Annotated in this window: 55 protein-coding genes and 1 pseudogene (1 of these 56 only partly in view); 33 read left to right on the top strand and 23 right to left on the bottom strand. The window is 69.8% G+C overall.

Features of this window, described 5'->3' with window-relative positions:
* The 5 genes from ABCR83_RS14995 to ABCR83_RS14975 all read left to right on the top strand — a co-directional run.
* Nucleotides 1-800, top strand: partial view of a tyrosine-type recombinase/integrase gene (locus tag ABCR83_RS14995; RefSeq protein ID WP_462695476.1) — the 3' portion only. It extends 88 nt beyond the left edge of the window; 800 of the gene's 888 nt are visible here — the last part of the coding sequence; the start codon falls outside the window, past its left edge; the stop codon is at nt 798-800.
* 262 nt (nt 801-1,062) lie between these two features.
* Nucleotides 1,063-1,983, top strand: coding sequence for a DUF4328 domain-containing protein (locus ABCR83_RS14990; protein WP_462695475.1), 921 nt, complete (start codon nt 1,063-1,065; stop codon nt 1,981-1,983).
* A gap of 34 nt (nt 1,984-2,017) precedes the next feature.
* Nucleotides 2,018-2,695 carry an RNA polymerase sigma factor gene (locus ABCR83_RS14985; RefSeq protein WP_462695517.1) on the top strand — a complete coding sequence of 226 codons (678 nt, stop codon included), beginning with the start codon at nt 2,018-2,020 and terminating at the stop codon, nt 2,693-2,695.
* A gap of 227 nt (nt 2,696-2,922) precedes the next feature.
* Nucleotides 2,923-3,780, top strand: coding sequence for a hypothetical protein (locus ABCR83_RS14980; protein WP_462695474.1), 858 nt, complete (start codon nt 2,923-2,925; stop codon nt 3,778-3,780).
* A gap of 229 nt (nt 3,781-4,009) precedes the next feature.
* Nucleotides 4,010-5,608, top strand: coding sequence for an acyl-CoA mutase large subunit family protein (locus ABCR83_RS14975; RefSeq protein ID WP_462695473.1), 1,599 nt, complete (start codon nt 4,010-4,012; stop codon nt 5,606-5,608).
* Between the two features lie 27 nt (nt 5,609-5,635).
* On the opposite strand, the gene ABCR83_RS14970 is transcribed toward ABCR83_RS14975, so the two are convergent.
* The 3 genes from ABCR83_RS14970 to ABCR83_RS14960 are packed head-to-tail and all read right to left on the bottom strand — an operon-like array spanning nt 5,636 to nt 11,315.
* The gene (locus ABCR83_RS14970) at nt 5,636-5,953 is read right to left on the bottom strand and encodes a hypothetical protein (protein ID WP_462695472.1); all 318 of its coding nucleotides are present in this window, start codon (nt 5,951-5,953) and stop codon (nt 5,636-5,638) included.
* A 2-nt stretch (nt 5,954-5,955) separates the two neighbouring features.
* Nucleotides 5,956-10,728, bottom strand: coding sequence for a putative T7SS-secreted protein (locus ABCR83_RS14965; protein ID WP_462695471.1), 4,773 nt, complete (start codon nt 10,726-10,728; stop codon nt 5,956-5,958).
* Nucleotides 10,728-11,315, bottom strand: a complete 588-nt coding sequence (locus ABCR83_RS14960) for a hypothetical protein (protein ID WP_462695469.1) — start codon at nt 11,313-11,315, stop codon at nt 10,728-10,730. The genes ABCR83_RS14965 and ABCR83_RS14960 overlap by 1 nt, the downstream gene beginning before the upstream one ends.
* Before the next feature lie 204 nt (nt 11,316-11,519).
* Here ABCR83_RS14960 and ABCR83_RS14955 point away from each other — a divergent pair, with 204 nt between their 5' ends.
* Nucleotides 11,520-12,944 carry an amidase gene (locus ABCR83_RS14955; RefSeq protein WP_462695468.1) on the top strand — a complete coding sequence of 475 codons (1,425 nt, stop codon included), beginning with the start codon at nt 11,520-11,522 and terminating at the stop codon, nt 12,942-12,944.
* A 30-nt stretch (nt 12,945-12,974) separates the two neighbouring features.
* On the opposite strand, the gene ABCR83_RS14950 is transcribed toward ABCR83_RS14955, so the two are convergent.
* On the bottom strand, nt 12,975-13,676 hold the full coding sequence (locus tag ABCR83_RS14950) for a FadR/GntR family transcriptional regulator (protein ID WP_462695467.1): 702 nt from the start codon (nt 13,674-13,676) through the stop codon (nt 12,975-12,977).
* A gap of 141 nt (nt 13,677-13,817) precedes the next feature.
* Between ABCR83_RS14950 and ABCR83_RS14945 the strand changes: the two genes are divergently transcribed.
* Together ABCR83_RS14945 and ABCR83_RS14940 are read left to right on the top strand one after the other, a co-directional pair.
* Nucleotides 13,818-14,321, top strand: a complete 504-nt coding sequence (locus ABCR83_RS14945; protein WP_462695466.1) for a gluconokinase — start codon at nt 13,818-13,820, stop codon at nt 14,319-14,321.
* Between the two features lie 31 nt (nt 14,322-14,352).
* A complete protein-coding gene (locus ABCR83_RS14940) occupies nt 14,353-15,750 on the top strand; it encodes a GntP family permease (protein WP_462695465.1) in 1,398 nt (465 codons plus the stop codon).
* A 7-nt stretch (nt 15,751-15,757) separates the two neighbouring features.
* On the opposite strand, the gene ABCR83_RS14935 is transcribed toward ABCR83_RS14940, so the two are convergent.
* The 3 genes from ABCR83_RS14935 to ABCR83_RS14925 are packed head-to-tail and all read right to left on the bottom strand — an operon-like array spanning nt 15,758 to nt 19,232.
* On the bottom strand, nt 15,758-16,885 hold the full coding sequence (locus ABCR83_RS14935) for an acyltransferase family protein (protein WP_462695464.1): 1,128 nt from the start codon (nt 16,883-16,885) through the stop codon (nt 15,758-15,760).
* Entirely contained in the window at nt 16,882-18,249 is a 1,368-nt protein-coding gene (locus ABCR83_RS14930; RefSeq protein WP_462695463.1) for a polysialyltransferase family glycosyltransferase, read from the bottom strand. Before ABCR83_RS14930 ends, ABCR83_RS14935 begins: the two co-directional genes overlap by 4 nt.
* The gene (locus tag ABCR83_RS14925) at nt 18,246-19,232 is read right to left on the bottom strand and encodes a glycosyltransferase family 2 protein (protein WP_462695462.1); all 987 of its coding nucleotides are present in this window, start codon (nt 19,230-19,232) and stop codon (nt 18,246-18,248) included. Before ABCR83_RS14925 ends, ABCR83_RS14930 begins: the two co-directional genes overlap by 4 nt.
* A 223-nt stretch (nt 19,233-19,455) precedes the next feature.
* Between ABCR83_RS14925 and ABCR83_RS14920 the strand changes: the two genes are divergently transcribed.
* From ABCR83_RS14920 to ABCR83_RS14870, 11 genes are all read left to right on the top strand, one after another.
* Nucleotides 19,456-20,742 carry a DUF6716 putative glycosyltransferase gene (locus ABCR83_RS14920; RefSeq protein WP_462695516.1) on the top strand — a complete coding sequence of 429 codons (1,287 nt, stop codon included), beginning with the start codon at nt 19,456-19,458 and terminating at the stop codon, nt 20,740-20,742.
* Nucleotides 20,739-21,977 carry a cytidylyltransferase domain-containing protein gene (locus ABCR83_RS14915; protein ID WP_462695461.1) on the top strand — a complete coding sequence of 413 codons (1,239 nt, stop codon included), beginning with the start codon at nt 20,739-20,741 and terminating at the stop codon, nt 21,975-21,977. The genes ABCR83_RS14920 and ABCR83_RS14915 overlap by 4 nt, the downstream gene beginning before the upstream one ends.
* A gap of 79 nt (nt 21,978-22,056) precedes the next feature.
* Nucleotides 22,057-22,986: an N-acetylneuraminate synthase family protein gene (locus tag ABCR83_RS14910; protein ID WP_462695460.1), complete on the top strand. Its 930-nt coding sequence runs from the start codon at nt 22,057-22,059 to the stop codon at nt 22,984-22,986.
* Nucleotides 22,987-22,998: 12 nt separating this feature from the next.
* Nucleotides 22,999-24,198: a hypothetical protein gene (locus ABCR83_RS14905; protein ID WP_462695459.1), complete on the top strand. Its 1,200-nt coding sequence runs from the start codon at nt 22,999-23,001 to the stop codon at nt 24,196-24,198.
* A 132-nt stretch (nt 24,199-24,330) separates the two neighbouring features.
* Complete coding sequence (locus ABCR83_RS14900; RefSeq protein ID WP_462695515.1) at nt 24,331-25,581, top strand: amidohydrolase; 1,251 nt, start codon at nt 24,331-24,333, stop codon at nt 25,579-25,581.
* Between the two features lie 129 nt (nt 25,582-25,710).
* Nucleotides 25,711-26,778, top strand: coding sequence for a BMP family lipoprotein (locus tag ABCR83_RS14895; protein ID WP_462695458.1), 1,068 nt, complete (start codon nt 25,711-25,713; stop codon nt 26,776-26,778).
* 172 nt (nt 26,779-26,950) lie between these two features.
* Nucleotides 26,951-28,522, top strand: coding sequence for an ABC transporter ATP-binding protein (locus tag ABCR83_RS14890; protein WP_462695514.1), 1,572 nt, complete (start codon nt 26,951-26,953; stop codon nt 28,520-28,522).
* On the top strand, nt 28,519-29,625 hold the full coding sequence (locus tag ABCR83_RS14885) for an ABC transporter permease (protein ID WP_462695457.1): 1,107 nt from the start codon (nt 28,519-28,521) through the stop codon (nt 29,623-29,625). Before ABCR83_RS14890 ends, ABCR83_RS14885 begins: the two co-directional genes overlap by 4 nt.
* Entirely contained in the window at nt 29,622-30,908 is a 1,287-nt protein-coding gene (locus tag ABCR83_RS14880) for an ABC transporter permease (RefSeq protein WP_462695456.1), read from the top strand. The genes ABCR83_RS14885 and ABCR83_RS14880 overlap by 4 nt, the downstream gene beginning before the upstream one ends.
* Nucleotides 30,905-31,303 carry a cytidine deaminase gene (locus ABCR83_RS14875; protein ID WP_462695455.1) on the top strand — a complete coding sequence of 133 codons (399 nt, stop codon included), beginning with the start codon at nt 30,905-30,907 and terminating at the stop codon, nt 31,301-31,303. Before ABCR83_RS14880 ends, ABCR83_RS14875 begins: the two co-directional genes overlap by 4 nt.
* Before the next feature lie 15 nt (nt 31,304-31,318).
* Nucleotides 31,319-32,596: a thymidine phosphorylase gene (locus tag ABCR83_RS14870; protein WP_462695454.1), complete on the top strand. Its 1,278-nt coding sequence runs from the start codon at nt 31,319-31,321 to the stop codon at nt 32,594-32,596.
* 71 nt (nt 32,597-32,667) lie between these two features.
* Here the strand turns inward: ABCR83_RS14870 and ABCR83_RS14865 are convergent, their stop codons facing one another.
* The gene (locus ABCR83_RS14865) at nt 32,668-32,988 is read right to left on the bottom strand and encodes a type II toxin-antitoxin system PemK/MazF family toxin (protein ID WP_462695453.1); all 321 of its coding nucleotides are present in this window, start codon (nt 32,986-32,988) and stop codon (nt 32,668-32,670) included.
* Nucleotides 32,985-33,197: a type II toxin-antitoxin system CcdA family antitoxin gene (locus ABCR83_RS14860; protein WP_462695452.1), complete on the bottom strand. Its 213-nt coding sequence runs from the start codon at nt 33,195-33,197 to the stop codon at nt 32,985-32,987. The genes ABCR83_RS14865 and ABCR83_RS14860 overlap by 4 nt, the downstream gene beginning before the upstream one ends.
* Nucleotides 33,198-33,266: 69 nt before the next feature.
* On the opposite strand from ABCR83_RS14860, the pseudogene ABCR83_RS14855 reads away from it, so the two are divergent.
* Nucleotides 33,267-33,485, top strand: a pseudogene (locus ABCR83_RS14855) (thymidine phosphorylase); the annotation flags it as partial.
* 76 nt (nt 33,486-33,561) lie between these two features.
* Here the strand turns inward: ABCR83_RS14855 and ABCR83_RS14850 are convergent.
* The 4 genes from ABCR83_RS14850 to ABCR83_RS14835 all read right to left on the bottom strand — a co-directional run bounded on the left by ABCR83_RS14850 (nt 33,562) and on the right by ABCR83_RS14835 (nt 35,361).
* A complete protein-coding gene (locus ABCR83_RS14850) occupies nt 33,562-33,786 on the bottom strand; it encodes a DUF397 domain-containing protein (RefSeq protein ID WP_462695451.1) in 225 nt (74 codons plus the stop codon).
* 246 nt (nt 33,787-34,032) lie between these two features.
* On the bottom strand, nt 34,033-34,260 hold the full coding sequence (locus ABCR83_RS14845; protein ID WP_462695450.1) for a DUF397 domain-containing protein: 228 nt from the start codon (nt 34,258-34,260) through the stop codon (nt 34,033-34,035).
* Complete coding sequence (locus ABCR83_RS14840) at nt 34,260-34,484, bottom strand: DUF397 domain-containing protein (RefSeq protein ID WP_462695449.1); 225 nt, start codon at nt 34,482-34,484, stop codon at nt 34,260-34,262. The genes ABCR83_RS14845 and ABCR83_RS14840 overlap by 1 nt, the downstream gene beginning before the upstream one ends.
* Nucleotide 34,485: 1 nt before the next feature.
* A complete protein-coding gene (locus ABCR83_RS14835; RefSeq protein ID WP_462695448.1) occupies nt 34,486-35,361 on the bottom strand; it encodes a helix-turn-helix domain-containing protein in 876 nt (291 codons plus the stop codon).
* A gap of 235 nt (nt 35,362-35,596) precedes the next feature.
* On the opposite strand from ABCR83_RS14835, the gene ABCR83_RS14830 reads away from it, so the two are divergent.
* The 7 genes from ABCR83_RS14830 (at nt 35,597) to ABCR83_RS14800 (ending at nt 40,384) form a co-directional block, all read left to right on the top strand.
* Nucleotides 35,597-36,067: an ATP-binding protein gene (locus ABCR83_RS14830; RefSeq protein ID WP_462695447.1), complete on the top strand. Its 471-nt coding sequence runs from the start codon at nt 35,597-35,599 to the stop codon at nt 36,065-36,067.
* A 2-nt stretch (nt 36,068-36,069) separates the two neighbouring features.
* Nucleotides 36,070-36,471, top strand: coding sequence for a hypothetical protein (locus ABCR83_RS14825; protein ID WP_462695446.1), 402 nt, complete (start codon nt 36,070-36,072; stop codon nt 36,469-36,471).
* A gap of 186 nt (nt 36,472-36,657) precedes the next feature.
* Nucleotides 36,658-37,995: a B12-binding domain-containing radical SAM protein gene (locus ABCR83_RS14820; protein WP_462695445.1), complete on the top strand. Its 1,338-nt coding sequence runs from the start codon at nt 36,658-36,660 to the stop codon at nt 37,993-37,995.
* Between the two features lie 75 nt (nt 37,996-38,070).
* On the top strand, nt 38,071-39,195 hold the full coding sequence (locus ABCR83_RS14815; protein ID WP_462695444.1) for a DNA glycosylase AlkZ-like family protein: 1,125 nt from the start codon (nt 38,071-38,073) through the stop codon (nt 39,193-39,195).
* A 99-nt stretch (nt 39,196-39,294) separates the two neighbouring features.
* Nucleotides 39,295-39,750, top strand: coding sequence for an NUDIX hydrolase (locus ABCR83_RS14810; RefSeq protein ID WP_462695443.1), 456 nt, complete (start codon nt 39,295-39,297; stop codon nt 39,748-39,750).
* A 203-nt stretch (nt 39,751-39,953) separates the two neighbouring features.
* Entirely contained in the window at nt 39,954-40,166 is a 213-nt protein-coding gene (locus ABCR83_RS14805) for a type II toxin-antitoxin system HicB family antitoxin (RefSeq protein ID WP_462695442.1), read from the top strand.
* A 29-nt stretch (nt 40,167-40,195) separates the two neighbouring features.
* The gene (locus tag ABCR83_RS14800; protein WP_462695513.1) at nt 40,196-40,384 is read left to right on the top strand and encodes a type II toxin-antitoxin system HicA family toxin; all 189 of its coding nucleotides are present in this window, start codon (nt 40,196-40,198) and stop codon (nt 40,382-40,384) included.
* A 29-nt stretch (nt 40,385-40,413) separates the two neighbouring features.
* Here the strand turns inward: ABCR83_RS14800 and ABCR83_RS14795 are convergent, their stop codons facing one another.
* Nucleotides 40,414-41,706, bottom strand: a complete 1,293-nt coding sequence (locus tag ABCR83_RS14795; RefSeq protein ID WP_462695441.1) for an MFS transporter — start codon at nt 41,704-41,706, stop codon at nt 40,414-40,416.
* Nucleotides 41,707-41,769: 63 nt separating this feature from the next.
* Between ABCR83_RS14795 and ABCR83_RS14790 the strand changes: the two genes are divergently transcribed.
* The gene (locus ABCR83_RS14790; protein ID WP_462695440.1) at nt 41,770-42,756 is read left to right on the top strand and encodes a LysR family transcriptional regulator; all 987 of its coding nucleotides are present in this window, start codon (nt 41,770-41,772) and stop codon (nt 42,754-42,756) included.
* A 202-nt stretch (nt 42,757-42,958) separates the two neighbouring features.
* On the opposite strand, the gene ABCR83_RS14785 is transcribed toward ABCR83_RS14790, so the two are convergent.
* A complete protein-coding gene (locus tag ABCR83_RS14785) occupies nt 42,959-43,711 on the bottom strand; it encodes an alpha/beta hydrolase (RefSeq protein ID WP_462695439.1) in 753 nt (250 codons plus the stop codon).
* Nucleotides 43,712-43,824: 113 nt separating this feature from the next.
* Here ABCR83_RS14785 and ABCR83_RS14780 point away from each other — a divergent pair, with 113 nt between their 5' ends.
* Nucleotides 43,825-44,991, top strand: coding sequence for an adenosine deaminase (locus ABCR83_RS14780; protein WP_462695438.1), 1,167 nt, complete (start codon nt 43,825-43,827; stop codon nt 44,989-44,991).
* Between the two features lie 149 nt (nt 44,992-45,140).
* A complete protein-coding gene (locus ABCR83_RS14775) occupies nt 45,141-45,623 on the top strand; it encodes a hypothetical protein (protein ID WP_462695436.1) in 483 nt (160 codons plus the stop codon).
* 138 nt (nt 45,624-45,761) lie between these two features.
* Here ABCR83_RS14775 and ABCR83_RS14770 read toward each other — a convergent pair whose 3' ends face one another.
* The 4 genes from ABCR83_RS14770 to afsQ1 form a co-directional block, all read right to left on the bottom strand.
* Nucleotides 45,762-46,316: a VanZ family protein gene (locus tag ABCR83_RS14770; protein WP_462695434.1), complete on the bottom strand. Its 555-nt coding sequence runs from the start codon at nt 46,314-46,316 to the stop codon at nt 45,762-45,764.
* Nucleotides 46,317-46,380: 64 nt separating this feature from the next.
* Entirely contained in the window at nt 46,381-46,965 is a 585-nt protein-coding gene (locus ABCR83_RS14765) for a hypothetical protein (protein WP_462695433.1), read from the bottom strand.
* A complete protein-coding gene (locus tag ABCR83_RS14760) occupies nt 46,962-48,449 on the bottom strand; it encodes an ATP-binding protein (protein WP_462695432.1) in 1,488 nt (495 codons plus the stop codon). Before ABCR83_RS14760 ends, ABCR83_RS14765 begins: the two co-directional genes overlap by 4 nt.
* A 73-nt stretch (nt 48,450-48,522) precedes the next feature.
* A complete protein-coding gene (afsQ1, locus tag ABCR83_RS14755) occupies nt 48,523-49,200 on the bottom strand; it encodes a two-component system response regulator AfsQ1 (RefSeq protein ID WP_462695512.1) in 678 nt (225 codons plus the stop codon).
* Between the two features lie 231 nt (nt 49,201-49,431).
* Here afsQ1 and ABCR83_RS14750 point away from each other — a divergent pair, with 231 nt between their 5' ends.
* A complete protein-coding gene (locus ABCR83_RS14750) occupies nt 49,432-50,208 on the top strand; it encodes a SigE family RNA polymerase sigma factor (RefSeq protein WP_462695431.1) in 777 nt (258 codons plus the stop codon).
* A 115-nt stretch (nt 50,209-50,323) separates the two neighbouring features.
* Here the strand turns inward: ABCR83_RS14750 and ABCR83_RS14745 are convergent, their stop codons facing one another.
* On the bottom strand, nt 50,324-50,983 hold the full coding sequence (locus ABCR83_RS14745) for an ATP-binding protein (protein WP_462695430.1): 660 nt from the start codon (nt 50,981-50,983) through the stop codon (nt 50,324-50,326).
* A gap of 234 nt (nt 50,984-51,217) precedes the next feature.
* On the opposite strand from ABCR83_RS14745, the gene ABCR83_RS14740 reads away from it, so the two are divergent.
* Nucleotides 51,218-51,565: a hypothetical protein gene (locus ABCR83_RS14740; protein ID WP_462695429.1), complete on the top strand. Its 348-nt coding sequence runs from the start codon at nt 51,218-51,220 to the stop codon at nt 51,563-51,565.
* Between the two features lie 36 nt (nt 51,566-51,601).
* On the opposite strand, the gene ABCR83_RS14735 is transcribed toward ABCR83_RS14740, so the two are convergent.
* From ABCR83_RS14735 to deoC, 3 genes are read right to left on the bottom strand one after another with little or no spacing between them, the layout of a single operon-like run.
* On the bottom strand, nt 51,602-52,486 hold the full coding sequence (locus ABCR83_RS14735; RefSeq protein WP_462695428.1) for an aldehyde dehydrogenase family protein: 885 nt from the start codon (nt 52,484-52,486) through the stop codon (nt 51,602-51,604).
* Nucleotides 52,479-53,909 (bottom strand): aldehyde dehydrogenase family protein, encoded by a 1,431-nt coding sequence (locus ABCR83_RS14730; RefSeq protein WP_462695427.1) that lies wholly within the window; start codon nt 53,907-53,909, stop codon nt 52,479-52,481. The genes ABCR83_RS14735 and ABCR83_RS14730 overlap by 8 nt, the downstream gene beginning before the upstream one ends.
* 3 nt (nt 53,910-53,912) lie before the next feature.
* A complete protein-coding gene (gene deoC, locus ABCR83_RS14725; RefSeq protein WP_462695511.1) occupies nt 53,913-54,899 on the bottom strand; it encodes a deoxyribose-phosphate aldolase in 987 nt (328 codons plus the stop codon).
* Nucleotides 54,900-55,279: 380 nt separating this feature from the next.
* Between deoC and ABCR83_RS14720 the strand changes: the two genes are divergently transcribed.
* Nucleotides 55,280-55,924: a PH domain-containing protein gene (locus ABCR83_RS14720; RefSeq protein WP_462695426.1), complete on the top strand. Its 645-nt coding sequence runs from the start codon at nt 55,280-55,282 to the stop codon at nt 55,922-55,924.
* Nucleotides 55,925-56,241 lie beyond the last annotated feature (317 nt).

Below are 56,241 nucleotides of genomic sequence, written 5' to 3'. Positions count from 1 at the left end.
CGGCGGCCACCGCCAAGCCGCCCACTGTCCGGCAGATCAAGGCACAGCAGCGCAAGTTCGTGACGCTCGACGACGCGGGTACCACCCGCTTTCTTGAGGACATCTGGAGACCGTGCGGACGACGCGGCTGCGGCCCGCTGCATCACTGCACGCGCGATGCACCGCTGTGGACGACCTACACCGCGACGGGGGTCCGCCGCAGTGAGGCCCTGGGCATGATGTGGGACCTCATCCACTGGGAGGACTGTGCGATCGAGCTGGAGTGGGTCGTCGTCGAGGTTGGCCACAAGAGCGTCCTTCGGCGCCTCACCAAGGATGGGGATGACAATGCCATCATCTACGTCGATCCGGCGCTGATGGGCGTGCTCAAAGTACAGCGGGAGCGCCAGCAGGAATGGAAGGAGCGGCTCGGCTCGCGCTGGGTCGAACGCGGTCTCGTCTTTGCCCGCGACGGATACAGGCTCCATGACGCCGGGCTCAGGCCGGGAGATCCGCAGGATGCCGGTCAGGTCAGTGCCCGCTGGCGTAAGGCCCGCACTCGGCTGGATCTCCCGGAGAGGTTCCGTGTTCACGACTGGCGGCACAGTAAGGTCACGAACGACCTGGAAGCCGGAGAGAACCCCGTCGAGGTCTCCGCGAATGTCCGGCACCATTCGCCGGGCTACACCATGGCCCAGTACGGTAAGCGCCGGGTCGAAGGGGCCCGCAAGTCGGCGTCCGGTACGGCTCAGCGCATTGGCCTGGGGAACATCGAGCCACCTGGCCGCGTTGGTCACGCCGCTGGTCACGCTGGCGGGTAGCAGCCCGCATAGCCCCAGTTCAGGGCATGGAAGTAACGGACGACGGCCGGGACCGCCACCCCCCACAGGAGAGGTCACGGCCGTCATCCAAGTGCGGACCCTGGTGGGGTACGCACTTCCTTCAGCGCCGGACGCCCGGATTTCGTCACACCGAGCGTTGCACAGGGGTTCGCCCCGGGGCGTCGGCTCGTCTGGACGCGGCGGGGTCACTGCCCGTAACGTGCGGGTCCGCTGTGCCGGGGTTCTCTGGGGGTTCGAAAAGATGTATCCGTGCGGTAACTGCCGTGCCGCCGCCGTGGGTCAGGACGGCCGCTGTGCCGTATGCGGTGCCCAGGGGCAGCCGCCGCTGCCCCCGGCGCCGCCGATGGCCGGGGTGGATCTGCGCCGGGGCGTACGGGTCGCGTTGAATGTGCTGTTGACCCTGACTCTGCTGGCGCTGCTGCTGCTGGCCGTGGCGCGCTTCCAACAGCGCGGTGCGATCACGGCCGTTCTCGACGAGAGCCAGGGCGCCGCCAAGCGGGCCACCGACGCCGACGCCCTGTTCGATGTGGCCTATCTGGCGTTCGGTGTGCTGCAACTCGCGACGGCCGCGCTGTGGGTGGTCTGGTTCCGGGACGTCCGGCTCAATGCCGAGGTGTTCGCGCCCGGCAGGCACCGCTTCGGCAGCGGCTGGGCGGTGGGCTCCTGGTTCACGCCGGTGGTCGGCTACTGGTTTCCCAAGCAGATCGCCAATGACATCTACCGGGCCAGTGCCCCCGGCGGGCCGCAGCGCGCCCCCAGGGGACTGCTGAACTCCTGGTGGGTGATGTACCTGGTGGGGTATCTGGCCAGCACCTCGCTGAATGTGGTCTATGTGGTGTTCGACGCGATGATGCGCGATGACGTCGACCACGACAACTTCGACAACTGGCACCGCTATGCGCGGTGGATGAGGACCTTCGCCGGTCTGAGCGCCTTCGGCTTTCTGCTGTACGCGGTCGCCGGGGTGCTCGCTCTGCTGGTCATCCGGCAGTTGACCAGCATGCAGCAGCAGCGTGCGCTGGCCGGGCCGCCGTTGCCGCCGCCGCTGCCCCCGCCGGTGCCCTATGGTCTCGCCCCGGGGTATCCGCCCGCCTATGGCTACGGATATGGTCCGAACACCCAACAATCGAACCCATATCGCAATGGTCCTACGGGTTACTGAGCCAAGAGTTCTGCAAGTGGTGCAGGATGTGTGTGTGCAGGGGGATGACGCTGAGCTGACCGTCGCGGTGCGCGCGGCACAGGGCGGGAACGAGACGGCCTTTCGCACCGTCTACCGGTCCGTACAACCCCGCCTGCTCGGATATGTGCGCACGCTCGTCGGTGACACCGACGCGGAGGACGTGACCTCCGAGGCATGGCTCCAAATAGCCCGTGACCTGGGCCGGTTCACCGGGGACGCCGACCGGTTCCGCGGCTGGGCCGCCAGGATCGCCCGCAACCGCGCGCTCGACCACATACGGATGCGCGGCCGGCGCCCGGCCATCGGCGGAGACGACAGCGAACTCGCCGGCCGGGCCGGGAACGCCGACACCGCGGGGGAGGCCCTGGAGGCCCTGGGCACCGGGCGCGCCCTCGCCCTCATCGCCCAACTCCCGCAGGACCAGGCCGAGGCCGTGGTGCTGCGGGTGGTCGTCGGCCTCGACGCCAGGACCGCCGCCACGGTGCTGGGCAAACGGCCCGGCGCCGTGCGCACCGCCGCCCACCGTGGCCTGCGGAGGCTGGCCGAGCTGATGACGGCGGCCACCGAGGCGACGGCGGTGCGGGGACTCAGGGCACAGGACGCCATCCCCGCGCAGCGGCGGTCACCCAGCGAAGTGCCGGTTTCTCGTGGTGTGACGCAATTGCCTGCGCGGACGCAGAAGGACATGTGATGGCGGACGACCATGAGCACGGCTGGTTGGATGAAGGCGCCGCCGAGCGGCTGCGGTTGGATTCGACGCTGATGGCACTCCGGACCCTCGCGTACCAGGAGTCCGCCCCCGGCACAGCCCTACCCGGAGAAACACCTCTACCCGGAGAAGCACCTCTACCTGGTGAAGAAGCGGCACTGGCCGCCTTTCGCGCCGCACGTTCCGAACGGTCGGTACGAAATGAGCGCATGGGCGGCACCGCACCGGCCGCCCGGGAGAACGACCGGAAACCGGAAATACGCACCGCCCCCACACCTCACACACCCCGCGCCCCCCGTGCACCACGCGGCAGTGCACTGCGCCGCCCCGCCAGGGCGGCACTGGTGCTGGCGGTCGTCGGCTGTGCGCTGAGCGGTGTCGCGGTCGCCGCCGGTGTGGTCGCACTGCCCACCCCCTTCGGCGGCGCCGACCGGCGGCCGACGGCCGCCTCCAACGTCCCCAACTCACCCGGACCCGGCCCGCATACCGCCGGCCCCGGCCTCCGGGACGATCCCGGCGGCACCTCGGGCCGGGCCGACGACGCCCCGCGCCCCCGGCCGGGCGCGTCCGGCACCGACCGGCGCGGCCCGTCCGCCGGCCCCGACGCCGGCCCTTCGGTGTCCCCCGAGGACCGCGACGGCACACCGGACGAGGGCGGCGCCTCGCCCGAACCGGAGTCCAAGCGCACCAAGCTGCCCCGTGCCCGGGCCATCGAGATCTGCCGGCGCTACCTCGCCGAGGACTCCCGGGAGGAGGACGAGAGCGCGCTGCGCACCCTGGAGCGCACCATCGGCGGAGCCGCCGAGGCCCGCGCCTACTGCGAGGACCTCCTGCGCGACTACGGCAACGGCTCCGACGGGGACACCACCGGGGACGACGGGGAACAGGGCGGTACGGGAGACGACGGGGACGGCACGGACGACACCGAGGGCGATCACCCGGCCCCGCACAGCCATGGCCCCTGGCAGCCTCCCGCCCCGCCGCGCAACCAGAGCCGGGGCCGGACCCCCGCACCGCACTCCGCATCGGATCCGAGTGTGACGTTTTCCTCCGGGCTGACGCTGTAGGAAGTGGGCCGACTGGTCATCGGCCGCGCATGAGCCGCTGTTCCCCCCATACCGCCGGCTCTGCGCAACGGCGCGGGCGGGGCGAATCCCCCGGCCCTGCCCGCGCTCCGTGCCGCTTCCCCGAGACCGCTTGGGCCGCCCAGGGTGGCCTGCGCGTCTCCTGACACGCCCGCCCGCCCGCCGCTAAGGTCCCTGCACTGGACTGCCGGTCGGCGGGAGGCGCGAACCCATGACACACGACCCGGAAACCACCCGGACCACCGAGTCCGGATTCCCCATCCGGCCCGTCTACGGCCCCGGGGCACTCGCCCACTGGGACCCGGACGACAAGCTCGGCGAACCCGGCTGCTACCCCTTCACCCGGGGCGTCCACCCCACGATGTACACCGGCCGCCCCTGGACCATGCGCCAGTACGCCGGCTTCGGCACCGCCGCCGAGTCCAACGCCCGCTACCGCCAGCTCATCGAGCACGGCACCCACGGCCTGTCCGTCGCCTTCGACCTGCCCACCCAGATGGGATACGACTCCGACGCGCCCCTCGCCCACGACGAGGTCGGCAAGGTCGGCGTCGCCATCGACTCCCTCGAGGACATGCGGGTGCTCTTCGACGGCATCCCCCTCGACCGGGTCTCCACCTCGATGACCATCAACGCCCCCGCCGCGCTCCTGCTGCTGCTCTACCAGCTGGTCGGCGAGGAACAGGGCGTCGACGCCCGGAAGTTGACGGGCACCATCCAGAACGACGTCCTCAAGGAGTACATCGCGCGCGGCACCTATATCTTCCCGCCCGCACCCACCCTCCGCCTGACCGCCGACATCCTCCGCTACTGCAGAACCGAACTCCCCCGGTGGAACACCATCTCGGTGTCCGGCTACCACATGGCCGAGGCGGGCGCCTCGCCGGCGCAGGAGATCGCCTTCACACTGTCCAACGGCATCGAGTATGTACGCACGGCCATGGCCGCCGGCCTGGATGTCGACGACATCGCCCCACGGCTGTCGTTCTTCTTCGTCTCCCGCACCACCATCCTCGAGGAAGTCGCCAAGTTCCGGGCCGCGCGCCGGATGTGGGCCCGGGTGATGCGCGAGGACTTCGGAGCCCGCAACCCCAAGTCGCAGATGCTCCGCTTCCACACCCAGACGGCGGGCGTCCAGCTCACCGCGCAGCAGCCCGAGGTGAACCTGGTGCGGGTCGCGGTGCAGGGACTGGCCGCCGTGCTCGGCGGCACCCAGTCCCTGCACACCAACTCCTATGACGAGGCCATCGCCCTGCCCACCGCCAAGGCCGCCCGCCTGGCGCTGCGCACCCAGCAGGTGCTCGCCCATGAGACCGATGTGACGGCGACGGTGGACCCCTTCGCCGGCTCCTATGTGGTGGAGTCCCTGACCGATGAACTCGAGGCCGCCGCCCTCGCCCTGATGACCCGGGTCGAGGACCAGGGCGGCGCCGTCGCCGCCATCGAACGCGGCTTCCAGAAGGGCGAGATCGAGCGCAATGCGTACCGCATCGCCCAGCAGACCGACAGCGGCGAGCGCGTGGTGGTCGGCGTCAACCGCTTCCGGCTGGACGAGGAGGAGCCCTATGAGCCGCTGCGGGTGGACCCCGCCATCGAGTCCCGGCAGCGGGAGCGCCTCGCCGCCCTGCGCGCCGGCCGGGACGGGCGCGCGGTCGAGGCGGCGCTGGGCGCCCTGCGGACGGCGGCGGGCGGTACGGACAACGTCCTGCTCCCGATGAAGGACGCCCTGCGCGCCCGGGCCACGGTGGGCGAGGTGTGCGGTGCGCTGCGCGAGGTGTGGGGCTCCCATGTCCCCACCGAGACCTTCTGACGGGTCAGGCTGACGGGTCAGGGGGTGTCAGTCGAAGGGGCGGTGCAGCACCCGGTCCTCGCCGAATCCCGAATCCGCGAGGAAGTCCTCGAGCATCTCGCGCGGTTCCCGCTCACCGATCGCGGTCAGGGCGTAGCCCTGGTTCGGCGAGTTCTCCACCTCCTTGACCAGGGCGGCCAGCATTCCGCTGTCGAGCCGGAAGGCGAAGGTGTACCAGGGCCCGAGGTCGTCCTCCGACAGGTCATGAGGGCCCCACCGGGATTCCGCGGCCTGCGTGGTGATGTCGATGAGAGCCACATACTTCTGTGGCTTTCCCTGGAAACTGGAGACGTCGATCCTGCGCATGCCTACCTGACCTTTGTGACGAAGACGGGGATCCGGGCGAATTCCTCCCCGTTGACCATATGGCTCTGCACACCCGGGTCGGTGCCGACTTCCCAGGCGACATATCCGGGCTGCGTTCTGCCCTCGGGCTTGGGCACGCTGGATGTGTAGAACTCAAAGCTGCCGGGTCTGGCGTTCTCCGGCATGGGGCCCCGGTGCGCCTGGACCATCGGTTCGCCTCCCCATCTCGATTCCCGGCCCCACAACTCGCCCGATTCGACGACCATTTGGGTGACCTCCGGAGTCTGGGTCCGGGAGGAGAGCCGGTGGTACGGGCCATAGAGCTCGGCGGGTTCACCGATGCCGGGCGGGCCCGCCTCCAGCATGCGGGGCGGCTGGGCCGTCTCCGGTACCGCGGCGCCCGCCTCCGGCCGGTCGCCCCGGTTGAACATGCCCTTCAGCCGGCCGAGGAGCGAGGGTTTGCACGGCGCCAGACCGAGCGGGTCGGCCCAGAGGTGTGGATTGTGCACATAGGCGGCCGGGTTGGGCGCCGGGGCGAGGCCCAGCGGGTCGGGAGTGAGGTAGCGGGCGGTCTCGGGGTCGTAGTGGCGGTAGAGGTTGTAGTGAAGGCCGGTCTCGGGGTCGAAGTACTGGCCCGGGAAGCGGAGCGGGGTGTAGGCGGTGCTGTCGGCGGACCAGGCCGTGGTGCCCCAGAGGGTGGTGCGGGTGCGCCAGGCCGTGCCGCCGTCCTCGTCGACGAGCTCGCTCGGGGTGCCGATGAGGTCGGTGACCATGGCGAAGAAGCGCTGGTCCACGTCCTGTTGGGGCGCCTGGGCGGCCGATATCCGTTCGGTTTGCGCGATGGGCTGTGGGCCGTAGTGGTCCCAGGTGAGGGTGACGGCGTTGGGGAGGCCGGTGGCGGTGCTGGTCTGCTCGGCGAGGGTGAGGCCGTCCCAGGTGAAGTCCACCTGCTCCGCGATCTCGCCGGTGGCGGTGAGGCGTTGTTTGGCCATGCGGCGGCCGAGGGGGTCATAGCGGTAGTGCCAGCGGGTGCCGTCGGGGGTGGTGACGTCGGTGAGGCGGTCTTCGGCGTCCCAGGTATAGCGCCAGGTGTCGGGTTTGCGGGAGAGGCGGGTCTTCCGGCGGAGGACGATGCGGCCCTGGGCGTCGTGTTCATAGCGGACGGCACCGGCCCGGGTGATGCGGGTGCCGTGGTAGGAGCGGGGACCCTGGGCTTCGGCGCCGGAGTGGGTGGCGGGCCAGTCGGCCGCCGTCTGGTTGCCCGCCGGGTCATAGGCGTAACGCTCCGTCCAGCCAGGGGCATTGACCGCGGTGACCCGGCCCGCCGCGTCCAGCTCGAAGGTGCGGCTGCCGGTGTGCTGGTCGGTGATGCCGGTGAGGTGGCCGTCCGGCCGGTAGGCATAACTGCGGTGCTGCAGCCGGGTGGCGGCCGTCAGGGACTGGACGGTGAGCTGTCCTGCCGCGTCCCACTCATGGCCGAGGGTGATGCCCCGGCCGAAGTGGCGGGCGATCTCGCGGCCCGCGGCATCGTGTTCGAGGCCGAAGCGATGACCGGAGGCGGTGATGGAGGCGGGACGTCCCGCCGCGTCATAGGCCCAGGAGCTGGTGGCTCCGCTGGGAGTGATGCGACGGGTGCGGCGGCCGAGTTCGTCATAGGCGAAGGTGATGGTGCGGCCGTCGACGGTCTCGGACTTGATGCGGCCCAGGCGGTCGCGGCGGCGGATGAGGGACGTCTCCGGATCCGACGCCTCCTGGAGGTGCCCCGCCACGTCATAGGCGTAGGTGGTGGTGCGGCCGTCGACGCTCTTGGCCACCAGGCGGCCCAGCTCGTCGTGCCGGTAACCGACGGTCTCGCCCAGCGCGTTGGTGCGCGTGACCAGGCGCCCCGCCGCGTCATGGCCATAGGTCAGGGTGCGGCCGTCGAAGTCCGTCTCGGCGATGATGCGGCCGGCCGGATCGTACTCGTACGACCAGGTCAGGCCCTGGGAGTTGGTGACCTCGGTGAGCCGGAGGGCCGGGTCATGGGTGAATTCATGGCGCGCGCCGTCCGGGTCGGTCCGGGCCGTGAGCAGGTCGAAGTGGGTGTATTCATAGGTCGTGACGGCGCCCAGGGCATCCGTGTGCGAGGTGCAGTTGCCCTCCCCGTCATAGGTCCAGGACTGTGCCGCGCCATCGGGGCCCAGCCGGCGGGCGAGTTGGCCCTCGGTGGTCCAGGACAGCCGGGTGGTGGCGCCCAGCGGATCGGTGATGGCCGTGATGCGGCCGAAGGCGTCCCGGCGGTAGCGGGTCGTCCCGCCCAGCGGGTCGGTGATCTCGACCGGAAGCCCCGCCGCGTCGCAGCGCACTGTGGTGGTGTTGCCCAGGGCGTCGGTGACCGAGGCCGGGTGGCCCAGCGCGTCATGGGTGTAGCGGGTGGTGGCACCGGAGGGGTCGGTGAGCGAGGTGCGGTTTCCGGCCGCGTCGAAGGTCTGCTCCCAGCCGGTGCCATCGGGTTGGGTGGCCGATTCCGGCAGGCCGAGGTCGTTGTAGGTGGCCGTGGACTCCCGGCCGTCGGGGCGGACCACGGCCACCAGCCGGCCATGGTCGTCGTAGCGGAAGCCCGTGGTGTGGCCCAGGGGGTCGGTCCGGGACAACAGCCGGTTGAAACGGCCCCATTGGAAGCGGGTCACCGCGCCCGTCGGGTCGTGCTCGGCCACCACCCGCAGCGCGTCGTCGATCACATACCGGGAGAGGTGGCCCAGCGAGTCGGTGAGGGTGGTGACCCGCAGGCCGGTTTCCGGGTCCGTGCCGTCGTAGGCGAAGCGGGACCGCAGATGCCCGCCGGAGCCGGACTGTGCCACACAGCGGTCCCGGTCGTCGTAGACATAGTCGAAGCCACTGCCGTTGCGGTCGGTCCAGGAGGTGATGCGGCCGTGCTCGTCATAGCCGAACCGCAGGGGCTGCCCCGAGGAGTTGACGATCTCGGTGAGGTTGCCATCGGTGTAGCCGTAGCGGATCAGCTCCGCATCCGTGCCCTCGGCATGCGCCCCGGCCAGGTGGAGCGCGGTGATCCGGCCCGCGTCGGTGGTGATGCGGATATGGCGGCCCGCGTCATGGACGATGTCCGTCGGGGTGCCGTCGGGGGCGTAGCCGAAGGTGATGCGGTGGCCGTTGTGGTCGGTCAGCTCCGCCAGCAGGGCGAGCCCTTCGTCATACGGCCGGAACCGCCAGGTGCGGCGGCCATCGGGGTCGCTCAGTGTGTAGCTGCCGTCCGGGGTGCGCTCCAGCGGCCGGCGGCGGCCGTTGACGGGCAGGGTGGGCAGGCCGGGAGCGGGATGCGGGTAGGCCAGCAGGACGCCGTCCTCCCCGATGTGGACGACGCCCTCGGCGTCGATCTCCAGGCGCTGGTCGGCGGTGCTAGCCCAGGCCGGGCCGAACCAGCGTCCGGCGCGGTAGGAGGATTCGAAGTGCCGGGAGAAGACCAGCGGCAGCGCACCGGGCAGCACCACATCCGTCTGCGGCAGGAGCATCCGGCCGGTCGCGATGTCGACCGGGTCCTCCAGACAGACCTTGGTGCTGTTGTCACGGGCGAGGTCCTGGGGGCTCCTGTTGAGGCTCGCCCGGGCCGCTCCGCTCTCCGCGGCCTCCTCGGCGCCGCGCTTGGCGCCGATCGCCACTCGCTCGCCCATCGTGGCCGCGGTGCTGCCACCGCTCGTGACCAGGGCCGTCAGCAGATTGCCGGTGAGGCGGCCGGCGGCCTCGGAGGGGTCGGAGCCCCAGCCGGTGCCGAGCACGGCGGCGGGCAGCCGTTCGGGGTGGGAGGCCAAGGAGAGGAGGCCCGCGGCGGTGTTGGAGACGCCGTTCAGATACTCGGCGGGGTGGGTGATGTTGTAGGTGTCATAGGGGTTGAGGGTGCGGGCGAATTTCACCAGATCGGTTCCGGAGCGGACGATGCCGCCGCCGAAGTGCAGCAGCTCGATCGAGCCACCGTCGACGATGTCCTTGGCGTCGCCCTCCATCCGGTTGTGGAAGGCGGGCTTCTTCGGGGCGTGCGCAACGGCCTTGGCGATCTTCTCCGTTGCCTCGCCCGCCACCGTATTGCGCTGCTTGCGCGCCTCGGAGAGGAGGCGCTGGGCCTCCTTGACGTCCGCCAGCCCGGGATCCTCGAACGTGCCCGGTCGCGGTCCGGGGTCCTCTCCCTTGTGGAGCTTGGCGTTATAGGCGTCGGCCTTGGCGTTGTACTCGTCCGCGGCCTTCTTGGAGGCGGCCTTGCCCTTCTTGTAGAGCCGGATGGCCTCCTCGGCCTGGCCCTGGGCCCAGGTGACGGTGTGCGCATAGGACTCCAGGACCACCGCGGCCGATTCACAGGCGTCGGCGGCCCGGGCCCATTTCGCCGGTTCCGGGGCGAACTTGGCGGTGAAGGCCCGTGAACCCTCGCCCTTCCAGTCCGTGGCATGGACCTTCTGCAGGCCCGAGTGGGCGGTGTCAAAGGAGCTGTGCAGGCCGCGCAGGCTCTTGACCACGGAGTCGATCCGCTTGACGTCCCCATGGACCAACTCCTTGGGGTCGTCGGTGTGCCCCAGCTGCTGCTCGCCGACCGCCGCGCCCAGATCCGAGGCGGCCTCGTCGCCCCAGTGCTCGACCTTGCGCGCCAAGTGGTGGGCGCCGACCGCGTCCAGGCCCTCGCCGATGTGGTCGGTGCTCCACTCGACCGCCTCGCCAAGCTTCTTCTTGCCCTGGTCGAACTTCTTTTCGGTCCAGTCGCCGGCCTTGTCCAGCCAGTCGAATGCGCCCATCAGCCGTTGCCCTCGATCTTCCGGCCGGCCCGGATCGCCACGCCCATGGGGGTCGGACCGCCCGTGGTCAGGCTGTCCTTGAGGTCCTCACCGGTCCTGGACCACACCTGCCGGGCGTTCTCACCGGTGTGCCGGAAGGACTCGGCGCTGTAGTCCGCGTCGCGGACCTGGGTGTACGGGTTGTCGGCCAGCACTTCGCGCAGGGATTTGCCCTCGACCTGCTGCTCGGTCAGATGGGGATTGCCCATCGCGGCATTGACGGTCACCTTGAGGGTGTCCTTCACATACTGGTCGCCCTCGTGGTAATAACCGGCGGCCAGGCCGACCCGCTTGGCGAACTCGCTGCCGTCGTGGATGAGGGCCCGTACGCCCCATTCCCAGCGGTCGCAGAAGTCCTTGAAGGCCGAGGTCAGACCCTCGTGACCGGATTCCAGGCCGGATAGCGCGAGTTCGGAGAAGCCCCGGCCGACCGCCGCCTCGCCGGCCGAGCCCAGTCCCTTCAACTCGCCTATCGCGCCATTGATTCCCTTGGCCACGGTGTTCAGGGCCTCCTGGCCCGCCTTGAGGCCGTCCTCGCCCCCGCTCATGTGAACTCTCCGGCCATTGGCGGTGGATTGACGGATTCCGGATAGGCAGCGGAAACCTCATCTGTCACTGGCAACACATTCGCCTCCCCTGTCACGCTGAAGGCAGCGTAGCGAACCGATGTTTCCTCCCACTTGGTCATTTTCCGCGTGGATGGGCAACTCACGTACTATTGACCTGTGTTCGAGTCGGCGAAGGGGGAGCTCGTGACGGGGTTCATAGCCGGTGAGGTCGGCAGGCTCGACGGACTGGCTGCCCAGGTGCGGGCGCTGGCCGAGGGGCAGGTGACATCCCGGGAGCTGGTGGAGCGTTCGCTGGAGCGGATCGAGCGGACCCAGCCCACCCTGAACGCCTTCCGGCGGGTGCGGGCCGGGGCCGCCCTGGCCGAAGCGGCCGAGGCCGACCGGCGGTTGGCGGCCGGGGAACGGGCCGCGCTGCTCGGGGTGCCGGTGGCGGTCAAGGACGACCGGGACGTGGCGGGGGAGCCGACCGGGTTCGGGTGCCCGGGGGACTTTCCACCGCAGCGGGCCGACAGCGAGTCCGTGCGCAGGCTGCGGGCCGCCGGTGCGGTGATCGTCGGGAAGACCAACACCCCCGAGCTGGGGCAGTGGCCGGTGACGGAGGGCCCCGGGTTCGGGGTGACGCGCAACCCCTGGAACCCGGCGCATACGCCCGGTGGTTCCTCGGGCGGGGCCGCGGCGGCCGTCGCGGCCGGACTGGTGCCGGTGGCGCTGGGGTCGGACGGGGCCGGGTCGGTGCGCATTCCGTCCGCCTGGACGCATCTGGTGGGGATCAAACCACAGCGCGGACGGATCTCGAGCTGGCCGGAACGGGAGGCGTTCCGGGGGCTGACCTGCGACGGGCCGCTGGCTCGTACGGTCGGTGACGCGGCGCTGCTGCTGGCGGCGGCGAGCGGATCGCATCCCGGGGATCTGCACCGGCCGCCCGCGGTGGACCTGTTGGGGGCGGTGGGCCGGGAGCCGCGACGGCTGCGGATCGCGCTGTCCTTCAAGCCCGCCTTCGCCGCGGTGCGGCACCGGCTGGACCCGGAGGTGCGGGCGGCCACCGTGCGGATGGCGGAACGGCTGGAGGCGCTGGGCCACGAAGTGGTGCCGGAGGATCCGCGCTATGGGCAGGTGGGGCTGACCTTTGTACCCCGCTCGATGTCCGGGGTGCGGGAGTGGGCAGGGCGGGTGCCCGACCGGACGCTGCTGGACCCGCGTACGCGCGTCAACGCGCTGGGCGGGCTGCTGTTGGGGGGCGGGGTGCTGAGGGCGGCGCGGGCGGCCGAGGGGTTGTTGCGGCGGAGGGTGGGGGAGCTGTTCGGGCGGTTCGACCTGGTACTCACGCCGACCAATGCGGTGCCGCCGCTGCGGGCAGGGGCGTTGGACGGGCTGTCCAGCGGGGCCACCAACTCGCGGATGATCACGGCCTGTCCCTATGCCTGGCCGTGGAATGTGCTGGGCTGGCCCGCGATGAGCGTGCCCGCGGGGTTCACCGACGGGGGGCTGCCGTTGGGTGCGCAGTTGCTGGGTCCGGCCAACAGCGAGCCGCTGCTGATCTCACTGGGCTCGCAACTCGAAGCGGACCAGCGGTGGTTCGAGCGGTGGCCGGAGGGCTTTCCCGGCTGAGGCCGGGCGGCCCGGCCCGGCGGGGGCCGACTACGGGGCCAGGATGTCCAGTTCGGCCATCGCGCCGGTGGCGATCTCGCGGGTCAGGGACTCGGCGCGGGCGGCGTCCCGTTCGCGTACCGCCTCGGCCACCTGGACGTGCAGGGTGACGGAGGCCGGGTCGGGGTCGGTGAACATGACCTGGTGCCGGGTGCGGCCGGTGAGAACCTCGGCGACGACATCGCCGAGGCGGGCGAACATCTCATTGCCGCCGGCCCGCAGGACCACGCGGTGGAAGGCGATGTCGTGCCGCAGATAGGCGTCCAGCTGCCGGCCGCGTGAGGTGGCGACCAAGCCCAGGGCGTGCCCGGTGAGCTCGGCGCACTGCCCGGGAGTGGCGTGCAGGGCGGCGAGACCGGCCGCGATGGGTTCCACGGCCAGCCGCAGCACGCTCAGCGAGCGCAGCTGACGGGGGCGGTCGGCGCCCGCCAGGCGCCAGCGGATGACGCGCGGGTCATAGACGTTCCACTCCTCGGTGGGGAGCACCGTCACGCCGACCCGGCGCCGGGAGGCGACCAGATGCATGGACTCCAGAACGCGTATCACCTCGCGGATGACCGTGCGGGAGACCTGGAAGCGCTGTTCCAGCTCATCGGTGCGCAGCACGCTGCCCGGGGGGTATTCGCCGACGGTGATCGCGGGCCCCAGGGACTCCAGCACGCGGGCGTGCGGTCCCTGCCCTTGGTTGTCCATGGGAACAGCCTAAGAGCCTAAGGGGCGCCCGGCGAGCAATTAAGTATGACATTTAAATCACAGGGACTTGTGTACGTCGTACTCAACGGGTTTCAGTGTGGCGCGGGTTGGCCGACGTCACCGGAGACAGCGAGGTACCTCATGCACACCCACCCTGTCATCGTGGTCATGGGCGTCGCGGGCACGGGCAAGACCACGGTCGGCCCGCTGGTGGCCGCCGCGCTGGGGGTTCCCTGTGCCGAGGGCGACGACTTCCATCCGCCCGCCAGCATCGCCAAGATGTCGGCCGGCCGGCCGCTGGACGACGCCGACCGGGCTCCCTGGCTCGATGCCATCGGGGACTGGGCGCGGGCGCGCGCGGGGCGGGGGGGAGTGGTCAGCTGCTCCGCGCTCAAGCGGGCGTACCGCGACCGGTTGCGCCGGGTCGCGCCCGGTGTCGTCTTTCTCCACCTCACCGGCGACCGGGAGTTGATCGCCGGAAGGCTGGCGGCCCGCAAGGGCCACTTCATGACCACCAGGCTCCTGGACTCCCAGTTCGCGACCCTGGAACCGCTCGAGGCCGACGAGGCGGGCATCACCGTGGATGTCACCCCCGAGGCGGCCGTCATCGCCGAGCGGGCGACCGCCGCACTGCGGCAGCTCTGACCGCAACCTCTGCCACCCCGAGGAAGCCCAATTGAGCACTCTCAGCGTCGAGATGCCGGCCGCGGCCGCCACCGGACCGATCACTTCGGCGGGTCACGCACAGCTGGGTATCGCCGTACTCGTCGGCATCGCCATCATCGTCCTCCTCATCACTCGCTTTAAGCTGCATGCCTTTCTGTCGCTGACCCTGGGGTCACTGGTGCTCGGCGCGGTCGCCGGAGCGCCGGTGGACAAGGTCATCGCCGGCTTCACCGCGGGACTCGGCTCCACCGTCGCCGGGGTCGGGGTGCTGATCGTGCTCGGCTCGATACTCGGCAGGCTGCTGGCCGACTCGGGCGGTGCCGATCAGATCGTGGACACCATCCTGGCCAAGGCGTCCGCCCGGTCGATGCCCTGGGCGATGGTGCTGATCGCGGGCGTCGTCGGGCTGCCGTTGTTCTTCGAGGTCGGGATCGTGCTGCTGATTCCGGTGGTGCTGCTGGTCGCCAAGCGGGGCAACCAGTCGCTGATGCGGATCGGCATTCCGGCACTGGCCGGGCTGTCCGTGATGCACGGCCTGGTGCCGCCGCACCCGGGGCCGCTGGCCGCCATTGACGCCATCGGCGCCGACCTCGGGGTGACGCTCGCGCTCGGCGTGCTGGTCGCGGTGCCCACGGCGATCGTCGCGGGTCCGCTGCTCTCCCGGGTCGCCGCGCGCTGGGTCGATGTCGCCCCGCCCGAGGGGCTGACCCCCCAGCGCCCCTCGGAGGAGCCGGCCCGGCGGCCGGGCTTTGCGGCCACGGTGTGCACGGTGCTGCTGCCGGTGGTGCTGATGCTGGTCAAGGCGCTGGTGGAGATCGTGGCGGACGATCCCAAGGACCACCTTCAGCGGGTCACCGATGTCATGGGCTCTCCTCTCATCGCACTGCTGGCCGCCGTGCTGGTCGGCATGTTCACCCTGGGCCGGGCCGCGGGCTTCGGCCGGGACCGGTTGTCCTCGACGGTGGAGAAGTCGCTGCTGCCGATCGCCGGGATCCTGCTGATCGTCGGCGCGGGCGGCGGATTCAAGCAGACGCTGATCGATGTGGGCGTGGGCCGGATGATCCTCGACTTCTCCAAGGACTGGTCGGTCTCCGCGCTGCTGCTGGCCTGGCTGATCGCCGTGGGAATCCGGCTGGCCACCGGGTCCGCGACGGTGGCCACCATCTCCGCCGCCGGACTGGTCGCCCCGCTCGCGGCGGATATGAGCAGCACGCATGCGGCGTTGCTGGTGCTGGCCGTCGGGGCCGGGTCGTTGTTCTTCAGCCACGTCAACGACGCGGGATTCTGGATGGTGAAGGAGTACTTCGGGATGAACGTCGGTCAGACGATCAAGACCTGGTCGCTGATGGAGACGGTCATCTCGGTGGTGGGGCTGGGGTTTGTGATGCTGCTGTCGGTGGTGGTGTAGATAGAGGTCACCGGCTCCCGGCGAGTGACCTGCGCAGCAACGGCGTCAGCCGCCGCTCCACGCACACCTGGATCAGCCACGCCAGCAGCAGCATCAGCGCGATCGTCAGCGCGAAGGTCCCGTACGACGGAATGCCCAGCTTCCGGTGCAGCACCCCGATGGTCACCCACCCCAGGTGCTCGTGCACCAGGTAGAAGGGGTAGGTCAGCGCGCCCGCCAGCGGCAGCCAACGCCAGTTCGCCCAGCGGGCCTTGCCCAGTGCGATCGCGGCCACGGCCGCGTAACCCACGGCGAGGACGGCGATGATGGCGTACTGGGAGCGGTAGGAGAAGTAGTGCGGGTTGGGCGGGTGCCACAGCCCCGCCACCGCGTAGTGCTGGCCCATCAGGAAGCTGATCGCCACGATGCCCCAGGACAGCGCGTCATGGCCGAACCGGTGGATCAGATACAGGCCGATGCCGCCGATGAAGAACGCGGAGTACTCCGGCATCACGATCACCCGCAGCGCCTCCAGGTGCGCGGCCGAGGTGATCGCGGTGGCCAGGGTCCATACCGCGCAGAAGAGCACCACCCGATGGCGGGTGGCGCCCGGCAGGACGACGAACAGCGCGAAGAGGGCGTAGAAGCGGAGCTCCGCCCAGAGCGTCCAGCACACTCCCAACACCCGCTGAGCGCCCACCGGTTGCTGGAGCATGGTCAGGTTGACCAGGGTGTCGCTGGGGGAGACGGTCTTGTAGGCCACCCAGGGCAGCGCGAAGACCAGGGTGACCAGCGCGATGGCCGTCCAGTACGCGGGGTAGAGGCGGGCGGCGCGGGAGGCGAAGAAGGAGCGCAGGGGGCGCCCCCAGCCGCTCATGCAGATGACGAAGCCGCTGATGATGAAGAAGATCTCGACGCCCAGGCAGCCATAGGCGAACGCGCCGGAGAGGCTGGGGAATTCATGCCGGGGTGAGGAGCCCCAGGCCCGGCTGACCTCGCCGTCCCGCCCTCCGTAGTGGTAGAGGGCCACCATCAGCGCGGCGATCAGCCGCAGTCCGTCCAGGGCATACAGCCGGCCGCCGCCCCGGCCGCGCCCGCGGGGCGGGGCCGGGGGCTCGGGGGCGAGGGCGGCGCCGGTCAGGGTGGGGGCGGTCAAGAGGTCACCGTTGCCTTAGGGGTCGGTTGCCGCCTGGCCAGCCGTCGCTGCACCGCTCGGGCCCGGCGGGCCATCCTGCGCACGGCCGGATTGCGCGGCAGGAAGGCGAGTTGGGAGGGGAGGGCGCCCGGCAGCGCCAGGGCGGTGAGCCGGCGCCGTTTGAAGTAGCGCCGGGTGCGGGGCCCCAGGTGCGCGGCCAGATAGCGCTCCGCGGCCGGGCGCAGCCCGGGGTGGATCTGGGGTTGCATGGCGTAACCCACCGCGATCAGCAGGCCGTTGAGCTCGTCGGGACCATCGGCCGGGGGCGGCTCCGGGTCCTCCAGGGCGGGCAGCAGGGCGTCGGCCAGGGTGACCGGCACCCGGTTGCTGTTCTGGTACGGAGCGAGCCGCTCCAGCAGCAGTTCCGTGCCGGTGCGGGCGGTCGGCAGTCCGTAGCAGGTGTCCGCCGTGATGAGCGCGGTGGAGAAGCAGCCGACCACCAGGGCGGGTTGAAGCCGCTGGTAGACCACCTCGGCCAGGGCGGCGGTGGTCAGCACCGTCAGCCGTACGCCGAGCCGGTCCGCCTCCTCCTCCAGCAGCCGCGACCAGCGGGCCGGGGCGGTGGGGTGGGGCTTGAACACCAGCTCGCGGTGGCCCTGCCGGACCGCGCCGCGCAGCATGCGGACGTGCAGCCGCTCCTCCTCCTCGGGGGTGAGGATGCCCAGGGCCGAGAGGTACTGGCCCAGCAGCAGCGCTGCCCGCTCGGGCGCCGGAGGCAGCTCGGTGGCGTCGGCGAGTTCGGCCAGCACCTTGGCGAAGGCGTCGCCGGGTACGGTCTCGGGCCGCACCCCGAACTCGGCGAGCAGCAGCGGGCGCAGGCCCGGCACCAGGTCGAGGTGGAGCAGCCGGCGCACTCGGGTGCCCACCAGCGGGTCGAGCTTGTCGCGGGTGGGTCCGTAGCTCATCAGCCCGTCGGCGTAGACCTCCAGCGGTGCGTCGGGGAACAGCTGGGCCAGCGCGAGGGCCGGGTTGACCTGGATCGACTCGACGATGAGCTCGAGGTCGTCGGAGCCGAGGTCCCACAGCAGCCGCAGGTACCGCTCCCACAGCGGTGCGTCGTCCGGGCGGGGTGACCAGCCGCCGGGATGGAAGGGGCTGATGGTCTCGTTCCAGGACAGCACTCCGTCGAAGCGGGAGCGCAGCCGGTCGAAGCCGGGGGCCTGGTCGAGGGCGGGGGTGGTCTCCGGGGTGGCCGCGTTGTTGGCGATGAGCAGCAGCCGGCGTCCGGCGGGGGCGAACAGCCCGGCGTCCAGGGCGGCGGCGAGGGTGGCCGTGCCGTAGAGGGTCGAGGCCAGGAAGATCTGGGTGCGCGGTCGTTCGGTCATCGCACAGCCGCCCGCTGCCGGGCCGGGACGGGGCGGCGGCGCAGCCTGCGCAGCCGGGCGGCGCGGTCGTCGTCCATGGAATTCAGCGCGTCCTTGAGCAACTGCTTGGGCATCCGTTTCATTGCGGCGGCGCTCATCGAACGCAGCGTTCGGGCCACTTCGGGTTCGAATCGTTCGATGGAGCCAAGGTGGTGGGAAATGATGGCGCAATAGGTGCGCACGGCCTTGGGGAGCAGCCGGTCCGCGTCGACGTCCCGCGCGGTCTCCTCGATTACCTGGTCGAATGCGCGAATGAAATCGAGTTGCCGGACATCGCCGATCTGGGTGAGCGAGGAGGCGACGCCGCGCCGGTAGAACACGCCGAGCAGTCCGGTGACCGCGAAGGTGTGTGCCTCGCGGTGCAATCGCCAGATCCACGGCCGGTCCTCGGCGGTGCGCAGCCCGGGCCGGAAGTGCAGCAGGCCGTCGTCGAGCAGCCGCCGGTGGTAGATGCCGGCCCAGGCGTAGGCGTAGTCGACCGAGGTGGTGCGGTCCGCGGGCAGTATGGCCCCGCGCGGGTCGAGCACGGTGCCCCGGCGCCCCTGCGGCACCCGGTGGATCGTGCGGGCGCGGGCGGTGCACTGGACGTGGTCGGTGCGTACGAAGTCGACGCCCAGGGATTCGATCACGGACAGCAGCCGGGGGTAGTAGCCGGGGGCCAGCCAGTCGTCGCCGTCCAGGAAGGTGAGGTACTCCCCGCGGGCCGCGTCCAGCCCGGTGTTGCGGGCGGTGGCCAGGCCGCCGTTGTGCTCGTGCCGCACCAGCACCGCCCCCGGGAGTTCGCGCCCGGCGCGCTCCAGAATCCCGGGCGTCCCGTCGGTCGAACAATCGTCGACAAGAATGAATTCGAAATCCTTATGGGCGTTCGCACTCAGACTGCGCAGCGTGTCGGCTGCATAGGTCTGCACATTGAAGAACGGCACGATGACGGAGAGCTTGACCACTCGGGTGACGGTAGGTGACCACCCGGCATTCGTCCTGACCTCGGTCATAAGCGAAGGTGAACGAAGTGCGGCGAAATGATGAACCGCACCTGCGCGTCAACCACTTCGCCGACCGTCGATGTGCTGTTTACCGGCTGTTGAACTCGAGTTGGGCGGTGAAACGGAATCCATTCCTATTGTCTTCGGTGTGCCATCACGTACCGAATCCCCACCGCGGGTCGCCGTGCTCGCCGACTCCGACACCCGGTGGAAATGGGGAGCGCTCACCGCGCACCGGCTCGCCCCCGGTGCCCGGCTCGATGGCTTCCTGCTGAGAGGGCGGGCCACCCCGACCGTCCGCCAGCTCACCGAAGTCGGCGTGCCCGCCGATGCGTTGCGCGAGGTCACCGGCGCCGAGTTCGTCCAGGAGCTCGCCCACGGCCGGTACCGGATCGTCGTCCTCGCCTGTGTCGGCGGCGCCGTCCAGGCGATGCTGCACGGGCTCGCCCGGGCCTGGGAAACCACCCCCGCCCGCCCCGTGGTGGTCACCGGCTATGTGGGCGTGGTGTACGAAAAGCTGGCCGACGGGCTGCTGTTGCGCCATGGGGCCGATGTCGTCCTCGCCAACTCCCGGCATGACGCCGACCGGTTCCGGGCGGTGTACGCCGGAGTGGGCGCCCCGGCGGACAGCGTCACCGAGTGCGCCCTGCCCTTCCTCGGCGGCGTCCGCCACCAGCCGCGCCGGGCGGGCCCGTTCACCGTGGTGTTCGCCACCCAGCCGTCCGTCCCCGAGAGCCGCACGGACCGCCACTACCTGCTGGAACGCGCGGCCCGGCACGCCCGCCTGCACCCCGGCCGGGAAGTCCTGGTCAAGCTCCGCAGCAAACCCGGCGAGCACACCACCCATATCGAGGAACTCCCCTACCAGAAGTTCGCGGTGCGCCTCCCCGGCGGCCTGCCGCCCAACTGCCGTCTGGTGTACGGGCACATGGGGGAGCTGCTGGACCGCACCGACCTGCTGGTCACGGTCAGCTCCACGGCCGCCCTGGAGGCGCTGCACCGGTCCGTCCCCACCGCCGTCCTCACCGACCTCGGCATCCGCGAGCAGCTCGGCAACCACCACTTCCTGGGTTCCGGCTGCCTCGCCTCCTGGGACCAGCTGGACGCCGGGCACCTGCCCAAACCCGAACCGGAGTGGACCGCCCGCCAAGGCGTCGCCGGTGAAGGGCCGTATGAACGGGCCTTCGACACGGCCCGGCAACGCGTCACCGACCTCGCCGGGCTTCCTCGACTGCCGCCGCTCGCCCCGTACTACACCGCCGGGACCGCACCCGGATACCTCCCGGCCATCCTCGCCCGCCATGGCTTCGACCCCCAGGGGCACCCGCTGCCCGGCCGTGGTGCGCCCCCGCGCGAGGCGAGCGCCCTGCGCCGCGCCGCGCGCGGCGCACTGCGCGACGCGGCGCGCGGCGCATACCGCCATGGCGTTCAGCGGGTGGCGCCCGTCATTCGCCGGATGGGGGAGCTGTGACCCTGCAACTCACCGGAATCCAGGGGGAGTCCAGCCCCTTGGTGCTGGCCGTGATCCCCGCCCGGGGCGGCTCCAAGGGGGTGCCCGCCAAGAACCTCGCCCCCGTCGGCGGGGTGCCGCTGGTCGCCCGCGCCGTGCGCGCCTGCCGGGCGGCACGCCTGGTCACCGAGGTGGTGGTGTCCACCGACGACCCGGACATCGCGGCCGCCGCACGCACCGCGGGCGCGGTCGTGGTGCAGCGCCCCGGGGCCATCGCCGGGGACACCGCGACCAGCGAGGCGGCGGTGCTGCACGCCCTGGACGCCTATGAGGCGATGTCCGGCCGCACCGTGCACACCGTCCTGCTGGTGCAGTGCACCAGCCCGTTCCTCACCCGCGAGGACGTCGACGGGGTGGCCGCCGCCGTGCTCCGGCAGGGCGCGGACAGCGCGCTGACCGCGGCGCCGTTCCACGGCTTCGTCTGGCGGGACGGCACCCGGCCGGTCCCCGCCCAGGGCGCCCCGGCCGCCGCCCCCACGGCCACCGGCGTCAACCACGACAAGGCCCACCGCCCCCGACGCCAGGACCGGCCCCAGGACCTGCTGGAGACCGGAGCCGCCTACGCCATGCGCGCGGACGGCTTCCGGGCCGCCCGGCACCGGTTCTTCGGGCGCACCGAGCTCGTCCGTACCGATCCCGCCCGGGTGCTGGAGATCGACGACCCGCACGACCTCGCCCTCGCCCGCGCCCTCGCCCCGCTCCTCGACACCCCCGCCGACACCCCCACCCGCCAGGACGTCGACGCGGTGGTCCTCGACTTCGACGGCACCCAGACCGACGACCGGGTGCTCATCGACTCCGAGGGCCGGGAACTCGTCGCCGTGCACCGCGGCGACGGGCTGGGCATCGCCGCCCTGCGCCGCGCCGGGCTCGCCCTGCTGATCCTCTCCACGGAGGTGAACCCCGTCGTCGCCGCCCGCGCCCGCAAGCTCCGGGTACCCGTCGTCCACGGCACCGACCGCAAGGACCTGGCGCTCAAGAAGTGGTGCGACGAACAGGGCATCCCGCCCGAGCGGGTGCTCTACGCCGGCAACGACGTCAACGACCTGCCCTGCTTCGACCTCGTCGGCTGGCCGGTGGCCGTCGCCGACGCACACCCCCCGGTACGCGACGCCGCCCGCGCGGTCACCCGGGCGCCCGGCGGCAGCGGCGCCGTGCGCGAGATCGCCGGCTGGCTCCTCGGCCCCACCCTCTGACGCCCCCGGACGCCCCAGCCCCCGGACGCCCCAGCACCCCCGGATCCCTCAGACCTCCCAGACAAAGGAACCCCCGCACATGAGCCCCTACGGCGCCACCCCCCGCACCCGCACCCTCGGCGAACGGCCCGTGGGCCCCGGCCACCCCGTCTACATCACCGGCGAGATCGGCATCAACCACAACGGCGACCTGGACAAGGCCCTCGCCCTGGTGGATGCCGCCGTGGACGCCGGGTGTGATGCGGTCAAGTTCCAAAAGCGGACCCCCGAACTCTGCACCCCGCGTGACCAATGGGAGCTCGAACGCGACACCCCCTGGGGCCGGATGACGTATATCGACTACCGCCACCGGGTGGAGTTCGGGGAGGACGAATACCGCAGGATCGACGAACACTGCCGGGAGCGCGGCATCGCCTGGTTCGCCTCCCCCTGGGACGTCGAATCCGTGGCCTTCCTGGAGAAGTTCGACCTCCCCGCCCACAAGGTCGCCTCGGCCTCGCTCACCGACGACGAACTGCTGCGCGCCCTGCGCGCCACCGGCCGCACCGTGGTCCTCTCCACCGGGATGTCCACGCCGCAGCAGATCCGGCATGCCGTCGAGGTGCTCGGCAGCGAGAACATCCTGCTCTGCCACGCCACTTCCACCTACCCGGCCAAGGCCGCCGAGCTCAACCTCCGGGTGATCAACACCCTGCAGGCCGAGTACCCCAATGTGCCCATCGGCTACTCCGGCCATGAGACCGGCCTGCAGACCACCCTGGCCGCGGTGGCCCTCGGGGCCTGCTTCGTCGAACGGCACATCACCCTCGACCGCGCGATGTGGGGCTCCGACCAGGCCGCCTCCGTCGAACCGGGCGGCCTGCAGCGGCTGGTGCGCGACATCCGGGTGGTCGAGGAGTCGCTCGGCGACGGGATCAAGCGGGTGTACGAGAGCGAGCTCGCCCCCATGCGCAAACTGCGCCGGGTCGCGGGCGTGGTGGCCGGCGACCGTGAACCAGCCGCGGTCTGACGGGCCGCGCGGATGACCGCCCCCGCCGGGCTCCCCGGCACCGGCCCGGCACACACCCTGGCCTTCGTCGAGAGCCCGGTCCAACTGCTCAACGTCCTCGAATGGGCCCACGCCCGCACCGGCTCCCCGGTGCCCGCGCCGCGCACCGAGCCGCTCCCGCTGCGCGACGGCGTACCCCGGCAGAGCGATGCGGACTCCGCCGATGTCGATGCCGCTTCCGCCGCCTCCGACGGCGAAGGGGAACTGCTGGTCGTGGTGCTCGCCCCGCACGACCCCATGACCCGCGGCCAGCTCCGGCGGATGGCCGAACTCGCCCGCGACCAGGGGCACCGGCTGCGCTGGGAGGAGGCGCGCGGCGGGCCGGGCGCGCCGGTGCACACCATCTCGACCCTCGCCGGGCCCCTGCGCGCGGCACGGCGCATCGTCATCGGCGACCCGTTCTCGCGGTACGTACAACTGCTGCTCACCATCACCCGGGCCCGGGAGCTGGTCGTGGTGGACGACGGGACCGCGACCATGGAGTTCGTGTCCCAACTGGCGCGCGGGGAACGGCTGGTGCGCTGGCACCGGCAGTCCGGGAAGGGCGGCCGAGGGGCGCGCGACATAGTCTTCGCACCGGTGTCCGCTTCGGCGCGCCGGATGTTCACCCCGGGCGGCCACCGGAGCGTGCGGCTGTTCACCTCGATGCCGGTCGAAGCGCCCCCCGGGGTGACCGTCACGGCCAATGACTTCGCCTGGACCCGGTCCGCCTTCGGCCCGCCCCGCCTCACCCGGGGCACGGACCTGGTCGGCACCTCGCTGGTGGAGACGGGCGTGGTGGACCCCGAGCGCTACCTGGCGGCCGTCCAGGCGCTCGCCGCCGCCCATGGCGCCACCCGCTACTTCGCCCACCGCCGCGAGCACACCGACAAGCTGCGCCACATAGCCACCCGGCTCGGCCTGGAGGTCGTCCGGCCCGAGCTGCCCCTGGAACTGATCGCCCGCCGCGGGCCCATCGGCCGTACGGTGCTCAGCTTTCCGTCCACCGTGGTGCACACCCTGCCGCTGGCCCTGGCCGGCACCGGGATCACGGTCGCCGTCTGCGACATCGACCCGGCCTGGCTCACCGAGCACGCCTCGCCGCGGGCCGGGGACTTCCTCTCCGGCGTCACCGGGAGCGCGCGCCAGGTGCACCGCCTGCCATATCTGACCGCTCCGGCGCGCAGTTTGTGAACGTGTCTCGCAAAGGTACGCCGTAAATACGGGGCATACCCCTCGGCCGACCCATCCATGCGGCTGAACTTTTCTTGATCGGGAGGCAGTTGCCCCATGCGGGGCTCTACTCTTCGCAGGGTGAATCATCTGATGCCCTGCGAAGCCGCGCCCGACACCGCTGTGGGCGACCCCGAAGGTGACCCTGCCGACGCGCTGCCCGGGGTGGTCCCGCCCGGGCTGCGTGCCGAACTGATCTCCTTCCGGCGGGACTTGCACATGCACCCCGAGCTGGGGAACCGCGAGTTCCGTACCACCGCTGCGCTCAGGGCGAGACTGGAGAAGGCGGGGCTGCGGCCCCGTACGCTCACCGCGGGCACCGGGCTGGTCTGCGACATCGGGCGGCCGCGGGCCGGTGCGGCCCGGCGGCCGGTGCTGGCCATCCGCGCGGATCTGGACGCGCTGCCCATCCCGGACACCAAGACGGTCCCCTACCGCTCGACGGTCCCCAAGGTGGCGCACGCCTGTGGTCACGATGTGCACACCACCGTGGTCCTGGGTACCGGGCTGGTGCTCGCCGCGCTCGCCCAGCAGGGGCTGCTGCCGCACCCGGTCCGGCTGGTCTTCCAGGCCGCCGAGGAGCAGCTGCCCGGCGGTGCGCTGGACGCGATCGACGACGGCGCGCTGGAGGGGGTGGGCCGGATCATCGCGGTGCACTGCGACCCCAAGGTCGAAGTCGGCCGGATCGGGCTGCGCACCGGGGCGATCACCTCCGCCTGCGATCAGCTGGAGGTCTCGCTGGACGGGCCCGGCGGGCACACCGCGCGCCCTCATCTGAGCACGGACCTGGTGACCGCGGCGGCCAAGGTGGCCACCGAGGTCCCGGCGCTGCTGGCCCGCCGGGTGGACACCCGCACGGGGCTGGCCGTCACCTGGGGGCGGCTGGAGGCGGGGCACGCCCCCAATGTCATCCCGCAGCACGCGGAGCTTTCCGGGACGGTCCGCTGTCTTGACCTGCGCGCCTGGCGGGAGGCGCCCGATCTGGTGCACGCCGCGGTCGACGAGATCGCCACCCTGCACCGCGCCAAGTCGCAGATCAAGTACACCCGCGGGGTGCCGCCGGTGGTCAACCACCCGGAGATCGCCGATCTTCTCGGCCGGGCCATGCGGGCGCGGCGGGGCGTCCAGTCGGTCGAGGACACCGAGCAGAGCCTGGGCGGCGAGGACTTCTCCTGGTATCTGGAGCATGTCCCGGGTGCGATGGCGCGGCTCGGGGTGCGTCCGGTCGGTGACACCAGCCGACGCGATCTGCACCGTGGGGACTTCGATGTGGACGAGGGCGCCATCCAGGTCGGGGTGGAGCTGTTCACCGCGGCGGCTTTGCTGGATCGCAACCAAATGTAGGTTTGCCGCTCAAGCCCCGTTCGCGACGATCCGATAACGGCTTGGGAGCACCCCTTTTCAGGCCATCTACGCGCGTTACGATTCCGGCGAACCAGCGCCAACGGTGGCGCTTCGAGTGAAGGGGCCCTCGTGCGCCGGGTATCCACGATCACTGTTGCGGGCATTGCGACCGCGGCTCTCGCATTCACTTTGACCGCCTGTGGCGAGTCCTCGACGGAATCCAGCGGCTCCGGCAGCGGCTCCAGCAGCGGTTCCGGCGGCGGCAAGGGCGTCGGCATCGCCTTCGACGTCGGCGGCCGTGACGACCACTCCTTCAACGAGTCCGCCTCCCGCGGTGCGGACAAGGCGGAGAAGGAGCTCGGCGTCAAGCCCAAGCTGATGACCGCCAAGAACGGTGAGACCGAGGCCGAGCGCGAGCAGCGGCTGACCTCGCTGGCCGAGGCGGGCTACAACCCGGTGATCGGCGTGGGCTTCAACTACCAGAAGTCCATCGAGAAGGTCGCCAAGGAAAACCCGAAGACCACCTTCGCGGTCATCGACTCGAAGTCCGAGGGCAGCAACGTCGAGAGCATCACCTTCGGTGAGCACGAGGGCTCCTACCTCGCGGGCGTCGCGGCCGCGCTGAAGTCCAAGACCCACAAGGTCGGCTTCATCGGCGGCGTCAACAACGCGCTGATCCAGAAGTTCCAGGCGGGCTTTGAGCAGGGCGTCAAGGACACCGACCCCAAGGCCACGGTCAAGTCGCAGTTCCTGTACCCGAACAACGACAAGGGCTTCAACGACCCGGCGGCGGCCAAGAGCGCGGCCCAGGGCCTGCTCGACGACAACTTCGACGTGATCTACACCGCGGCCGGCCTCTCCGGCAACGGCTCCATCGAGGCCATCGCGGGCAAGAAGGGCGCCTGGGCGATCGGTGTGGACTCCGACCAGTACCAGCAGAGCGGCCTGGAGAAGTACAAGGACCACATCCTCACCTCGGTGGTGAAGAACGTGGACGTGTCGGTGTTTGATCTCATCAAGAGCGTCAAGGACGGGAAGCCGCTCACCGGGGAGCACGTCTATCTGCTGAAGGACGGCGGCGTCTCGCTGTCCACCTCGGGCGGTTACATCAACGACATCCAGGACAAGATCGACGCCGCGAAGAAGAAGGTCGTGGACGGCCAGGTCAAGGTCAAGGACAACCCGAAGCAGGGCTGATCGTCTGGCAGTCGCCCGGGCCCGGCGGGGGAACACTCTCGCCGGGCCCGCGCATAGGTGCCAACGCTACGCGCGTAGCGCCCAGTTGACCGGTGTAGCGTCAACCCTCGCCGAACGCCGGGAGACCTGGTCCCCCTCACCCCCCGCTCCCTTTTCCCAAGGAGAGTGCGCCATCAAAGCGTCCAGCAGCAGTACCGCCCCAGCCGTAGAACTGCAAGGAATCACCAAGCGGTTCCCCGGCGTCGTGGCCAATCACGACATCCGTCTCACGGTCCGCCGAGGCACCGTCCACGCCCTGTGCGGGGAGAACGGCGCCGGCAAGTCGACCCTGATGAAGATCCTCTACGGCATGCAGAAGCCGGACGAGGGCACCATCACCCTCGACGGAGAGCAGGTCACCCTGCACAGCCCCGCCGACGCCATCGGGCGCGGCATCGGCATGGTGCACCAGCACTTCATGCTCGCCGACAACCTCACCGTCCTGGAGAACGTCGTTCTCGGTGCCGAGAAGCTGCACGGCATCGGCAACAAGGCCCGCGCCAGGATCAAGGAGATCTCCGACTCCTACGGCCTCGGCGTCCGCCCGGACGTACTGGTCGAGGACCTCGGGGTCGCCGACCGCCAGCGGGTGGAGATCCTCAAGGTCCTCTACCGGGGCGCCCGTACGCTCATCCTCGACGAGCCGACCGCGGTCCTGGTCCCCCAGGAGGTCGACGCGCTCTTCGACAACCTGCGCGAGCTCAAGTCCGAGGGCCTGACCGTCATCTTCATCTCGCACAAGCTCGGCGAGGTGCTGTCCGTCGCCGATGACATCACCGTCATCCGGCGCGGGACCACCGTGGGCACCGCGATCCCCGGCGAGACCACTCCCAAGCAGCTCGCCGAACTGATGGTCGGCGAGGAACTGCCCTCTCCCGAGACCCGGGAGTCCACGGTCACCGAGGTGGCGATGCTGACCGTGGACGGCCTGCACCTGTCGGCCACCGACTCCGACGGCGTGGTGCGCACGGTGCTGGACGGCATCGACTTCACCATCCACCAGGGCGAGGTCCTCGGCCTCGCGGGGGTGGAGGGCAACGGCCAGGCCGAGCTGGTCGAGGCGATCATGGGCATGCGCACCCCCGACCGGGGCACCGTCTCCCTCGACGGCGAGGACATCTCCACGGCCCCCACCCGCAAGCGGCGGGAGGGCGGCATCGGTTACATCCCCGAGGACCGCCACCGGCACGGCCTGCTGCTGGAGGCCCCGCTGTGGGAGAACCGCATACTCGGCCATGTCACCGAGAAGCCCAACAGCAAGGGCGGGCTGCTCGACAACAAGGCGGCCCGCGCCGACACCGAGCGGATCGTCCGCGAGTACGACGTCCGTACGCCCGGCATCGAGGTCACCGCGGCCTCGCTCTCCGGCGGCAACCAGCAGAAGCTGATCGTCGGCCGGGAGATGAGCCACCGCCCCAAGCTGCTGATCGCCGCGCACCCCACCCGGGGCGTGGACGTCGGCGCGCAGGCGCAGATCTGGGACCAGATCCGCGAGGCGCGCCGGGAGGGGCTGGCGGTGCTGCTGATCTCCGCCGACCTCGATGAGCTGATCGGGCTCTCCGACACCCTGCGGGTCATGTTCCGCGGCCGCCTGGTCGCCGGCGCCGACCCCGCCACCATCACCCCCGAGGAGTTGGGCTCGGCCATGACCGGCGCCTCCACCGGCCACCTTGACCACGAGACCGAAGGGGGCGAGAAGGAGTGAAGAGGCTCGACAAGAACAAGCTGATCCTGGGCTTCGCCGCCCCGGTCCTGGCGATCGTGGCCGCCCTGGTCATCACCTCGGCGATCATCGGATCCACCGGCAAGGACCCGTTCCACGCCTACCAGGTGATGGTCGACTTCGGCTCGAAGAGCGACAGTCAGGTGTGGATCATCAACAAGGCCACGCCGTACTACCTGTCCGCGCTCGCCGTCGCCATCGGCTTCCGGATGAACCTCTTCAACATCGGCGTCGACGGCCAGTACCGCATCGCGGCCTTCTTCGCCGCGGTCGTCGGCGGCTCGCTCACCCTCCCCGGCATCGTCCAGATCCCGCTGATCATCATCGTCGCGATGCTGGTGGGCGCGATCTGGTCGGGCATCGCGGGTCTGCTGAAGACCACCCGCGGGGTGAGCGAGGTGATCAGCACCATCATGCTGAACGCCATCGGCGGCTCCGTCGTCGGCTACTTCCTGCAGGACGGACGGCTGGGGAAGAAGGAGGGCAACATGATCCACACGGATTACCTCCCGAAGTCCTCGCACTTCTTCGAGTTCCCCACCACCCCCAAGCCGGTCTACGGCTTTGTGGTGATCGCGGCCATCGCGGGCGTCGCCTACTGGTTCCTGCTGAGCCGCACCCGCTTCGGCTTCGACCTGCGCACCGTCGGCCAGTCCGAATCGGCCGCGCAGGCCAGCGGGGTCAGCGTCAAGCGCATGGTGGTCACCTCGATGCTGATCTCCGGCGCGGTGGCCGGCCTGGTCGGCATGCCCACCCTGCTCGGCATCTCGTACAACTACGGCACCGACTTCCCCACCGGCATCGGCTTCACCGGCATCGCCATCGCGCTGCTCGGCCGCAACCACCCGATCGGCATGGCGCTCGGCGCCCTGCTCTGGGGCTTCCTGGACCGCACCGGCACCCAGCTCGAATTTGAGGGCTACGCCCAGGAGATCGTCGGGGTGATCCAGGGCGTGATCATCCTCTGCGTCGTCATCGCGTACGAGATCGTGCGCCGCTACGGCCTCAAGATCCAGCAGCGCCAGGTCGGCGAGGAACTCGCCGCCCAGGCCCGCAAGAGCGACAAGGCGGAGGTATCCGCGTGAGTACGACCTTCACCTCCGCCCTCGCGGACAAGCTGAGCGGCCGGAACAAGCCGGAACGGCGGCGGCTCTCCTACCCCGTGGTGATGCTCGTCATCGCGGGCGCGCTGATCCTGCTCTCCGCGCTGCGGGAACTCACCGACGCCAACGACATCACCTCCTCGGGCCAGTTCAGCTCCGCCCTCGCGGCGGCCGTGCCGATCGGACTCGCGGGCCTCGGCGGCCTGTGGGCCGAGCGGTCGGGCGTGGTCAACATCGGCCTCGAGGGCATGATGATGCTCGGCGCGTTCGGCGCCGGCTGGATGGGCTGGCAACACGGCCCCTGGATAGCGGCCGTGGCCGGTGTCCTCGGTGGTGCGCTCGGCGGCCTGGTCCATGCGATCGCCACCGTCACCTTCGGCGTGGACCACATCATCTCCGGTGTGGCCATGAACATCCTGGCCCTGGGCGTCACCCAGTACTTCGCCAAGCTGCAGTTCGGCGCGGAAGGCAGCCTGGCCCAGCAGAAGGGCGGCAACGACAAGCAGTCACCGCTCATGAAGGACATGCCGGACTTCTCCCTCCCCGGGCTCTCCGGCTGGCTGCACTCGGTGGAGCAGCACCACTGGTTCTTCGTCTCCGACCTCGCCGGCATCCTGCGCGGCCTGGTCTCCAATGTCTCCTGGCTGACGATCGTGGCCGTGCTGCTGTTCGTGGTCACCTTCTTCCTGCTGTGGCGCTCGTCCTTCGGCCTGCGGCTGCGGTCCTGCGGTGAGAGCCCGGTCGCCGCCGAGTCCCTGGGCGTCAACGTCTACACCTACAAGTACGCGGCCGTGGTGGTCTCCGGCGCCCTGGCCGGCCTGGGCGGCGCGTTCCTGGCCATCGGCACCCACATGTACTCCGACGGCCAGACCGGCGGCCGCGGCTACATCGGCCTGGCGACCATGATCTCCGGCAACTGGCGGCCGGGCGGAGTGGCCATGAGCGCCGGGCTGTTCGGCTTCATGGACAGCCTCCAGCTGCGCTCCGGCGGCCCGACCGTGCATGCCCTGCTGCTGCTCGTCGCAGTGCTGCTGATCGGCTTCGCGGCCTGGCGGTTCAAGGGCGGCAAGCATCGCGCGGCGATCGCCGGCGGGGTCGTCGCGGCGCTGCTGATCCTCTGGTACGCGCTGAGCGAGTCCGTGCCGCTGGAGCTGGTGGAGGCCACGCCGTATCTGGTGACGCTGCTGGTGCTCGCGCTGTTCTCGCAACGGCTGCGGATGCCCAAGGCCGACGGCAAGCCATACCGGAAGGGGCAGGGCAAGTGAGTTCATCCCCCGACTGGGAGAACTTGCGGGTACGGGCCCGGGACGCGATGTCCCGGGCCTATGCCCCGTACTCCCGTTTCCCGGTGGGCGCCGCGGCCCTGGTGGACGACGGCCGTATCGTTACAGGATGCAATGTCGAGAATGCCGCCTATGGGGTTGCCCTCTGTGCCGAGTGCGGTCTGATCTCTGCATTGTTCTCCTCCGGTGGCGGTCGGCTCACGGCCTTCACATGTTGCGACCGCAACGGCAACGTCCTGATGCCCTGCGGCCGCTGCCGTCAGCTGCTGTGGGAACACGGCGGTCCGGAGCTGGCCGTGGACACGGCGTTGGGTATCCGCCCGCTCGCCGAGCTGCTGCCGGATGCCTTCGGCCCCGCCGACCTGACCGAACGATAAGAAAGGCCTGACGTCTTGGACGCCATCTCCGTCATCCGCACCAAGCGTGACCGTGGTCGCCTGACCGATGCGCAGATCGACTGGATCATCGACGCCTATACGCGTGGTGAGGTCGCCGATGAGCAGATGTCCGCACTCGCGATGGCGATCCTGCTCAATGGCATGGACCGGGCGGAGATCGCCCGCTGGACGGCCGCGATGATCGCCAGCGGGGAGCGGATGGACTTCTCCTCGCTGACCGTGCCGACCGCCGACAAGCACTCCACGGGCGGCGTCGGCGACAAGATCACCCTGCCGCTGGCGCCCCTGGTGGCGGCGTGCGGCGCGGCCGTGCCACAGCTGTCGGGCCGTGGCCTCGGCCACACCGGGGGCACGCTCGACAAGCTGGAGTCCATCCCCGGCTGGCGGGCACTGCTCTCCAACGACGAGATGATGGACGTCCTGCGCGAGGTCGGCTCCGTCATCTGCGCGGCGGGCGACGGGCTGGCCCCGGCGGACAAGAAGCTCTACGCGCTGCGCGATGTGACCGGCACGGTCGAGGCGATCCCGCTGATCGCCTCCTCGATCATGTCGAAGAAGATCGCGGAGGGCACGGGCTCGCTGGTCCTGGACGTCAAGGTCGGCTCCGGCGCGTTTATGAAGAACATCGCCGACGCCCGGGAGCTGGCGAGCACCATGGTCGGCCTCGGCACCGACCACGGCGTCAAGACCGTCGCCCTGCTCACCGACATGTCCACCCCGCTCGGCCTGACCGCGGGCAACGCGCTCGAGGTCCGCGAGTCGGTGGAGGTCCTCGCGGGCGGCGGCCCGGCGGACGTCGTCGAGCTCACCCTCGCCCTGGCCCGCGAGATGCTGACCGCGGCCGGCCTGCCGGACGCCGACCCGGCCAAGGCCCTCGCCGACGGCTCCGCCATGGACCACTGGCGGCGCATGATCCGTGCCCAGGGCGGCGACCCGGACGCGGCCCTGCCGGTGGCGCGGGAGCGCCATGTCGTCACGGCCGCCGCCTCCGGTGTGCTCACCGCGCTGGACGCCTACGCGGTGGGCGTCTCCGCCTGGCGCCTGGGCGCCGGCCGGGCGCGCAAGGAGGACCCGGTGCAGGCCGGGGCGGGCATCGAACTGCACGCCAAGCCGGGCGACTCGGTGGTGGCGGGGCAGCCGCTGCTGACGCTGCACACGGACACCCCGGAGAAGTTCGACTACGCGCTCGCCGCGCTGGAGGGCGGGGTCGGGATCTCGGCGGAGGGGACGGAGTTCACGCCGAACCCGATCGTGCTGGATCGCATCGCGTGAGGGTTTGATCGTGACCGTTTGATGGGGACGGGACCGGCGGATCTCCGCCGGTCCCGTTTGCGTGGGGTCTCTCAGTCGGTCAGATCGAGCACAACCCGCAGAGCCGCGGATACCCGCGCCATGACAGCGGCGCTGACGGTGCCGAGGAGGACGCCGGATCGGATTCGCTTGTCCGTCAGGGCCATCAGTTCAACGGCGACAACGGCTCCCTTGACCGGCTCGTCGATCGGTACGGTGACCACCGTGTCCGGGGCGTCCTCGGTCTGGTCGATCATCGTGCAGACAACGGTGCTCGGCAGCGCCCGGATGGCGGCGTCCGATTCGACGATCACCACCGTCCGCAGTTTGGTGGCGAGTTGGATCTGCCACACCTGGCCGCGGGCGAGGTTCACGCGACTTCCTCTCCAAAGAGGTCGGCACATGCTTCGGTGTCGTCGGCGGTATCGCCCCGCCATGAGGTGATGGCGTCCCCCGCCTCGAGCAAGGCTTGAGCACGCAGCGCGCGTTCGACGTAGGCGGACAGATTGCCCGCGGACGCGGACTTGACCGTGCTCAGCAGATCGGCGGGAAGAGTGACCGTGACCCGTTCCTTCATCGTCATATCGCGCATCATGCGATGCGTATGCGACTCTGCGGTCGAGGATTACGGAATGCGACCCCTCCGGGTCCGGGGCGCGGAGCCTGGCGCCTGGGCGCTGGCCGGGCGCGCAAGGAGGATCCGGTGCAGGCCGGTGCGGGCGTCGAGATTCATGCCAAGCCGGGCGATGCGGTGGTGGCGGGGCAGCCGCTGTTGACGCTGCACACGGACACCCCGGAGAAGTTCGGCTACGCGCTCGCCACGCTGGAGGCGGCCGATCAGATCGACCGAGTGACCAATTCTGGCCCGTGACTTGCGCGGACTCAGTGTTGGCGCTGGACAGCCCACAAAGTCAAGAGGCGACCCTCATCCTCGGAGAGTCACATCTCTACAGATTGTCGAAGTCGCCTTTCAACATTCCGCCTTTGAACGCTGCCCATTCTCGGGAATTGAAGAAGAGAGGGTGTCGGTCGGGGTTCTTCGAGTCACGGACTGCGACACCCCCGTCAGGCAGGCCGGCCAGCTCGAAGCAGTCACCGTTGTTCGCTGTGAGGCTGCTCTTCTGCCAGTGCAGAGTTGAGACGTCTGTCGAGTAGAGTTCGGCCTTCTCCATTAGTCTTCCTTGCCCTTGATACGTGCAATTAGGTCGCGAGTCTCGCCTGACGGTAGAGCTGCGTCGGACAGGCTCCGAAAGAGGCGGTGCATTCGCCGGAGGTCCCTGGGGTCGCCGCCGCGCGGCCTCCACGCCCACCCGAGCGCCATCAGTGTCGATCACTCCGGCACCGTACACACAGTGCGCGCAAGGCACCGCACTTTTTCGGTCCGCGAAGCTGGACGTCGAATCATTGCGGGACAGCCCTTAGCTAAACTCGCCGTCTCTCACGCCAAGCACAAACGCGTGCCACTCCGCAGCGGTGTATCGGAGTATGGTGCCGTTGGGATCCACCGGATTACGCATGGCTACAGCTCCGCCTGGAAGGTTTGCGATCTCAATGCGGTCGTCAGGGCTGGATCCTGGCGCGCTGAGCCATTTAACGTCACTCAGATCCAGGGCGTAGAGATCCGCCTTCTCTCGTATATCTGACATCAGTTGAGTGTCTCACGATCAACGGCCGTGACAAACAAGGCCCATGCTTCGCTGGTTGCCCGGGTGGCTGGAATGCCAATGTTCTTTGAGTCGCGTATAGCGACTCCATGTACACCTGGGATGCTTGCGACCTCAACGCAGTTACCGTTACTGGCGGTGTAGGAGCTCTTGCGCCATGGAGAGCCGCTGAGGTCGGTTGCGTATAGGTCGGCCAGCTTGTTCATCTCAAACCAACTCTTTCTCGACATCTTCAATCAACTCGCGGCTATCTTCTTCTGTCAGTGCAGAGCCGGACAAGTTCCGAAACAGACGACTGAGTCGTCTGACGGACAAAGGTTCGTCGCGGAAGCCCGTCGTGGCCTCGGCAGACTCGACGAAGGCGACATCGTCGTCGTTGTTCTCTTTCCCCGCCGTGAACAGTGTGAAAGCTCCGGTGCAGACTCCGTTCTCACCCGCGCTGAAGGGTGTTACCCGAATTGAGACGTTGTCCTGGTTGGACACCCTCACAAGGTGCTGGAGTTGGGTCTGCATGGTAGCGGGGCCACCTACTTGTACACGCAGTGCTGCCTCGCTGACTACTGCTTCGAGCACCAGTGGTTCGGCTTCCATGAGACGGGCCTGACGACGCATCCGGACTTCGACGAGGGTGTCCACCTGATCGGGTCCGAGTGCGGCGATGCCTCTGCTCGTCACTGCACGTGCGTAGTCTGCGGTCTGAAGCAGGCCAGGGATCAGAAGTGACTGGCATTCACGACTGCGGCCTGCCTCGGCTTCATAGGCAAGGAACTCCGCATAGTTGGCACTGATTACGTCGTTGTAGGCGTGCCACCACGGTGGCACCCTCTGTCGGCCCTTGAGCATCAGGTCCGTGAGCTCCGACCGTTGCGGTTCATCAACTGCGTACAGTTCCAGCAGTCTGTCGAAGTCCTTCTTGGTACAGGAGCGTTTCCCGTTCTCCACCCGACTCACCTTCGAGTTGTGGCAGTCGAGGTGCGCACCGACCTCCTCCGTAGTGAGCCCTTGCTGGTCCCGCAGCTTGCGCAGGGCAGCCCCCAGTTTTCGTCGCGCGGTAAGTGGGCCTGCGCTGGTGACGACTGACATCCGTCCCTCCATCCCCCTGCTGTCTCGGTGTCGTTGAGGGTACCCGCTTGTCTCATGGTCGATCCTGCATGTTCGACGCCTGCTACGCAGAGTTTTGGCAACCTGCCATGCAGCAGCTTGACTGTCTGGCGATGTGACCCACATCATGTTGTGCTACGGCGCAGCAAGGCCGTTACGCGACTGACAGCTGCTCACCTATGCCCCTGGCGCCTGCGGCCCAGGGCTTGGAGGGGACATGCATGAGCCCGTGCACTACCTACGCAACCCCTTCCGGCTGAGGTTGATCGCCAGTCCGGTGAAGGTCAGTCAGGCTCGGCGTCTTGTTCGTGACAAGTTGTATGCGTGGGGACTTGCCGACACTGGTGGCCAGGGGTGCGGGGGACTGATCGACAACGTCCTCCTGGTAGTGGGTGAGTTGCTGGCCAACGTGGCCAACCACGCCTACGACCCCAGATGCGAACTGCTGCTCGCCTTGGAGGGGGACGTTCTGCACATTCGAGTGTGGGACACCTCGCCGGACCGCCCCGTGCGCGAGTGTCCCGACGACGATGAGGAGTCGGGGCGAGGGCTTCTCCTGATTGACGCCCTGACGAGGAAGCGCTGGACGGAAACGAGAACGGACGCCGGGGGTAAGGAGGTTCACTGTCTGCTTGACATCCCTGAACTTCCGCGCCATGCGTCCCGGTCGGCGACAGGGAAGTGCTGAACATGGTGCAGTCGAAGAGCAATCACTGGCATGCGTGCTTCTGGACCGGCGCCCAAGTGCCCAGTGTCCACGAGGCCAACAAACCGGGTTCCGCCACCCCACCCGGCGCGATTACCTCGGAATGGCTCCTGAAGCCAGAGTCACTCAGGGTCGGACGTTACGACGACTGGCGGGAGGCGAAGCGTTGGCTGGACGCGGTGGTCGCCGGCTCCCCGGCCTCCCTGCGTGCCGAAGAACTGCTGAGGCAGCGTGTGCACAAGGCACCGCAGATGCTGGCGTGTTCCATGGACGTGGACCTCTTGTACGAATCGGTCACGGGAGGCCATGTGGCCGTCGCTTTGGTGCGCTGCCCCAGGTACGTCGCCCCGTGCCCGGATTACGAGAAGCCGGGGACCAGGATGTAGTGAGTCTTCGACGTGGCAATACGGAGGGCGCTCGGCGGGCAGCCGTGCGGTACCCGGATCACACGCTCTTGTACTCCCAACTCGCCCGTAGCCAAATGGAAGACGCACTCCACAGTCGTTGCACCATCTGCCTCCCTGTCCCGGGAGCGGGACACAGAAAAGTCCATCGTGAGACCGGAGAGAACAATGCGTGTCGCCCTAGTATACCCGGAAGTTCTCGATCTGGCCCGGTTCAAGGAGAACCGAAAGGAGTTCCCACCCTTCGGGGTGCTCTACCTCGCTGCGGTTGTCGAGACGGCCGGGCACGACGTACGGGTGTTCAAGGTCGGCAACGGTGACCATATCCGTGACTTCACCGGCTTCGACGTGGTTGCCTTCACCATCCCGTCCTCGGCTACGTATGGAATCATCCGCGATTCTCGGCGAGACAGCCGTTACAGCGGTGACCCGCTGGTCCTGGCAGGAGGGGTGCACCCGAGCTTCTACCCTGAGCAGACACTGCTCGACATCGAGCCGGATGCCGTCGGGGTCGGTGAAGGAGAAGAGACCTTGCTCCAGCTCCTCACCCAGGCCCGAACTCGCAGGTTTGAGAACATCGATGGAATCTGCTATCGGCGTGGTGGCCAGACTGTGCGCACCCGGCCCCGGGCGCTACTCAAGAGCATTGACATGCTTCCCTTACCCGCCCGGCACCTGTTGCCCGTCGAGGACGTGGTGATGACAGACCGGCTCTCCACCACTGACCTGCGCATGGCTCACGTCATGTTCAGCCGGGGATGCCCCTTCCCGTGCAGGTTCTGCGCTGCGGCCCAGACCCGCATCCAGTACCGCTCGGGAGCCAGTGCCCGCCGTGAGCTCACGGACATGATCGAGCAGTATGGGATCGAAGGCTTCGCGATCGTCGACGACAACTTCATCGTCAATAAGACCAGGGTCCGCGACATCTGCACCAGCATCGCGGACCTCGGCATGAAGTGGTCGGCACTGTCGCGTGTGGACACTGTGGACGCGTTCCTTCTCGTGGACATGGCCAGGGCCGGTTGCCTGGAGGTGAAGTACGGCATGGAGTCCGGCAGTCCGGCGATCCTCAAGGCGATGCGCAAGAACATCACCGCCGACCACATTCGCCGCGCTGTGCAATGGAGTCGCGGGGCGGGAATCAACGTAAAGCTGTTCCTCATCCACGGCTACCCGGGCGAGAACCGGCAGACCACCGCACAGACCATGAACTTGCTTACCGAACTCGCACCGGACATCGAACGCGTCTCGCTCTTCCGGTTCGTGCCCCTGCCCGGCACCTATGTCTACGACCATCCTGACGAGTTCGGTCTCCATGGCACAAGCAGTCAGCCGGGCTGGGAAGGGGACTGGGGGCAGTACCACATTCACCACAACGACAAGCATTGGTGGGGGACCGAAGCACAATTCGCCGAGGTGCAAGCTGCTTACACCGAACTCTCGGCAATGGTATGTGAGCTGTGGCCCGACCGGCATCAACTGCCCACATCCGGCCCCATCGGCTGACAGTTACCACTACGCTCGGATGCGCCCTGACGGCTCGAAGACCTCAAGCCACCCAAGAAGCGCAAGGAGCACGCGATGGGCTCGATCGTGACGTTGCCGGCTGCCGTCGAACGGGCGGTGGTTGCCGCGCGCCACGGTTGGGGCCTGTGCCCCGGACCAGACGGTGTGGACGGCCTCGCGCGCGCGCAAGCGGGGCTTCATTCGGCTCGTCTTCTCACCCCCTACGTCACTGCGCACACCCGCCTCCCAGCGTTCACGGCCGGGCACCTGAGAGCAGCACTTGCACCGGGGGGTACCTTGATGAAGATCCGGTGCATGCGTCGTACTCTCCACCTATGGCCCCTCAACCAGGCTGTCGACGCACACGTCGCAACCCTGCGCCTGCGCCTCCAGGCCACTAGGGCCACCGCTCGCCGTCACTGCCTCGACCTGGCAGCACTTGAGCGGTGGGCCGAGCACACCGCCGTTGCCTTGGCGGGCGGCCCGCTTTCCTACCGCGACCTGCAAACACATCTCATCAAGCAGCACATCGGCGCTGACACCGAGGCCATGCGGCTCGGAATCAAATGGGCATGGGAGTCGGGGCACATCGCCTACCACAACACCGCATCTTCCCTGCACCGCGAAGAACGCCAGTTCGCCCTTCTCCGCCACGCCCATCCCGGCATTAGCTTGACCGGCACCGACACGCACCACTCGACTGTTGCTTTGGTACGCCGCTATCTGCATGCCTACGGCCCTGCTGCTGAAGACGATCTACTGTGGTGGTCCGGCCTGACCCGTGCTGAGATCAATCCCGCCTTGGCAGCCCTCCGTCCTGAGATCACCCCGGTCCGTGTCGAGGGGCTGCCTGGCGAACTCCTCGCCATGGACGAGGACCTGGACCGGTTTCGTACTCAAACCCCGCTGCCACCAGATCACGTACGACTGCTGGCGTTCGAGGACCCCACTTTCAAGGGCTACTTCAGCACACGCGCTCGCTACCACGACCTTGCGCACACCGCCCGCGCCTTCAACCCGATCGGCGAAGTGCGCGCCACCATCACCGTGGCGGGCCGGATCGCCGGAACATGGGAATGGGACAAGCGGTCCCGCACAGTAAGGTTTGATCTCTTCACATGTCTGCCGCAGGGTGTGATGCGCCAGGTCAGGCACCGGCTGGATGAGGCTGAGGCGTTCTTGCGGGCAGAGCCCTGCTGAGACGCAGGCACACTCAAATGGCCCAAACTGGCCCTGGGCCCCTGCACGGCGGGACATAATCGGTGGCTCCACCGACCTCACAAGAGAACGCACATCACCGTGACTGCACAGCGTCATCGACGTATCTGCGACGTCCACCTCCTCCTCATCCGCGATGACAAGGTGCTTCTCAGCCTCCGCCAAGGTGGCTACGCATCGGGCCTGTGGCAGGTGCCCAGCGGCCACCTGGAAGCCCTTGAGTCCACGGACGACGGAACGGCCCGTGAAGGGCTGGAGGAAATCGGCGTCCGTGTCCCCTCTGATCAGCTGGAGTTTGCGCACTTCATCGACCACTGCGCACCTGGTGAGGAGCCTCGCCTTGGTGTGTTCTACCGAGCTCTGTCCTGGGAGGGGGAGCCGCGCAATGCGGAACCCGCCAAGTGCGGTGGCATTGGCTGGTACGCCTTTGATGAAGTCCCCGCGAACACCGTCCCCTACCACGCCGAGGCCCTTGCCCACATCGCAGCGGGCCGTGTGCGCTCCAAGTTCGGTTGGCCCGCCTTGAGCCGGACCTGACGGCGAGCCGCGCCCGCCGGGTCGCGTAGAGCGTGATCGGGGAGGCCGGACTGTCGGACGCCGACCCGGCCAGGCCCTCGCGGACGGCTCCGCCGTGGTCATGCGCTGATGGTGACAGGGGGGTCCGACAATCGGCGCTCCATGGGGTGAATGGGGGCCGGTGAAGCGATGGTTGGGCTCGCGGCATGCCAGACTCCGGAGGTATGACTCGACACGTTCGCCTTACCGCCGCCATCACGCATGAGGACGACGGATACGTGGCCCGATGCCTCGAAGTCGAAGTGGCCAGCCAAGGGGAGACATTTGAAGAGGCGCTGGCCAATCTGCGTGAGGCGCTGGAGCTGTACTTCGAGGACGAGCCGGTGCCGGATGTCCACGACGTGATCACCGCGCCCGTCGAGGTTCGAGTCGCGTGAGCCCCGCTCTTCCCCGGGGGCTTTCCGGGATGCAGGTTGCCAAGGCTCTTGCCCGTGGTGGGTTCGAGCATATTTCCACCCGAGGCAGTCACGCCAAGTACCGTAAAGGCGAACGAACTGCGATCGTTCCGCTGCACGCTGAACTTAAGCCGGGTCTCCTGAGCTCGATTCTCCGTCAGGCTGACTGGGACGTCGACACCTTGCTGCTCAATCTATGACGAAGCGGCCTCTCCCGGCGCCGCCCGGCCTACGCCCGCACCGTGGCCCGGCGTCGCTCCACCAGCGCCCGCCGGGTCGCGTAGAGCGTGATCGAGGAGGCCGCGACCATCGCCGCCAGGCCGAGTACGACCGTGCCTGCCCAACCCCCCGACCGGTAGGCGAACGCGCCCACCGCGCCGCCGAGTGAACTCCCCGCGTAGTACGCGGTCTGGTAGAGGGCCGAAGCCTGCGCGCGGCCGGTCTGTGCGGTGCGGCTCACCGAGGACGAGGCCACCGCGTGGCCCGCGAAGAAGCCCGCGGTGATCAGGACCAGGCCCAGTAGCACGGTCACCAGGGAACTCGTCAGGGAGAGCAGCAGGCCGAGCGTGGTGGTGCCCATCGCCAGGTAGAGCGCCCCGCGCCGGCCCAGCCGGGCGACGAGGCTGCCCGCGGCGGCCGAGGAGGCCGTACCCACCAGGTAGACCAGGAAGATGGAGCCGACGACGCCCTGCGGCAGCGAGAACGGCGCCCCGGCCAGCCGGTAGCCGATGACCGTGTAGACCGCGCCGAAGACGGTCATGAAGAGCGCGCCGATCGCATACAGCCGCAGCAGCAGCGGGTCCGACAGGTGCCCGCCGAGGGTGCGGGCCAGCGCCCGCGGGGCGATCGAACCCGGCGTGAAATGGCGGGCCTTGGGGATCATCAGCCGGAAGACCACCGCGCACGCCACGGCCATCACCCCGACCGCCGCGAGCCCCGCGCGCCAGCCCCAGGCCTGGGTGATCCAGCCGGAGAGGATACGGCCGGACATGCCGCCGATCGCATTGCCCGCCACAAACAGCCCGACCGCGCCGACCAGGGCCTTCGGCCGTACCTCCTCCGCCAGGTACGCCATCGCCGATGCGGGCACGCCCGCCAGCGCGGCGCCCTGGACCGCGCGCAGCGCGATCAGGGTGCCCAGATCGGGGGCGAACGGGACGAGCAGGCCCAGCAGCGCGGCGACACACAGCGAGGCGGTCATCATGGTGCGCCGCCCATGGCGCTCGGAGAGCGCGCTGAGCGGGACGACCGCCAGGGCGAGGCCGCCGGTCGCGGCGGAGACGGTCCAGGACGCCTGGTCGGGGGTCACCCCGAGGTCGTCGGAGATCGCGGGCAGCAGCGCCTGGGTGGCATAGAGCAGGGCGAAGGTCGCCAGGCCGGCGGCGAAGAGCGCGAAGCTCATCCGGCGGTAGCCGGGGCCGCCGGGCAGCAGCCGGGAGTCATCGGAGGGGCCGGGGGACGACGGGGTGGAGGCATCCGCGCGCACGGCGACGGCGGATGCCCCGGTATCGGCAGCAGGCATGAACAAACCGTATGCACGCTGCATTTGATGCGTCCAATGCACAGAACGGCGATAATCCATCCCATGGCGCATGAGTACAGGTCAGGGCGGTCCACGTCACCGCATGGCAACGAAAAAGACATCTCGGTTACAGCCGACATCGAGGCGGATTCCTGGGCGTCGGCCCTTACCCCGCGCCTCGCCCAGTTTGTCGCGGTCGCCCGCCACGAGCATGTCACCCGGGCCGCCGGGCGGCTGGGCATGCCCCAGTCCACGGTCAGCCGGTCAATGGCCCGCCTCGAACAGGACCTGGGCGTCACGCTGTTCGCCCGGCGCGGCCGTACGGTCTCCCTCACCCCCGCGGGCCGCACCTTCCTCGGCTCCGTCGAACGGGCCCTGGCGGAGGTCGAGCGCGCCGCGGAGTCCGTACGGGCCGACGCCGATCCGGCCGCCGGAAAGGTCGCGTTCGGGTTTCTGCACACCCTGGGCCCGGAGACCGTACCCGAACTCATCCGCGCCTTCCGGGCCGGGCACCCGAGGGTGCGGTTCCAACTGGTGCAGAACTATGGCGAGGCCATGCTGGAGCGGCTGCGGAACGGGGAGCTCGACCTGTGCCTCACCTCGCCCGTGCCGGATGCGCCGGACCTGGTGGCCCGGCGGCTCGACGAGCAGAAGCTGCGGCTGGTGGTGCCGGAGGACCACCCGCTCGCGGCACGCAAGCGGGTACGGCTGGCCGAGGCCGCCGCCGAGTGGTTCGTCACCCTGGAACCCGGATACGGGCTGCGCCGGATCACCGACGCGGTGTGCGCGGAGGCGGGGTTCACGCCCCGGGTGGCCTTCGAGGGCGAGGAGGCCGAGACCCTGCGCGGCCTGGTGGCCGCCGGTCTCGGAGTGGCGCTGCTGCCGCCACCGGCGGTGCCCCGCCCGGGCGTGGTGGAGCTCACGGTCACCGCACCGCGCGCGGTCCGGGAGATCGGGGTCGCCTGGCCCGCCGGGCAGCCCGACACCCCGCCCGTCGCGGCCTTCAAACGCTTTCTGCTCTCCCGCAGAGGACAGCTGTTGCACCGGTGAGTCATAAATCCGCGTCAAACCCCGCCGGGCGGCCCGGCGTCCTCCCGCTGTCCTCCGGCGCCGCCGGCACGGTCCGGCTCACCCTCAACCCCGGCCGGTATGTCCTGGTGGACTGACTCAAGGACGCCCAGGACGGCGTGATGCTCGCCAAGAAGGGCCAGTACCAGGTCATCCAGGTCCAGCCCTGGCCAATACGCCCTGATCAATACCCCAGTGACGCCCCGAACCCGGCGGCCAGCGGCATCCGCAGACCCAGCGGGGGCGGCGCGGCCAGGGCGTCGGCCACCGGACGGGCATAGTGGTGGCCGAAGAGCGAACCACGGACGAAGTCCGCGGCCAGCGCCAGCACTTCGGACCGGTGCTGGCGCAGGCCATGGCCGTCGGAGTGCACCTCGAACCGGCACACATCCCGGTTGACCTTCTTGGCCCGCTCGGCCAGCCGGAAGGACAGATCGGGGTCGGTGCGCTCGTCGTCGGTGCCATGGACGAGCAGCACCCGCCGCCCCGCGAGCTGCCGCACCGGATCCGGGTCGAGCACCGCCTCGGGCTCCGGCAGCCAGGGCGCGATGGCCAGCACACAGGCCACCGCCGGATGGCCCGCGGCGCGCAGCGCGGCCCGGGCGCCCATGCCCGTACCGACCAGGCACACCGGTACGTCGCCATAGCGGCGCACCACCTCGTCCGCCGCCCACACCACGTCGTGCACCGGATGGGCAGCGGAACCGTTCCACCCGTTCCAGCGGTACCGCACCACATGCGTGACCAGCCCGTCCGCGGCACCCGCGCGGATCAGGCGGCGGGCCAGCGGCCGTTGGGCGGCGAGCACCAGGGGCGAGGGGCGGCGGCTCCCGCTGGCCCGGCCGCCCGGGAGGACCAGCGCCACCCCGTGCACGGTGGCCAGGGGACGCCCGCTGCCGAGTGGCCTGCCGAGGCGAGCCGACGCTTGCTGAGCCATGGCAGACAACGATGGCAGAAGGCCGGCCGCAGGCCATCCCGCCGATGGGTCACCGTTCCGTATCGTTCGCCGGGCCCGCTGATATCTACGCGCGTAGGGGCTAGAGTGCCGAAATGACGAGCGAGACCACCGCACAACCCACCCCCGAACAGATCCGGAGCGCGCCCAAGGTGCTGCTCCACGACCACCTCGACGGCGGCCTGCGCCCCGGCACCATCGTCGAACTCGCCCGCGAGACCGGCTATGACCGTCTCCCCGAGACCGACCCCGACAAGCTGGGCATCTGGTTCCGGGAGGCCGCCGACTCCGGTTCGCTGGAGCGCTACCTGGAGACCTTCGCCCACACCTGCGCCGTCATGCAGACCCGGGACGCCCTGGTCCGGGTGGCCGCCGAGTGCGCCGAGGACCTGGCCGAGGACGGCGTCGTCTACGCCGAGGTGCGCTACGCCCCCGAGCAGCACCTGGAGGCCGGACTCACGCTCGAAGAGGTCGTCGAGGCCGTCAACGAGGGCTTCCGCGAGGGTGAGCGCCGGGCCAGGGCCAATGGCCACCGCATCCGGGTCGGCGCGCTGCTCACCGCCATGCGGCACGCAGCCCGCGCCCTGGAGATCGCCGAACTCGCCAACCGCTACCGCGACTTGGGCGTGGTGGGCTTTGACATCGCCGGTGCCGAGGCGGGCTTCCCGCCCACCCGGCACCTGGACGCGTTCGAGTACCTCAAGCGCGAGAACAACCACTTCACCATTCACGCCGGCGAGGCCTTCGGACTGCCGTCCATCTGGCAGGCACTGCAGTGGTGCGGCGCCGACCGGCTCGGCCACGGGGTGCGCATCATCGACGACATCGAGGTCGCCGAGGACGGCACCGTCACGCTCGGGCGGCTGGCCTCCTATGTGCGCGACAAGCGCATTCCGCTGGAGATGTGCCCCACCTCCAACCTCCAGACGGGTGCGGCGAGTTCCTATGAGGAGCACCCGATCGGGCTGCTGCGCAAACTGCATTTCCGGACGACGGTGAATACCGATAATCGTCTGATGAGCGGTACCAGCATGAGCCTGGAATTCGAGCACCTGGTGAAGTCGTTCGGTTACACGCTGGATGACATGCAGTGGTTCTCCGTCAATGCCATGAAGTCCGCCTTCATCCCATTCGATGAACGTCTCGCCATGATCAATGACGTGATCAAGCCGGGTTACGCGGAGTTGAAGTCCGAGTGGCTGTTCCGGCAGACGGCGACCACGGCCACGGTGACCAGCGCTTTGGACCAGGAGAACGGTTGACGGCAACACCGTCGCGAATATCAATGACACGGCCGGGACTCAAGGAGTCCCGGCCGTGTCATTGTGTGGGGACCGTCGTTCTCGTGACTAGGTTGCAAAGCCGCGCACAATTCCCGGACATTCACCCCGTCACTGAGGACAGATTCCATATGAAGCAGGGAACCATCAAGTCTCTCGGCGTCGCCGCCCTCGGTGCCGTCGTCGCCACCGGCGCGGCCGGCACGGCCTCGGCCGCGGGCCCCGTCGAGCAGGTGGCCACCACGACCGCGTCCCTGACCCGGCAGCTCCCCATCGAGGAGGTCTCCACGGTGGTGCCGGGCGGCCCGGTCCTGACCGCCACCAACCGCACCATCGGGTCCTCGGCGTTCAAGAGCGCGGCGCAGGCGCTGGACAAGGCGCTGGTCAACAAGAAGACTCACAAGACCGTCAAGACCCAGCCCACGGAGGCGGCTCCGGCGCCGGCCAAGGCGGCCCCGGCCGGGCAGGCCGCGCCGGCGGCCCCGCGGGCGGCGGCCGTTCCGGCGGACGCCAAGGGCAACGGCGGGCTGCTGGGCGCGCTGAACGTCGCCAAGTCGCTGCCCATCGCCCTTCCCACCAACGGCATTTCCACCCCGGGCCCGGGTGGCCACTGACGGCGGACGGAACGCCATCGCGCGGCCGCGCACCCCCGCATCGCGGGGTGCGCGGCCGCTGCGGCTCCGGCGGCCCGGAAGGCCGGGCGGAGCGTTGTACAGGCGCCGGGGGGCTCGTGCCGACCCGTCGGACACGCCCTACGGGGCGACCTTGATCCTGGGGATCGTGGGGGTCAGCCCCTGGGACGGCTCCTCCCGGCGCCGGACTCGCGGGGTGCGGGACTCCCCCCGCCGCCGGAGCCCCCTCCGTACCGCGGGGACGATCGCCAGGTGGGCGAGTATCACACCGGTGATGTTCAGCAACAGCGCGTCCAGATCCAGGACCTGGCCCACCACCCCGCTGCGTACGGCCTGCAGCACCAGCGAGATCATCGCGCTGGTGAAGACCGTACGGGCCAGCGACCCCAGCGGGGAGACCACGATCCGGCCGCCGGCCCAGGGCAGCAGCACCCCCAGCGGGGCGAACGGCAGCACCCCGGCGCCGATCGCACGCGCCGCCTGCCAGGGACCGAGCGCCAGGTCGGCACGGAGCGTGGCGAACGGCTCCATGTGCGCGGCGGTCACCCAGGGCGCCGTCAGCGGGCGCAGAGCCAGCCAGCCCACCACAAGCACATGGGCCGCCAGAAGTAAACGGCCCGTGATGCGGTAGCGGTATCGGAGGACGGGCGTACCGCCGTAACCATGACGCTGCACGCACCTCAGGACGCGGCGCGCGGGGCGCGCGGTTCCGCCTCCGGGTACGCAGCGTCAGCGCCCTCTACCGGACGGGGGCGCCCTGCAGGCTGTTCTCCGGGTGGGCGCGGGTTTCGTCCGTACAGGTGTAGCCTCTCGGCTCGTCGCCGCCCGGACCGCCGAGGATCACCGTGCGCTTGCCGCCGGCCGCGGCGGTGCCGGCATAGGTGCACACCAGCTGGGCCAGCGCGACCGGCGCCAGCTCGTCCGGCGGCGAGCTCAGCCGCAGTGTGCCGGGCGGGTCGTTCCCATGGGGCGGCTGCACATTCAGCCGCGGGGGCACATCGGTGGAGAAGCCGACCTCGTCCTCGGCGGGCGAGGGCTGCCGGCGCAGCTCGTCCAGCAGCGCCTGGGCCACGCCCAGCGCACCGGAGTGGCCGGGCAGCGCGATGATCCGGGTGACGGGCTGCAACTGCGAGGTGCAGACCAGCTGTACGGGCATGGTGACGGTGCCCGCCGACGCCGTGGCCTGGACGCCCGGGCGCACCCGGCAGGTCGCCCGGGAGGGCGCGCTCCCGGCGTCCACCGGTACCGAGGTGCCCCGGATTCCGCATCCGGCGACGGCGCACAGCACCACCGCCAGTACCGTGCCGCGCGCCGCACGCCTCACCGTGCGCCCCCTTCGGTGGTGCCGTTCTCGGCGATGACCGAGGCGTCGCGCGGCAGGCTGAGGGTGAACACCGCACCGCCCTCGGGGGAGTTCGCCGCGGTGATCTCGCCACCGTGGATATGGGCGTTCTCCAGCGCGATGGACAGGCCGAGACCGCTGCCCTCGGAACGCGGACGGGAGGCGCTCGCCTTGTAGAAGCGGTCGAAGACATGCGGCAGCACATCCTCGGGAATGCCCGGGCCGTGGTCGCGCACCTCGATGGTCAGCCGGTCGTCCACCGGACGCACGGACACCCGCACCGGGGACCCGCCGTGCTTGAGCGCATTGCCGACCAGATTGGCGAGGATGACGTCCAGGCGGCGCGGGTCGAGCCGGGCCATGATGCCGCGCTCGGCGTCCAGTTCCACCGCGTCCAGCCAGGCGCGGGCGTCGATGCAGGCGGTCACCTGGTCCGCGACGTCCACATCGTCCAGGACCAGGCGGGCCGTGCCCGCGTCGAAGCGGGTGACCTCCATCAGGTTCTCCACCAGGTCGTTCAGCCGCCGGGTCTCGCTCACCACCAGCTGCACCGCGGGCGCGATCATCGGGTCGAGGGAGTCCTCCTCGTCCTCCAGCACCTCGGTCACGGCGGTGATCGCGGTCAGCGGGGTGCGCAGCTCGTGGGACATGTCGGCGACGAAGCGCCGGCTCGCGGACTCCCGCCCGCTCAGCTCCTCGACCCGCTTCTCCAGCGACTCCGCGGTCTTGTTGAACGTCCGTGACAGCTCGGCCAGTTCGTCCGTCCCCGAGACCTGCAGCCGGGTGTCCAGCTTCCCCTCGCCCAGCCTGCGCGCCGCCTCGCCCAGCCGCTGTACGGGCCGCAGCACCGTGGAGGCGGCCGCCTGGGCGAGCAGGGCGGAGCCGATCAGGGCCAGCCCGGTGGCGATGCCCAGCGACCAGGCCAGGGAGTTGAGGTCGGCCCGCTCGTTCTCCAGGGACTTGAGCAGATAGCCGGTGGGGCCGCCGCCGATCACCTTGGCACCGCCGACCAGATACGGCTTGCCGTCGAGGGTGATCCGCTGCCAGTACAGGTGGTAGGGGTAGGGGTTGGACTCGTCGACCTTGCGCTGCCGGTTGACCGCGGTGACCAGGGTCTGCGGCACCACCTTGAGGGTGAACAGGTCCCGGTTGGAGAGCGCGGTGCAGTCCCCGCCGCCGCTGACCTTGCCGATCAGCAGCACCTCGTACTTCTGCGAGGTCGCCGCCATCCGGTCGGCGGCCTCCTGCAGCTCCAGGCAGCTGGGTGTCTGGGGCAGCGAACCGGTGTTGTCCTGGAGGGACTTGCGGAAGTCGTCCAGCGCGGCATTCTGGGTGCGGGTGAGGACCGCATCCCGGTTGAGCCAGTATGCGATCGCGGACGCCGAGACGGCGGCCGCCAGGGCCACCAGCGCGAAGACCAGCATCAGCCGCAGCCGCAGGCTGATCCATCGCAGGCTGAGTCCCATGACGTTCCCGGACGTCGCCCAGCCCCGTACCCGACCGGGCTCTTCAGTCACTGTGCGCTCTCTGTGCCGTCGTTCACTGTGGGGAGTCCAGGCGGTAGCCGACCCCGCGGACCGTACGGATCAGGGTGGGGGAGGACGGTACGTCCTCGACCTTCGCCCGCAGCCGCTGTACGCAGGCGTCCACCAGCCGTGAGTCCCCCAGATAGTCGTGCTCCCACACCAGTCTGAGCAGCTGCTGCCGGGACAGCGCCTGACCCGGCCGGCGGCTCAGCTCCAGCAGCAGCCGCAGCTCGGTCGGGGTCAGCTGGAGGTCCTCGCCGTTCTTGGTCACCGTCATCGCCGACCGGTCGATCACCAGTGAGCCGAAGGTCGCCGAGTCGCTGGACTCCCGCTCGCCCCGGCGCAGCACCGCGCGGATCCGGGCGTCCAGCACCCGCCCCTGCACCGGCTTGACGACATAGTCGTCCGCGCCCGATTCCAGGCCGACCACGACGTCGATGTCGTCGTTGCGGGCGGTGAGCAGAATGATCGGCAGCTGGTCGGTGCGGCGGATGCGGCGGCACACCTCGAAGCCGTCGATCCCCGGCAGCATGACGTCCAGCACGATCAGGTCCGGCCGCTGCTCGCGCAGCATCTTCAGGCCGTCCTCACCGGTCGCCGCGGTCACCACCCGGTGACCCTGGCGGGACAGGGAGAACTCGAGGGCCGTGCGGATGGCGTCGTCGTCCTCGATCAGCAACAGGAAAGGCACGGTGGCCATTCTGGCCTACGACAGGCCGGTAGTTCGACTTCCCCTGCTGCGTTCCCGGTCGCGGGCGGCCGCCCGCGCCTTTGTTCCCGCCGCGCGGCCTGCTCTGTTGCAGGGCTGTGACAGTCGGCGGACAGCGCCATGAAACTGGCCCGGCAGGCTTTTGGTCACCGGGCAGTCGAGAGGTCCGGATCGACCAGCGGACCTGATTGGCTCCACGACGGGGGGCGCGAGATGAACACACTGCACAGCACCACCACCGGCGCAGTGCGCACGCGCCTGCACGACGCGGGCCGCACTCCGAGCCTGGAGAAGTCCGGTGTCGCCGGGAGCACCGCCCTGCTCGAGCGGAGCCGGGAGCTCGGCGGCGGCCGGGGGTGCGCTCGCGGCACCGGACGCGGCCGGACCCAGGGCGTGTACCTCACTGCCATCGACGCCGCCGTCCACGGGGAACCCGCGGAGAGCACCGCCGAGCAGGACACCTCGCGGGCGGAGGCGGAGTTCACCGCCTACGTCCAGGAGCGCCGCGCCGCCCTGTTCGCGACCGCCTACCACCTCACCGGTGACCGTTACGAGGCGGAGGACCTGCTGCAGAGCGCGCTCTTCTCCACGTACCGCGCCTGGGACCGGATCACCGACAAGGCGGCCGTCGGCGGCTATCTGCGCCGCACCATGACCAATCTGCACATCAGCGCCTGGCGTCGGCGCAAGCTCAACGAGTACCCGACCGAGGAACTGCCGGAGACGGTGGGCGAGCAGGACGCGATGCGCGGCACCGAACTGCGCGCCGTGCTCTGGCAGGCACTGGCCCGGCTGCCCGAGCTCCAGCGCACCATGCTGGTGCTCCGCTACTACGAGGGCCGTACCGACCCGGAGATCGCGGAGATCCTCGGCATCAGCGTGGGAACGGTCAAGAGCAGCATCTGGCGCTCGCTGCGCCGGCTGCGCGAGGACGAGGTCATCGGCTCCGGCCGGGGCGTCGAGGAGTCGTTCGGCGAGCTGGTGGCCTGACACGACGGTCCCGTGGGATGCGGGACAAAGGACCGGGGGGAACGGGGGAGCAGGGGGGAACGGGGGAAGAGAGCGGGCGGACAGCCGGGGGGCCTGTCCGCCCGCTCTCGCGTTCCTAGGTTGTCTGGCGGGCGTGTTCGCGGCGCCCCGCGGCCGCGGCGGCTATGCGGCCCATTGCGGTGTCCTTGCAGCAGGGGTGTGCGCCCAGGGCGATGTGCCGGGCCACGATGGAGCGTTCGCCGCGCATCAGCCGCAGGCCGCGGCGGAGCAGGTAGAACACCGGCTTGCGGGCCTCGCGCAGATCGCGCGCCAGCCTGCGCCGGAAGGTCGTGCCGGCGCGGCCGCGCAGACACAGTGCGTCGGCGAGGTGACCCAACTCACGGCAGCGGCCGATGAGATCGGCGGCGAAGATGCCCTCCGCGATGAACAGCGAGGTACGTCCGATGTCCAGCGTGCTCCGTCCGGTGCGCGAGCTGGTGGCGATGTCATAACGCGGCACCACGGTCCGGGAGGTGCGGCACAGGGCGTCGATCGCCGCCATCGCCGCGTCCGCGTCCCAGGACAGCGGCGAGTCCCAGTCGGCGCCCGAACCGTCCGGCAGCCGGGGCAGCGTCGGGTCGGTCCCCTCCTTGTAGAAGTCGTCCAGGTTGAGGACCGGCAGGCCGGTACGGGCGGCGAGGGACGATTTTCCGGAACCGGATGGACCGGTCAGCAGGATCACGCGTGCGGATGGTGGAGACGGTGCGGATGATGCGGAGGGCGGCAGGGAAGTCACGGAACACCAGTGTGAAGCATTGGGCCGCTTGAGGGATCCCCCCGGGTTGGGATGTGCGCGAAGTGTCACTGGTCAACTACGCTGCGTCGCTGAACGTTTAAAGCGGCGTTGAAAACTCTCCCATCCCTCTCACCTCGGCAGGTGGTCATGGCCTCGCACGCACGTCACGCACGTCACGCTCGTCCTTCCTCCTCACACTCAGCACGCCTCCCGCGCACCCTGGTGCTCGCCGGGTTGACCGCGTCCGCGGGTGCCGCCCTTGTCGCCGGTGCGGCGGCGGAGGCGAGCGCGGCGGCTCCGGTCACCGCGTCCTTCGGCCGCACGGACGTCATGGCGGCCGTCGACGGGACGCACACGGCACTGCAGAAGTCCGTCGCGGGGCTGACGCCGGTGCTGAGAACGCTCCCGGTCAACCCGCTGGCCAACACCGGCGTCGACCCGCTGAACAACTCGGTCGGCACGAAGGTCGCCGACTTCAAGCCGATGAGCTCGCAGACGCTGACCGGCCCGCTGTCGGTCGAGGGCGGCAAGGTGCAGAACCTGCCGGTGGCGGGCGGCGCGCTCAAGCAGTTGCTGCCGTAGGGAGCGGGCGCCCGCCCGCTCCCCACGGCGGGGGACTCAGTAGGACGAGCCCCCCGCGCCCAGCGAACCCGTGGGGTGCCAGACGGTCTTCGTCTCCAGGAAGGCCGTCAGCCGGTCCGTACCCGGTGCCGCGGACCAGTCCACAGGCTGTGGACGGAGCGCGCGCTTGAGGTTGTCGGCCGCGGCGATCTCCAGGGCCTTGGCCAGCTCCGCTTCCGCGCCGGCCAGGTCGATCGCATTGACGTCCTGGTGTGCGGCGAGGGTCGGGGCGATCTCCGCCGTCCTGCCGGAGAGGATGTTGACCACGCCGCCCGGCAGGTCCGAGGTGGCCAGCACCTCGCCCAGTGACAGCGCGGGGAGCGGGGACTTCTCGGCGGCGATCACGATCGCCGTGTTGCCGGCGGCGATCACCGGGGCGATCACCGAGACCAGGCCGAGGAACGACGATTCCTGGGGGGCCAGCACGGCCACCACGCCGGTCGGTTCGGGGGTCGAGACATTGAAGAACGGGCCGGCGACCGGGTTGGTGCCCCCGGCGATCTGGGCGATCTTGTCGGTCCAGCCCGCGTACCAGACCCAGCGGTCGATCGCCGCGTCGACCTGGGCCGTGGCCTTGCCCTTGGCCAGGCCCTCGGCGTCGGCGACCTCGATGATGAACTGGTCGCGGCGGCCCTCCAGCATCTCGGCGATGCGGTAGAGGATCTGGCCGCGGTTGTACGCGGTCGCGGACGACCAGGCACCGAACGCCTTGCGCGCGGCGACCACCGCGTCGCGGGCGTCCTTGCGGGAGGACAGCGGCGCGTTGGCCAGCCAGTTGTCCCGGGAATCGGTCACCTCGTACACCCGTCCGCTCTCGGACCGGGGGAACTTGCCCCCGACGAACAGCTTGTAGGTCTTGAAGACGCTGAGCCGATCAGACATCGAGGTAGGCCTCCAGACCGTGGCGGCCGCCTTCGCGGCCGAAGCCCGACTCCTGGTAACCGCCGAAGGGCGAGGTCGGGTCGAACTTGTTGAATGTGTTGGCCCAGACGACGCCGGCGCGGAGCTTGCCCGCCACGGCGAGCATGCGGGAACCCTTCTCGGTCCAGATGCCGGCGGAGAGGCCGTACTGCGAGTTGTTGGCCTTGGCCACCGCCTCGGCCGGGGTGCGGAAGGTCAGGACGGAGAGTACGGGGCCGAAGATCTCCTCGCGGGCGATCCGGTGCGCCTGGGTGACATGGGTGAAGAGGGTGGGCGCGAACCAGTAGCCGACGGCGGGCAGTTCGCAGGACGGGGCCCAGCGCTCGGCGCCCTCGGCCTCGCCGCTGTCGGCGAGGGCCTTGATGCGGGCCAGCTGCTCGGCGGAGTTGATGGCGCCGATGTCGGTGTTCTTGTCCAACGGGTCGCCCACGCGGAGCGTGGACATGCGGCGCTTGAGGGCGTCGAGGAGTTCGTCCTGGATGGACTCCTGGACCAGGAGCCGCGAGCCCGCGCAGCAGACCTGGCCCTGGTTGAAGAAGATGCCGTTGACGATGCCCTCGACCGCCTGGTCGATGGGGGCGTCGTCGAAGACGATGTTCGCGCCCTTGCCGCCCAGCTCGAGGGTCAGCTTCTTGTCCGTACCGGCGACGGTACGGGCGATTTCCTTGCCGACGGCGGTGGAGCCGGTGAAGGCCACCTTGTCGACGCCCGGATGCGCGACCAGCGCGGCGCCGGTGGAGCCGTCGCCGGTGAGGATGTTGACAACGCCCTTGGGGAGACCGGCCTGGCGGCAGATGTCCGCGAAGAAGAGGGCGGAGAGGGGCGTCGTCTCGGCGGGCTTGAGGACGACCGTGTTGCCCGTGGCGAGGGCCGGGGCGATCTTCCAGGCCAGCATGAGGAGCGGGAAGTTCCAGGGGATGACCTGGCCCGCGACGCCCAGCGGGCGGGGGTCGGGACCGAATCCGGCGTGGCCGAGCTTGTCGGCCCAGCCCGCGTAGTAGAAGAAGTGCGCGGCGACCAGGGGGAGATCGGCGTCCCGGGTCTCGCGGATCGGCTTGCCGTTGTCCAGGGTCTCCAGGACGGCCAGCTCACGGGCGCGCTCCTGGATGATGCGGGCGATGCGGAAGAGGTACTTGGCCCGCTCGGAGCCGGGCAGCGCGGACCACTTCTCAAATGCCTTGCGGGCGGCCTTGACCGCCCGGTCGACATCCTCCGCGGTGGCCCGGGTGTACTCGGAGAGCACTTCTTCGGTGGCCGGGGAGACCGTCTTGCCGAGACCCCCACCCGGGCTCTCGGCGAACTCCCCGTCGATGAAGAGGCCGTACGACGGGGCGATGTCGACGATCGCGCGCGACTCGGGCGCGGGAGCGTACTCGAATGCCATGTGTCAGTCCACCGTAACGTAGTCAGGACCGGAGTAACGCCCGGTGCTCAGCTTCTGGCGCTGCATCAGCAGGTCGTTGAGGAGGCTGGAGGCGCCAAAGCGGAACCAGTGGTTGGTCAGCCATTCCTCGCCCACGGTCTCGTTGACCAGCACCAGGAACTTCAGCGCGTCCCTGGTGGTGCGGATGCCTCCGGCGGGCTTCACCCCGACCTGTACCCCGGTGGCGGCCCGGAAGTCGCGGACCGCCTCCAGCATCAGCAGGGTGTTGGCCGGGGTGGCGTTCACCGCGACCTTGCCGGTGGAGGTCTTGATGAAGTCGGCGCCCGCGAGCATCCCGAGCCAGGAGGCGCGGCGGATGTTGTCGTACGTCGAGAGCTCGCCGGTCTCGAAGATGACCTTCAGACGGGCGTTGCCGCAGACCTGCTTGACGGCCTTGATCTCCTCGAAGACGGACAGGTAGCGGCCGGCCAGGAACGCGCCCCGGTCGATCACCATGTCGATCTCGTCCGCGCCCGCGGCGACGGCGTCCCGGGTGTCCGCCAGCTTGACCGGCAGCGCGGCGCGGCCCGCGGGGAACGCGGTGGCCACCGACGCGACCTTGACCTCCGAGCCCCGCAGGGCCCCGGCCGCCGTCGCCGCCATGTCGGGGTAGACGCAGACGGCCGCGGTGCGGGGGGTTTCGCGGTCGGTGGGGTCGGGGTTGAGGGCCTTGGCGCACAACGCCCGGACCTTGCCCGGGGTGTCCGCGCCCTCCAGGGTCGTCAGGTCGATCATCGAGATCGCCAGGTCGATGGCATAGGCCTTCGCCGTGGTCTTGATCGAGCGGGTGCCGAGCGTTGCAGCGCGGGCCTCGAGCCCGACCGGATCGACCCCCGGGAGTCCGTGCAGGAAGCGGCGCAGCGCACCGTCGGAGGCGGTCACGTCTGCCATCGACGCCAGTCGCTCCGCGGCTTCATTGCCGGAGGAGGGGACCTCCGTGGAAGGATTCATGGTCACCGGATGAGCATATCTACGCGCGTAGCGTGTGTCACCCCTTGTGCAAAGCGGGTGTGACCACTCCGCTCGCTGTCGACATTCCATGACATACAGGGGATTGTGCAATGACAAATGATCAATCTGGAACCTGAAGGTCCTGGACGCCAAGCACCCGCAGGTCCTGGCCGGTGAGCACAAGGGCCACCAGGACTACCTGATCAAGCTGAACCCGCGTACCGGCGTGGTCACCGTCCTCAACGACAAGGGCGGCCCCCTCCGATAACCCGCAGCAGCCAAGAGGGCGGACCGTCGGCCACGACGGTCCGCTCCGTCAAGTGCACAGCGTTGCCGTACTGCAATGTCAGGCATCGAAACGGTCCGGCAGAATCGGGCGCATGACTAGCTCCCCCAAGGCGCCGAACCAGGAATACGCCGATCGGTGCTACCGCTCCTCCGCCGGGATCGGCAGCGGTGTGCTGCTGCTGGCGCTCATGGGCTGGCTGGGCGGCGATGCGATCGTGCGCGGCGAGGGACGCACGCCATGGCTCGCGCTCGCGGGTCTGCTGTTCGCGGTGCCGCTGGTGATCGCCTTTACGCTGCGGCCCGCGGTATGGGCGAACGAGGACCGGCTCCTGGTCCGCAACCCCTTCCGGACGATCACCTTGCCGTGGGCCTCGGTCGAGGCGGTCCGCGCGGGGTACTCCAGCGAGGTGCTCGCCGGGGGAAAGAAGTACCAGCTGTGGTCCATCCCGGTCTCGCTGCGGCAGCGGAAGCGGGTGACTCGGCGCGGGGCGCGGGCAGCGGCGGAGGACCCTTATGGATCCTCCGGCTCTGCATCGGGCTCCGCCGGGGGTGCTTTGCCGGGCGGGTCTGCACGGGGGAGCTCTGATCAGGCGATCCAGGATCTTCGCGAGCTGGCGGAACGGTGCGCTGCCCGCGAGTCGGCGCAGGGGGCGCCGGGTGTCCGGTGGGCGTATGAGGTGCTTGCGCCCGCGGGGGTGGGGGCGGTTCTGCTGGGGGTGCTGTTCGGGGTCGGGTAGGTTTCCGGCGTTCCGCCGGTGGGCGGGCACGCCCCTTCGGGGCGTTGGGATACCCACCCGCACCACCCGTTGCGCGCGTCCTGATTCGTTGAGCTCGTCGGCGGTGGTCGGCCACCGTCGGCGGTTTGACGGAGTCCGGGCGTCGGGGGCGAGGCGGGATGGGGCCTGGCAGGGCGTAAGGGTTATTTGCGGCGGCGATCCGGGCACCCAACACGCCCGAGCGCACCCGCCGTAAATAACCCAGCCCAGAAGGCCCCGGGGCCGGGGGGGGGGGGGGGGGGGGGGGGGGGGGGGGGGGGGGGGCGGGGGGGGGGGGG

It is taken from the genome of Streptomyces xingningensis, from assembly GCF_054957865.1.
The sequence above is the reverse complement of the archived record's forward strand: the minus strand, read 5'-3'. Positions and strand labels throughout refer to the sequence as shown.

Excerpts from the sequence above, each read along its gene's own strand:
- ABCR83_RS14990 (WP_462695475.1), top strand. The coding sequence starts at position 1,063 with ATGTATCCGTGCGGTAACTGCCGTGCCGCCGCCGTGGGTCAGGACGGC.
- ABCR83_RS14980 (WP_462695474.1), top strand. The coding sequence starts at position 2,923 with ATGGGCGGCACCGCACCGGCCGCCCGGGAGAACGACCGGAAACCGGAA.
- ABCR83_RS14975 (WP_462695473.1), top strand. The coding sequence starts at position 4,010 with ATGACACACGACCCGGAAACCACCCGGACCACCGAGTCCGGATTCCCC.
- ABCR83_RS14970 (WP_462695472.1), bottom strand. The coding sequence starts at position 5,953 with ATGCGCAGGATCGACGTCTCCAGTTTCCAGGGAAAGCCACAGAAGTAT.
- ABCR83_RS14965 (WP_462695471.1), bottom strand. The coding sequence starts at position 10,728 with ATGGGCGCATTCGACTGGCTGGACAAGGCCGGCGACTGGACCGAAAAG.
- ABCR83_RS14960 (WP_462695469.1), bottom strand. The coding sequence starts at position 11,315 with ATGAGCGGGGGCGAGGACGGCCTCAAGGCGGGCCAGGAGGCCCTGAAC.
- ABCR83_RS14950 (WP_462695467.1), bottom strand. The coding sequence starts at position 13,676 with ATGGACAACCAAGGGCAGGGACCGCACGCCCGCGTGCTGGAGTCCCTG.
- ABCR83_RS14945 (WP_462695466.1), top strand. The coding sequence starts at position 13,818 with ATGCACACCCACCCTGTCATCGTGGTCATGGGCGTCGCGGGCACGGGC.
- ABCR83_RS14930 (WP_462695463.1), bottom strand. The coding sequence starts at position 18,249 with ATGACCGAACGACCGCGCACCCAGATCTTCCTGGCCTCGACCCTCTAC.
- ABCR83_RS14910 (WP_462695460.1), top strand. The coding sequence starts at position 22,057 with ATGAGCCCCTACGGCGCCACCCCCCGCACCCGCACCCTCGGCGAACGG.
- ABCR83_RS14905 (WP_462695459.1), top strand. The coding sequence starts at position 22,999 with ATGACCGCCCCCGCCGGGCTCCCCGGCACCGGCCCGGCACACACCCTG.
- ABCR83_RS14900 (WP_462695515.1), top strand. The coding sequence starts at position 24,331 with ATGCCCTGCGAAGCCGCGCCCGACACCGCTGTGGGCGACCCCGAAGGT.
- ABCR83_RS14860 (WP_462695452.1), bottom strand. The coding sequence starts at position 33,197 with ATGACGATGAAGGAACGGGTCACGGTCACTCTTCCCGCCGATCTGCTG.
- ABCR83_RS14850 (WP_462695451.1), bottom strand. The coding sequence starts at position 33,786 with ATGGAGAAGGCCGAACTCTACTCGACAGACGTCTCAACTCTGCACTGG.
- ABCR83_RS14845 (WP_462695450.1), bottom strand. The coding sequence starts at position 34,260 with ATGTCAGATATACGAGAGAAGGCGGATCTCTACGCCCTGGATCTGAGT.
- ABCR83_RS14840 (WP_462695449.1), bottom strand. The coding sequence starts at position 34,484 with ATGAACAAGCTGGCCGACCTATACGCAACCGACCTCAGCGGCTCTCCA.
- ABCR83_RS14835 (WP_462695448.1), bottom strand. The coding sequence starts at position 35,361 with ATGTCAGTCGTCACCAGCGCAGGCCCACTTACCGCGCGACGAAAACTG.
- ABCR83_RS14830 (WP_462695447.1), top strand. The coding sequence starts at position 35,597 with ATGCATGAGCCCGTGCACTACCTACGCAACCCCTTCCGGCTGAGGTTG.
- ABCR83_RS14825 (WP_462695446.1), top strand. The coding sequence starts at position 36,070 with ATGGTGCAGTCGAAGAGCAATCACTGGCATGCGTGCTTCTGGACCGGC.
- ABCR83_RS14820 (WP_462695445.1), top strand. The coding sequence starts at position 36,658 with ATGCGTGTCGCCCTAGTATACCCGGAAGTTCTCGATCTGGCCCGGTTC.
- ABCR83_RS14815 (WP_462695444.1), top strand. The coding sequence starts at position 38,071 with ATGGGCTCGATCGTGACGTTGCCGGCTGCCGTCGAACGGGCGGTGGTT.
- ABCR83_RS14805 (WP_462695442.1), top strand. The coding sequence starts at position 39,954 with ATGACTCGACACGTTCGCCTTACCGCCGCCATCACGCATGAGGACGAC.
- ABCR83_RS14800 (WP_462695513.1), top strand. The coding sequence starts at position 40,196 with ATGCAGGTTGCCAAGGCTCTTGCCCGTGGTGGGTTCGAGCATATTTCC.
- ABCR83_RS14795 (WP_462695441.1), bottom strand. The coding sequence starts at position 41,706 with ATGCCTGCTGCCGATACCGGGGCATCCGCCGTCGCCGTGCGCGCGGAT.
- ABCR83_RS14790 (WP_462695440.1), top strand. The coding sequence starts at position 41,770 with ATGGCGCATGAGTACAGGTCAGGGCGGTCCACGTCACCGCATGGCAAC.
- ABCR83_RS14785 (WP_462695439.1), bottom strand. The coding sequence starts at position 43,711 with ATGGCTCAGCAAGCGTCGGCTCGCCTCGGCAGGCCACTCGGCAGCGGG.
- ABCR83_RS14780 (WP_462695438.1), top strand. The coding sequence starts at position 43,825 with ATGACGAGCGAGACCACCGCACAACCCACCCCCGAACAGATCCGGAGC.
- ABCR83_RS14775 (WP_462695436.1), top strand. The coding sequence starts at position 45,141 with ATGAAGCAGGGAACCATCAAGTCTCTCGGCGTCGCCGCCCTCGGTGCC.
- ABCR83_RS14760 (WP_462695432.1), bottom strand. The coding sequence starts at position 48,449 with ATGGGACTCAGCCTGCGATGGATCAGCCTGCGGCTGCGGCTGATGCTG.
- ABCR83_RS14750 (WP_462695431.1), top strand. The coding sequence starts at position 49,432 with ATGAACACACTGCACAGCACCACCACCGGCGCAGTGCGCACGCGCCTG.
- ABCR83_RS14735 (WP_462695428.1), bottom strand. The coding sequence starts at position 52,486 with ATGTCTGATCGGCTCAGCGTCTTCAAGACCTACAAGCTGTTCGTCGGG.
- ABCR83_RS14730 (WP_462695427.1), bottom strand. The coding sequence starts at position 53,909 with ATGGCATTCGAGTACGCTCCCGCGCCCGAGTCGCGCGCGATCGTCGAC.
- deoC (WP_462695511.1), bottom strand. The coding sequence starts at position 54,899 with ATGAATCCTTCCACGGAGGTCCCCTCCTCCGGCAATGAAGCCGCGGAG.
- ABCR83_RS14720 (WP_462695426.1), top strand. The coding sequence starts at position 55,280 with ATGACTAGCTCCCCCAAGGCGCCGAACCAGGAATACGCCGATCGGTGC.